Genomic DNA, 56,646 nt, shown 5'->3' with positions numbered 1-56,646 from the left:
CTTTTCTTGTGAGCGATTGCGATGGCACAGCCTCCCAAACTCGACGACACCGACCGGCGCATCCTGCGTGAACTGCGGCGTGATGGCCGCCTGTCCAATGCGCGGCTGGCCGAGCAAGTCGGCCTGTCGGCCACGCCTTGCTGGAACCGCGTGCGCGCGCTGGAAGAAAGCGGGGTGATCGAAGGCTACGCCGCGCTGCTGAACCAGAAGGCGCTGGGCTTGCCCGATACCGTGCTGATCGAGGTCACGCTCGAGCGGCACGACGACGACATGCTGTACCGCTTCGGCAAGGCCCTGGCGGAATTGCCTGAGGTGATGGAGGCCCACTTGCTGACGGGCGAATATGACTACCTGATCAAGGTCGCCGTGGCGGGGACCCTGGGCTATGAGGAATTCCTGCGGCACAAGCTCTACAAGCTGCCTGGCCTGCGCCACAGCCGCTCGACCTTTGTGCTGCGCACCCTCAAGCGCGAGCCTTCGGTCGAGCCCTGATCAGGCTGTCCGGAGCACCTCGGCGGTGGTATTGCGCAGTGAGCGCAAGGCTTCGTGGCATTGCTGCGGCGTGGTCGGGTGTACCAGCAGCGCCCAGCGGCCATGCTGCACGGCCTCACGCACCGGCGTAATCACCAGTTGATGGTCCGGCCGCGCGGTCATCAGCCCCGCCAGCAGCATGCCGGACACCAGGCCCAGGAAGATGGCCGCCCCGGCGGCGAGGCCCGGGCTGTCCATGACGGCCTCGACCTCCTGCCGGTGCAGGATGCCGACAATGGCCAGCCCGATCACCACGCCCAGCGCACCCATCATCAGGTGCGAGCGCACCGCGGTGCGCGCGATGGCGTCGTCCTCGGGCTCCAGCTTGCGGCCGAAGTGCGCTTCGTATGGGTGCACTAGCCGCACCTGCCCGCGCTTGAGGTGGGCCTCATGGGAGACCCGTTCGGCGGCGTCGCTGGCTGCCGACCTAGTATCGAACAGTGCTGCGATCTTGGTACTGGCTTGCTCAGCGTTCAAGGGATTACCGGTCATGCCTGCTCCTGCTGGGGCCGAGGGCCGCCGTCAGGTGATGCACAATGCGCTTCGGATGCCTGGGACGGCTCTGGCGATGTCCTGTAAACCGAGTCTACCGACCCGGCTGAAGCGGCTGCATAAGTGGATCGCGCGTACTGCTGTAGGACTTCGCCGACGGCCGCCCCGTCCCGCCACGGCGGGGAATCCGAGCGCGAAGGCGCAATTCCGCTCATAATGTCGGCGGTGCCGGGCCGCGCCCCCGCCTTTTGACCACGAATTCCGGTATGAATGACACAGAAATTGAGCTGATCGACTCGGCGCGCCTGCCGACGCGATTCGGCGACTTTACGGCGCACGCCTTCAAGGGCGCCGATTCAGGCATCGAACACCTGGCCCTCAGCGTGGGCGATGTGACGGGCGATGACGTCCTGATCCGCATGCATTCCGAATGCCTGACCGGCGACGTCTTCGGTTCCTGCCGGTGCGACTGCGGCCCGCAGCTCGAGCTCGCGATGGAAAAGATCGCCGCCGAAGGCCGCGGCATCCTGCTGTACCTGCGCGGGCATGAAGGCCGCGGCATTGGCCTGGCCGAGAAGATCCGCGCCTACCGCCTGCAGGACGGCGGGCTCGACACGGTCGACGCCAACCTGGCCCTGGGCCAGGAAATCGACGCGCGCAACTACGCCTTTGCCGCCGATCTGCTGCACCAGTGGGGCGTCAAGTCCGTGCGCCTGATGAGCAACAATCCGCTCAAGGCCGCCGCGCTCGAGAAAGCCGGCATCACGGTCTCGGAGCAGTTACGCCACATCGTGCCGTCCAACGCCGAGAACGAGAAGTACCTGGCCACCAAGCGCACGCGCATGGGGCACCTGCTTGACTGATCGCGGTTGAGTACTGAAGGCAGCCGCCGCGCTGCCTGCACAGGCCCGCTGCCAGGAATCCTGGGGCGGGCCTTTTCTTTTGCCAGGCGATAGCCCGTCGAACCGTATTTACCCTTGGTTAGTTGCTGATGGAAACTATTGCCCATAGAATCTATTGGCCGCCTGATCACCTGTTCCCATGTCCAACACTGCCAGCACCACCGATTCCATCCTGGAATTCATGTCGTTCCGCTTGAACCGCCTCTGTGAAATGACCAAGAGCTCTGCCTCCGGCTTTTACGAGCGCGAGTTCGGCATCGGCCTGCGGGAGTTGCGTGTGCTGCGTTTTGCCGGGCTGGAGCCGGGCCTGACGCTGACGCGCCTGATCGAACTGGTGCTGCTGGAGAAAACGGTGACTTCCAAGCTGGTCACCGCGCTGGCAAAGCGGGGCCTGCTGCGCCGTGAAGTCGGCGAGGCCGATGCCAGGCAGCTGAACCTCTACCTGACAGCGGCGGGCGAAGCACTGGTCGCGCAGACGTACCAGCGCGGCGACGTGCTGGAGAAGATGTTTCTCTCCGTGCTGACGGAAGCGGAAGTGCAGACGCTGGATCGCTGCATCGACAAGCTGACCGCGGCTTTGATCGAGCATCAGCAGGGCGCGGATGCGCAGGCGGGCTAGCCCTGCGGGCGGCAATCCCTCAATCAAAACAAAGCAAGGAGACAGCATGTCGTTGAAGACCCTTCCGGAATCCTCGCGCCCCTGGCGCCGCCTAGCATGCATGGCGCTGTGCGCGGCCAGCCTGCCGGCCTGGAGCCAGAGCGCCGGCAGCACCGCCGGGAGTGCGGCCGCCCCGGCAGCCGCGGCGCCGACGCTGGTCGCCGCGCTGGACAGCGACCCGAACCGCCTGGGCTGGATGCAGGGCTTCCCCCCGCCGCCGGACAAGCTGATCACGCATACGCCGGGCGCCGACAGGTTCCCGCGCAATCGCTGGCTGTTCTCGCATATCCGTGAACTGGTGCCGACCGCGTCCGTCTGGCGCGGCGCCGGCCCGGCCAGCGCGCTGCCGCGTGCGGAACGCGACATCGGCGCGGTGGCATTCACCGATGTCGATGGCACCCGCCGCACCTTCGACGAGATGCTGGCGCTGACCTACACCGACGGCATCCTGGTGATGCACAAGGGCAAGGTCATCTATGAGCGCTATTTCGGCGCGCTTGACGGGCACACGCCCCATATCGCCATGTCGGTCACGAAGTCATTCGTCGGCACGCTGGCCGCGATGCTTGCAGCGGACGGCAAGCTCGACCCAGCAGCACCGGTGACGCGCTACCTGCCCGAGCTGGCTGGCACGGCCTATGGTGACGCCACGGTGCGGCAGGTCATGGACATGACCATCGGCGTGCGCTACTCCGAGGACTATGCCAATCCAAAGGCAGAGGTGTGGGACTACGCGCGTGCGGGCGGCATGCTGGGCCGCCCGGCGGGCTACAGCGGCCCGGGGAGTTTCTATGACTTCCTGAAGACCCTGCAGAAGGAAGGCGACCACAATGCTGTGTTTGCGTACAAGACGGTCAATGCCGAGGTGCTCGCGTGGATCGTGCGCAGGGCCTCGGGCCAATCGCTGGCCAAGCTGCTCTCGGAGCGGATCTGGCAACCGATGGGTGCGGAGCAGGATGCGTACTTCACCGTGGACAGCATCGGCACGGAGTCGGGCGGCGGCGGGCTGAACACCACGCTGCGCGACCTCGCGCGCTTTGGCGAGACCATCCGCGGCAACGGGCGCTTCAATGGCAAGCAGATCATTCCGGCCTCGGTCGTGGCGGATATCCGCGGTGGCGGCGACCGGGACCAGTTTGCCAGGTCGGCCAGCGCGCCGGTGCTGCCGGGCTGGAGCTATCGCGACATGTGGTGGGTCTCGCACGACAGCCACGGCATGTTCCAGGCCGCCGGCATCCATGGCCAGCGCATCTATATCGACCCCAAGGCCGAGCTGACCATCGTGCGCTACGCGTCGCACCCCGTGGCCGGCAACGCGGCCAACAATCCGATCACGTTCCGCGCCTTCCGGGCGCTGGCGGAAACGCTGATGCGATAGGGTGATGGACCGGGCGGCGTGCCCAGCGTCGCCCCGGTAACACCGTTCTCTACTTTTCCGCAGCCGGCTGACCGGCCGCCGCCGCATTGCGCGGCGCCACTTCCGCCATGATCCGCTCGCCGTGGTCGCGCTGCGCGACCTTCAGGTCATAGTCCAGCTGCAAGTTCAGCCACGACTGCGCATCGCCGCCAAAATAGCGCGCCAGGCGCAGGGCGGTGTCCGGCGTGATGCCACGTTGCTCGCGGACGATGTCGTTGATGCGCGCCGCGGTCACGCGCAGCGCGAGGGCCAGGGCGTTGGCGCTCATGTTGAGCGGTACCAGGAAATCCTCGCGCAGGATTTCGCCCGGGTGGATGGGACGCATGCCGTCCTTGAAGCGAACCATGTCAGTCTTCCTCAGTGATAGTCGATGATCTCAACGGCCGCCGGGCCGTCGTGGGTCCAGATGAAGCAGATTCGCCACTGTTCGTTGATGCGGATGCTGTAGCGGCCTTTGCGGTCGCCCGCCAGTAACTGCAGGCGATTGCCCGGCGGGGAGCGCAGGAACTCCAGCGTCGACGCACTCTGCAGCAGCCGCAGCTTGCGTTCGGCCACGGCGCGGATATTGCCGAAGCGTGGTACGCAGCGGCCCGCGAACAGTTCAGCGGTGTCGGAACATCTGAATGACTGGATCATATCGTATATCGGTAATCGATAAATAGCAATACAGCGAAAGTCAGGCATTGGCCTGGGGCGAACGTCCATGAAAGCCGCTCGCCTCTCGCGCCGCACCGTCACTTGTCTGATTCCGGGCGACGTGATCGATACCAATTCTTTTCCAACCTGATAGACTGTATGGATGTACAGTGGTCGGGCCGCCTCCTGACCCCTCCTTAACGTCCTGATTCGAAAAGAGAAATCGTGTCGAGCAAGCAGCTAATCCGCATCCGCGGCGCCCGCCAGCACAACCTCAAGAATGTCGATCTCGACCTGCGACCCGGCGAGATGACCGTGGTGACCGGGCCGTCTGGCTCGGGCAAGTCCAGCCTGGTGTTCGACACGCTCTATGCCGAAGGCCAGCGCCGCTACGTCGAGACCTTCAGCGCCTACGCCCGCCAGTTCCTGGACCGGATGGACCGGCCCCAGGTGGAGCGCGTGGACGGGGTGCCGCCCGCCATCGCCATCGACCAGACCAACCCGGTGCGCAGCTCGCGTTCGACGGTGGGCACGATGACGGAGCTGAACGACCACCTGAAGCTGCTCTATGCGCGCGCGGCGGAGCTGTTCGACAAGCAGACCGCGCTGTCGGTGCGCCATGACTCGCCCGAAACCATCTACGCCGAGCTGCTGGCGCGCACGGCCGAGGGCCAGCCGCATCACGATGCGCGGCTCGTGGTGACCTTTCCGGTCGAGCTGCCCGAGTCCGCCACCGACGAAGAGGTCCAGCAGTGGCTGTCCGTCAGCGGCTATACGCGCGTGCAGGCGCAGCGCGTGGTGCAGTCGCCCACCGGCGCACGCAAGCTGCTCGATGTGGTGGCGGACCGCTTCCGCATCGGCAATGCCGAGAAGGTGCGCGTGGTGGAGGCGATCGAAGCTTCGCTCAAGCGCGGCGGCGGCCGCGTCAACATCTATGTGCTGGCTGACGGCGACGAAGGCCCCGTATGGCGCTTCTCCACCGGTCTGCACAGCCCGGACAGCGACCTGCGCTATGCGGACCCGCAGCCGGCGCTGTTCTCGTTCAACTCCGCCTACGGCGCGTGCGAGACCTGCCGCGGCTTCGGCCGCGTGATCGGCGTCGATCTTGGCCTGGTGATCCCCGACGCGCGCAAGACGCTGCGCGGCGGTGCGATCAAGCCGATGCAGACTCCGGCGTGGAAGGAGTGCCAGGATGACCTGATGCGCTACGCGGCCAAGGCCGGCATCCCGCGCGACACCCCCTGGACCGAGATGACCGAGGCCGAGCGCCACTGGGTCATCCATGGCTCGCCGGACTGGACCGGCCAGTGGAACAAGCACTGGTACGGCGTGATGCGGTTCTTCAACTACCTGGAGTCGAAGGCCTACAAGATGCACATCCGCGTGCTGCTGTCGAAGTACCGCAGCTACACGCCGTGCGAAACCTGCGGCGGCGCACGCCTGAAGACCGAGTCGCTGCTGTGGCGCCTGGGCTCGAAGGACAATGCCGACGCCGTGCTGGCGCCGCCGCGCCGCTTCCTGCCGCGCGGGGTGGACTGGGACCGCACCCAGCTGGAGGCGCTGCCCGGCCTAACCGTGCATGACCTGATGCTGCTACCGATCGAGCGCATCCGCCGTTTCTTCGACGGACTGACGCTGCCCAGCGCGATGCTGGACGATGCCCTCAAGCTGCTGCTGGCCGAGGTGCGTACGCGCCTGAAATACCTGTGCGACGTGGGTTTGGGCTACCTGACGCTGGACCGCCAGAGCCGCACGCTGTCCGGCGGCGAGGTGCAGCGCATCAACCTGACCACGGCGCTGGGCACCTCGCTAGTCAACACCTTGTTCGTGCTGGACGAGCCCAGCATCGGCCTGCACCCGCGCGACCTGAACCGCATTGTCGAGGCCATGCACCGGCTGCGCGATGCGGGCAACACGCTGGTGGTGGTTGAGCATGATCCATCGGTGATGCTGGCTGCCGACCGACTGATCGACATGGGCCCGGGCCCCGGCGAGCGTGGCGGCAATATCATCTTCGACGGCACGCCGGCGGATATCCGCAATGCCGGCACGCTGACCGGCGAATACCTGGGCGGGCGCCGCCGCGTGGCCGATGCCTCGCACTGGCAGCGCCGGTCGGTGGATGCCAACCTGCCGCGCATCGTGCTGGAAGGCGCCACCGAGCACAACCTGCAGGATGTCACGGTCGAGATCCCGCTGCAGCGGCTGGTGTGCGTGACCGGCGTGTCGGGTTCGGGCAAGTCCACGCTGCTGCAGGACGTGCTGCATCCGGCCATGGCGCGGCACTTCGGCAAGGCCACCGAGTCGCCGGGCGCCTTCCGCCAGTTGACCGGCGCCGACCTAGTCGACGATGTGGTCTTTGTCGACCAGTCGCCGATCGGCAAGACCGCGCGTTCCAATCCGGCCAGCTACGTGGGCGCGTTCGACGAGATCCGCAAGATCTTCGCCAAGGCCCCGATGGCGCTGCAACGCAGCTACACCGCGGGCACCTTCAGCTTCAACTCGGGCGACGGGCGTTGCCCGACCTGCGGCGGCTCGGGCTTCGAGCATGTCGAGATGCAGTTCCTGAGCGATGTCTACCTGCGCTGCCCGGACTGCGACGGCACCCGCTATCGCCCCGAAGTGCTGGAAGTGAAGATCGAGCGCGCCGCCCCCGGCCAGCCGCCGCGCTTGCTGAGCATTGCCGACGTGCTGGAGCTCACGGTCAGCGAAGCCGCCGCCTGCTTTGCCGCCGACCCCGCGGTGCTGCGCGTGCTGCAGCCCATTGTTGATGTCGGCCTGGAATACATGAAGCTGGGCCAGCCGGTGCCGACGCTGTCGGGGGGCGAGGCGCAGCGCCTGAAACTGGCCGGCTTCCTTGCCGAAGCGGCGCAGGCAACGCCGTCGCGGACCCGGCCCAGCGCCATCCCGCGCCGGCTGTTCATGTTCGACGAGCCGACCACGGGTTTGCACTTCGACGATATCGCCAAGTTGATGCGCGCCTTCGGCAAGCTGCTGGACAGCGGCCATTCGCTGATCGTGATCGAGCACAACCTGGACGTGATCCGCGCCGCTGACTGGCTGATCGACCTTGGCCCCGAGGGCGGCGACGCCGGCGGGCGCGTGGTCTGCACCGGCACCCCGGAAGACGTGAAGCGCTGCGCCGAATCGCATACCGGCCAGGCGCTGATCCACTATGACGCGGCGCTCGGCGAAGCCGGCACGCTGGCAGCCGAGCGCGCCGAGATAGAAGGCGTGCCGCTGCAGGCCGCGCTGCAGGCACGGCGCGCGCGCCGCGCGGTGGAGGGCGAGGACGTGGTGCGCATCGTCAATGCGCACGAGCACAACCTGAAGGCGCTCAACGTCGATATCCCGCACGGCAAGTTCAACGTGGTCACCGGTGTGTCCGGATCGGGCAAGTCGACGCTGGCCTTCGACATCCTGTTCCACGAGGGCCAGCGCCGCTATCTGGAATCGCTCAATGCCTACGCCCGCTCCATCGTGCAGCCGGCGGGCCGGCCCGAGGTGGATGCGGTCTATGGCATCCCGCCCACGGTGGCGATCGAGCAGCGCCTGTCGCGCGGCGGCCGCAAGAGCACGGTGGCGACCACTTCCGAAGTCTGGCACTTCCTGCGCCTGCTGTACGTCAAGCTGGGCATCCAGCATTGCGTGCATGACGGCGCGCCGGTGACATCGCAGAGCCCGGAGTCCATCGCCGCTCAGCTGCTGCGCGACCATCGCGGCCAGCACGTGGGGCTGCTGGCGCCGCTGGTGGTCAACCGCAAGGGCGTCTATACCGACCTGGCCAAGTGGGCCAAGGCGCGCGGCAATACGCACCTGCGTGTCGATGGCGAATTCCTGCCGGTCGACCCGTGGCCGCGGCTGGACCGCTTTCGCGAGCACACTATCGAGTTGCCGGTAGGCGACTTGGTGGTGTCGGCCGAGAACGAGGCCGAGCTGCGCGCGCTGCTGGCGCAAACGCTTGAGGCCGGCAAGGGCGTGATGCACCTGCTGGCGCCGCTGGACGGCCTGCACGACGCCATGCACAACGGCGGCACCGCGCACGTGGGCGAGGTCAAGGTGTTCTCGACCAAGCGCGCCTGCCCGGTGTGCGGCACCAGCTACCCTGAGCTGGACCCGCGCATGTTCTCGTACAACAGCAAGCACGGCTGGTGCACCACCTGCGTGGGCACCGGGCTGGCACTGACGCGCGAGCAGCGCGCGGCGTTCGACGATACCGTGCTGGCGGACGACAACCGCGGCCGCGAGCAGAGCCTGCCGTCGGAAGAGCAGGAACCCGAAGGCGTGGTCGACACGCCGTGCCCGGACTGCCACGGCACGCGCCTGAACCTGGTCGCGCGCGCGGTGACCTTTGACGAGAACGCCATCGTCGACGTGGCGCAGTGGACCGTGTCCGATACCCGCCGCTGGGTCAATGGCCTGCATCTCACGGGGCGCGATGCCGAGATCGCCCGCGATGTCATCAGCGAGATCGGCAGCCGCCTGCAGTTCCTGGAGGAAGTGGGGCTGGGCTATCTCAGCCTGGACCGCGCCGCGCCAAGCCTGTCTGGCGGCGAGGCCCAGCGCATCCGCCTGGCCGCGCAGCTGGGCAGCAACCTGCAGGGCGTCTGCTACGTGCTGGACGAGCCCACCATCGGCCTGCATCCGCGCGACAACCAGATCCTGCTGGACGCGCTGCGCAAGCTGGGCGACAAGGGCAATACGCTGGTGGTGGTCGAGCATGATGAAGACACCATCCGCCGTGCCGACCACATCATCGATATCGGCCCCGGTGCGGGCAAGCGCGGCGGCACGCTGGTGGCACAGGGCGGCGTGGCCGACCTGTCGGCGTCGCCGGACTCAACCACCGGACAGTTCCTGGCGCACCCCATCATCCATCCGCTGCAGGCAAGGCGCAGGGTGAAGCCCGGCGCCGCCGGCAAGCCCGCCGATCCGCCGGAATGGCTGACCGTGCATGGCGCATCGCTGCATAACCTGCGCAAGGTGACGGCGCGCATTCCGCTGTCGCGGCTGGTGGCCATCACCGGCGTGTCCGGATCGGGCAAGTCCACGCTGGCGCGCGATGTGCTGATGACCAACCTGCTCGATGCGGTGGGCCGTTCGGTGCTGTCGTCGCCGGCGACCCGGCGCGCGCGCAACGTTGCGAAAGACGAGTCCAAGGCAGCGAAGTCAAGCGCCAGGAAGCCGCTCAACGTCGAGCACAACTGGCATGGCTGCGACGCCGTCACCGGCTGGGAATCGATCGACCGCGTGCTGGAAGTGGACCAGACCCCGATCGGCAAGACGCCGCGCTCATGCCCGGCCACCTATATCGGGGTGTGGGACACCATTCGCCGGCTCTTTGCCGATACGCTGGAAGCGCGCGCACGCGGCTACACGGCGTCGCGCTTCTCGTTCAACACCGGCGACGGGCGCTGCCCGGCGTGCGAAGGGCAGGGCGTGCGCACCATCGGCATGAGCTTCCTGCCGGACGTGAAGGTGGCGTGCGATGTCTGCCACGGCCAGCGCTTCAACCCCGAGACCCTGGCGGTCACCTGGCGCGGCAAGAATATCGGCGACGTGCTGACGATGGAGATCGACGAGGCGGTGGAGTTCTTCTCGGCCATGTCGAACATCGCGCATCCGCTGCAACTGATGAAGGACGTGGGCCTGGGCTACCTGACGCTGGGCCAGCCGTCGCCTACGCTGTCCGGCGGCGAGGCGCAGCGCATCAAGCTGGTGACTGAACTGAGCAAGGTGCGCGACGACATCACGCGCCGCGGCCAGAAGGCGCCGCATACGCTGTACGTGCTGGACGAGCCCACCGTGGGCCTGCATATGGCCGACGTGGCGCGCCTGATCCGCGTGCTGCACCGGCTCACGGACGGCGGGCACAGCGTGGTGGTGATCGAGCATGACCTCGACGTGATTGCCGAGGCCGACTGGATCATCGATCTTGGGCCCGAAGGCGGTGCGGGCGGCGGCACCATTGTCGGCGCGGCCGATCCGGAGGCCTTGTCGCGCAACGCGGCCAGCCATACCGGCGCGGCGCTGGTGCCGGTGCTGGCGCGGGGCAATGCCGAAGCAGGCAAGGTGGGCATCGCGTAAGGGGTTTGCGCAGGGTTGGCACAGCGAAGGGCGTACGGGCACGCCTTTCGCTTGATCATGGCTACTGGCGCGCACATCGCGTGCAACGGAGGTAACCATGAAGCATATCCGCCCCTGCCGACTCCTTGCAGCCGTGGCCCTGGCCGCTGCCGCAATTCCCGCCATGGCGCAGGCGCCGGGCACGCCGCGCGGCGCCTATGACCCGTATTCTCAAGGCGCGCGCAGCACTGACAAGTTCGACCCGTATTCCCAGGGCGCCAACGCGCCCACCCGGACCGACCTGGCGCCCGCGCCAGAGGCCCAGCCTTCGACCATGCCGGCGCAGCCTGGCGTGCCTGACACGACCATGCAGCGCGCCCCGGATCCGTACATGGGCGGCCCACGTTGGGAAAGCCCCGACCTCGGCCGCCGCGTCGGCAAGCCGAACCCGTTCCTGGATGGCAGCTGAGCCTGGCGGCCAGCGCTGCCGGCCATGCGAATGCAACCGGACTTACCGTCTCTTGTAAATCCTGCCCAGGCGCGTGACCCCGGCGACACGCTTGCGGTCGCCGGCGCGCGGGCAGCGCTGCACTGCGCGCGGCCGGCGGACGCGGCCGGCATTGCCAGCATGATGGTGGCCAGCTACAACATCCACCGCGCCGTGGGCACCGACCGCCGCTATCGGCCGGACCGCGTCGCAGCGGTGCTGGAAGAACTGGACGCCGATATCGTCGCGCTGCAGGAGGTGGAATCCGGCAGCAGCAACGACCATACCCTGGAATACCTGGCCGGCCATACCGGCATGCACGTGGTCTCGGGTTTTACGCGCGTGCGCGGCAATGCCGATTATGGCAATGCGCTGCTGGCGCGCTTTGCGCCGCAGGCGGTGAACCAGATCGACCTGACGGTGAAGGGCTGCGAGCCGCGCGGTGCCATCGATGTCACGCTGGCGTGCACGGCGTCAGGCCGGGAGAGCGCGCTGCGCGTGATTGCCACCCACCTGGGCCTGCGCCCCGGCGAGCGCCGGCGCCAGGTGCAGCAGTTACTCAACTATGTGGCCGCGGCGCCGCCGTTGCCGACCATCCTGCTCGGTGACGTCAATGAGTGGTTCCTGTGGGGCCGGCCGTTGCGCTGGCTGCATGCGTATTTCGAGCACACTCCGCACACCGCCACCTTCCCGTCGCGCTGGCCGGTGTTTGCGCTCGATCGCATCTGGGTGTCGCCGCGCGCGCACCTGGTGTCGGTGGCCAGCCACCGTTCGCCGCTGGCGCGCGTGGCCTCCGACCATCTGCCGTTGCTGGCTCGTTTTGAGGTGCCCACAGCGCCGACATAACGGCGGCTTCGATGAGCGTCCTGAAACAAAGACGGCGGTCCCGGGCGCACCGGGGCCGGCCGTTCGTCTTGCCGCCCTGATACGCCCTTGCCGGGCGCTATCTAACGCGGTGCGCGGGGTGGGCGCTCCTCGCGCTCATCGGTGTGGTCGGCCTTGTCGACCGGCACTTCGGCCGGCAGGTCTTCGGCGGCATGCACCACTTCATCGGCGATCTCTTCCTCGGGGCTTTCCTCATCCTGCGCCGTGTGGGCCTCATTCTCGCGTTGCTCGATTTCTTCCTCGATATCGTCGGTTTCCTGTTCGAGATCGGGGTCGAGCGTGCTCGGGATATGGCCCGCGTCGGCGCGCGCGGCGCCGGACGCGGTGTTCTCGCGCGAACGGCGGCCGGCGGAGGCCTGCGCGCCTTCACGCGGCACGGGCGCTGTGCCGCCCACGCGGTCACCGTGGCGTGGGCCGGTACGGTGGGTACGTACGGTCTTGCTCATCGTGCCTCCTGTTCGGTTGGCCCGGCGGATTCAGTAGTTCTCCACCGGCGATTCGCTTTCTTCTGACTGGCCGCCGCGGCGCCTGACTGAAGGCGGCTCGCCGTTCTCGTCCGGAATGTCGTGCTCGCGTTCGACATCATGGCGGCGGTCGCGCCCGGGCTTGCCGCGTTCATGCTCGGTGTCGGGGCCGCCCTTGTGCGGATCGGGGCGCTCGCTGCGGCGCCGCGTGATGTCATGGTCGGGCTGGCGATGGGTGCTCATGGCGTCTCCATGGAGGTTGGCATGGCGCTGCCGGTCAGTCGGTACCGGCGCGCAGCTCGTCTGACACGGCGCTCACGCCGCGCACCGAACGAGCCAGTTCCATTGCCATCGTACGCTGTTTATCGTCGCGCACGGTACCTTCCAGCTTGACCACGCCGTCAGTGGTGGATACACGGATCCGGGCGCGGTCCAGCACGCGCGTGTTTGCCAGGCGGGCCTGGACTTCGGCAGTGATGGCGCGGTCGCTGGCGGCTTCGGTGTCGCGCGGCGCGGCGGTGCGTCCCGTGGACGACGGCGCTGCCGGCGCATCGGCCGGGACGGCCGTGACGGCCTGGGAGGCGGCCATCGCCAGCACCGCCAGAGGCAGCGCCAGGCGGGCGATGCGGGAGCGTGGTGTCATGACGATCCTCCTGTACTTGGCGGGGCAGGGCGATTCCTGCTCCGCATCTGCCTTAGACCTGCAAGCTCCGTTCCCGGCCCCGGCGCCGGCGGTGCCTGGCTGGGTCCTGTGCGGCTTGCGGCGCAGGCGCGGCGCTGCCGGCGCGGCACACGCGGCGTAGTTTTTACAGCCGCGGCAGAAACTGCATGTGCCGTCTCCTGGCATCCGTGCGCGTGCCGGCAGGCCGTCGCTGCATGATCGGCGCGATGCTTGCGCGCTGTCGTGTGATTGCGTGCCGTCGTGTCTATAGTGGAGGAAATGCTGGCAAAAACTGGCGAGCGGCAAGTGCCGGCGAGCACAGCCCGCAACGCCGGCCCGATGCCGCGGCGGCACCCTGTGCGCCGCGTGTCGCCGGGCCCGACAGCGCAGCCGGGGGGAGCGGCTCATCCGTTGCGAGGTAGTCATGAACCTAGCCAGCATCCTGTCCACTGTCGTCCTGGCCTCGTCCGTCTCGGTGTCTTCGGCGCCGGTGGAGCGCCAGCTGCTTGCGATGACGCCCACGGACTTCGCCCAGCGCTTCAATACCGTGGCCCAGGACACCGGCTCCGGCCTGGCCTTGCCCAGTTTCAAGGTTAAGCCGGGCTGGCACCGTGCCGCGCCCAGCTCGGGGGTATCGGTGCTGGTGCGCGCCAGCCGCTCGGGCTACGTCCTCGATGAGGTGGTGGTGGTGTGCCGCGAGGTCGAGCGCTGCTTCCTGACCATCTGCACGGCCGCACTTGCGATTGACGACAGCGTCAACCCGCTGCTGCTGCAGCGCTTTATCGTGGCGCGCATCGCGACCGAGCTGGGTGAGGTGGGCCTGGTGATGTCGGGCCTGGCGTATATCGTCGTCACGCCCAAGGAGGACGATTACGTGGCCGTCGTGATCCGGCCCTACCTGCCGCAGGAACGCGGTGCTTCGCCCGGCCAGGCAAGGCGCGAGCCGAAGGACGACGGCGCGCAGCCGCCGCAGCACGGCCAGGCCTCGCCGCATGGCACGCCGCACCATCCGCACGGCCCGCTGACGCCGATCGTGTTGCACACGGCGGCGCAGAAGTCCTGAGACCGCGACCGTTCGCGTTGCCCGGGACCGCTTATGGCTGGCGCAGCAGCAGCGCCACCGGCAAGCCGCCCAGTACCTCGCGCAGGCGCAGCCGGCCCATGGGCGCGTCCAGCACATGGCCGGTCAGCGCATCGGTCCAGCGGCTGGGCTGCGGCGCACCCACGTTCAGGATAGTGTCACCCCAGCCCGCGGGCGGGATGCGCGGCATGGTCGGGTCGACCTGCGTGGCCGCCAGCCGCGTCACCACCGTGATGGCCTGGTGCGCATCCGCGGTGCGGGCAAAGGCCAGCACCTGCGGCACCAGCGCGCCCTGCGCCGCCAGCGTGCTGTATTGCCCGTCGGCAAAGAGCCGTGGTTGGGCGCGGCGTACTGCCAGCACCTGACGTATCAGCTGCTGCTTGATGCGTCCGTCGCGCCAGCGCGTTAGCCAGTGGGCCCAGCCAGCGCTGCAGCCCAGGCGCGCGCGCAGTTGCGCAAAATCGGGCGGGCGCCGGTTGTCCGGATCCACCAGGCTCAGGTCCCAGCCTTCGCATCCCTGGTAGCGGTCGGGGATGCCCGGTGCGGTCAGCTGCACCAGCACCTGTGCCAGGCTGTTGACGGCGCCGGCCACGGCAATATGCTGCGCAAACTGGCCGATATGCGCCAGCACACCCAACGGCCAGTTCGCCGCGATGGCACGCAGGAAGGCCTCGCACGCGGCTTCGTATTCCGCGTCCGGGCAGGTCCAGTTGCCGTGGCGCTTGGCTTCGCGGATGGCCTTGAGCTGCCACGCCGACACGCGCTCCAGGAAAGCGTCGACGGTGTTGCTGCCTGCAGGCTTGCCGATGTCCTCCATCGGCCACGCGCCGACCAGAGTCTGGTACAGCATCAGGCGGTCGCCGGGGTCGGGCGCCTGCGGCAGGGTCGACAGCAGCGGTGCGCACGCGCGTTCCCATGCCGCCACGGCATCGGCCCAGGCGTCGGGCATCTCGCTCAGCACGGCCAGGCGCATGCGTGTGTCCTCGCCGCGCTTGTGGTCGTGAGTCGCAGTGGCCAGCATGGCATGAGGACAGGCCAGGCGCCGCGCCGCCATGCGCGCGTGGAACTGCGCCGGCGGCAACGCCAGCGTGGCGGGGTCGCTGCCCACCTCGTTGCGCGACAGCAGCCGCCCGTAGCGGTAGAACGCCGTGTCTTCGCCGGCCTTGGCTGCCAGGGCGGGCATCAGTTGCTGCAGGCGGCGGCGCAGCACGCCGGTTTCGCTGTCGGGCGGGGCTGGCGTGCGCAGGCAGCCGCCGATAAAGGCCAGTGCCACGGCCTCGTCCGGGGCCAGGCCGGCGCGCGCCGCCTGCATGGCTTGGTCCAGCATGGCGTCGTCGGCCTGTGCGGCCGAGGTGTCGCGCGCGCCGGGTTGCGCGTCAAAGTAGCTGCGGTAGACGGGCACCGCCGCCATCAGCGCGGCCAGCGCGCGCCGCAGCGCCGCGCGTGTCAGGTCGCGTGTGCCGGGCTCCTGCTTCGCGCAGTCGTGCAGGCAGGCGGCCGCGCCTTCGTACTCGGTCACGAGGTGCCGCTCCAGCACCTCGTGCCGCGCCGCCTCGACATGGGCGGCATACGGGCGCGCATCGCCGCTGGCCGATGCCCACAGCGCGCCCAGCGGCGCCTCGCCGTTGCCGTCGTGCAGCACGGCGGCCACATCGTCCATGAAGTCGTAGCCGGTGGTGCCATCGACCTGCCAGTCCGGCGCCAGGCGTTCGCGCGGGCCCAGGATCTTCTCGACCACCAGCCACGGGTGCGCCAGCCGCAGCAACGGCGGGCGCGCGGCGGCGTGCCGGTCCAGTTCGGCACGCAGCCGGCGGCAGTAGCCAGCGGGATCGGCCAGGCCGTCGACATGATCGACACGCACGCCGTCGATCCAGCCTTCGCGCAGCAGGCGGAAGACCAGCGCGTGGACGGCGTCGAATACCTGCGGGTCTTCCTCGCGCACGCCGACGAGATCGCTGATCTCGAAAAAGCGCCGCCAGTTCAGTGCCGCGGCTGCGGTGCGCCACCAGGCCAGCCGGTAGTGCTGGCGCTCCAGCAGTGCGTGCAGCCGGGTGCGGCCTTCGGCCTGCGCGGGGTCGTACCAGCCGGGCTGGGTTGCGGCCGCGGCATCCACGCTGCCTGGCGCCAGCGGCAGCGAGTGCTCGAAATAGCGCAGGTGGGCGGCATCCTCTGCGCTGGCGGGCACCCATTGCAGCTCGCCCGACACCAGCGTGTCCCAGTAGGACTGACCCAGCATCGGCAGCAGCACCTTGCCATGCAGGGCGGGGTCGCGCGGGGTCCAGTCGATGTCGAAGCTGGCGGCGCAGCGGCTGGCGCGTCCGTGGGTCAGCACGTCGCGCCACCAGCCGTTGTGGGTGGCGTCGGCCGCCATGTGGTTGGGCACGATGTCCAGCACCAGGCCGAGGCCGGCGGCGCGGGCGCGCCCGGCCAGCGCTTTCAGGCCGGGCTCGCCGCCCAGCTCGTCGCGCACGCGGGTGAAGTCGGTGACGTCGTAGCCATGGGTGGAGCCCGGGCGCGCGCTGCACACTGGCGACAGGTACAGGTGGCTGACGCCGAGCGCGGCGTAGTAGTCAACGACGGCGGCGGCATCGGCAAAGGTGAAGCCCGGATGCAGCTGCAGCCGGGCGGTGGCGCGGGGCAGGTCATGGTCGCCGCCATCGCCATGGCTGCCTGGCTGGGATTCCGGCAAGCCGGCGGGCATTATCTTGCGCGCGCCGCGGCGGGCTCGCACATGGTGGCGACGCAGGCCAGCGGCGGCAGCATGCCGGCGGACAGCTCGGCCGCGGCGCCGGGCAGGCTTTCATGCAGCGCCGCGCTCATGTCGCGGCACGGGCGTGTGCATGGCACGGCTTCGCTGCCCAGGTTCAGCCACAGGCTCAGTTCCATGCCGTCCATCAGCCGCCAGCGTGCGCACAGCGCGGCCGGCCCCAGGATATCGACGCCCGCCGACTGGCAGCCGGCCAGCCGGTCCAGCAGTTCACGGCGGCGGACGGAGAGCAGTTCGTGGTAGTACGGTGTCCAGTCGCCGTCGTCCTCCAGCTCGGGGCGCGACGCCTCGAAGGTGGCCGGGTCGTTGGGGTCGGGGATGGCCGCGGCGCGCGCATCGTCGCGGAATGCCGCGGAAGCCGCAAACTCGCGGCGCCGGCCGTCGCGCACGGCCTGTGCCAGTTCGGGCGGGTGACTGGTGAAGTAGAGGAAGGGCCGCTGCGAGCCGGTTTCCTCGCCCATGAACACCAGCGGCACCTGCGGGCACAGCAGCTGCAGCGCCACCGCTGCGCGCAGCGCATTGCGGTCGGCCAGGCCGGCCAGCCGGTCGCCCAGGGCGCGGTTGCCGGTCTGGTCGTGGTTCTGCAGGAAGCAGACGAAGGCCGTGGGCGGCAGGTGCGCGCTCGGCTGGCCGCGGCGCACGCTGTCCGCGCTTGACGACACGCCCGGCGCGGCGGCAGCGCGGTGCGCCGACGGCTCGCCCTGGTAGGCAAAGCCTTCGCCCAGCACGCGTGCAAGGTGGCGCAGCGCGGGCTCGCCGCGCCCCGCAGCCGCATCCTCGCCCTCATCGGCGCAGCGGGTGTAGTCGCGGTAGTAGCCGTCGCCCTCGCCGGTCAGCAGCACGTGCAGGGCATGGTGCGCGTCATCGTTCCACTGGGCGTCGTAGCCCTTGGCCAGCAATTCGGCATCATTGTTGTCGTTCTCCAGCACCAGGTGGAGATGGCGGTTGGCGCCGTCGCCTTCGGCCAGCATGGTGCGCAGCTCGCCGGGCAGCGCCGCCAGCCAGCCTTCGTCCTCGATCGCGTGCACGGCGTCCAGGCGCAGGCCGTCGAAGCGGAACTGCTCCAGCCAGTAGCGCGCGTTCTCGGTGAAGAAGCGCCGCACCTGCGGCCGGCGGAAATCGATGGCCGGCCCCCATGGGGTCTGCCGGTCCGCGCGGAAGAACGCGCTGGCGTAGCGGTGCAGGTAGTTGCCCTCCGGCCCGAAGTGGTTGTAGACCACGTCCAGCAGCACCATCATGCTGAGCTGGTGGGCGCGGTCCACCAGCGCGCGCAGTTCGTCCGGCGTGCCGTAGGCGGACTCCGGCGCGAATGGCAGCACGCCGTCATAGCCCCAGTTGCGCGCGCCGGGGAACTCCGCCAGCGGCATCAGCTCGACCGCGGTGAAGCCCAGCGCCGCCAGCCGCGGCAGCTGCCGAGCCGCGCCGGCAAGGCCGCCGCACAGGCCCACGTGCATCTCATAGATGATGGCTTCATGCCACGGGCGCCCGCGCCAGTCGGGGCACGCCCACGCAAAGGCGCCAGCGGCGTCGGGAGCGGGCACGATGCTGGGCCCGTGCACATCGTCGGCCTGCCCGCGCGAGGCCGGGTCGGGCACGGTGGTGCCGTCGTCAAGCCGGAACCAGTAGCGTGCCCCTTTGCTGCACGCAACGATGGCCTCGAACCAGCCATTGGCGCCGGCCGCCATGCGCACCGGACCGAGCCCGGCGATCTCCAGCCGTACCGCCTGGCCTTGCTCGGCTGCGTCCGGGGCCCACAGGCGGAACCGCACGCGGCCGTCTGGCAGCCAGGCCGGCCCGAACAGGTACTCGTGCGCAGGTTCGTCGTTGCAGGGCAGGCCCGGCTGCCTGAAGGCAGCGGGCGCCGCAAAGCAGTCGTGCGGGGCCAGGCTGGGCATGGCGGAGCGGGCGCCGGGGGCGAGAAGAAACGGGTTGGCGTGCAAATTCGGCTCCTGGCTTCCGGACAGCTGTGGGAAGTGCCAAGGGAGAGCCGGCCGGATGGCCGGTTTTGGCACGATGCGAACTCCATGCCCGCAGAACGACGCTTTGCGAGGCCGCATGCTGGCGGGGGCTACCGCCAGCGCGGGCTTTGTTACATGGGCCATTGTAGAAACTTCCGGCGCACTGCGGACGTGCGCTAGCCCACGCCCGCAGTGCCCGTCACATCGCTTACGCGGCGCGCACCGGAGATTCACCCTGCCAGGGCGCGCCGCTGGCGCGGTGCAGCAGCCGGACCGGCACCGGCTCGATGTGCCAGATGCGCTCGCAATACTCGCGGATCGCCCGATCCGATGAAAAGCGCCCGGAGCGCGCGCATGACAGCACCGACATGCGTTGCCAGCGCGCCGGCTCGGCAAAGGCCTGCGAGACTTTCTCCTGGCACTCGATGTATGAGGCGAAGTCGGCCATCAGCAGGTAGGGATCGTGCATCTGCTGCGGGTTGAACAGCGGACGGAACAGCGCCGGGTCGCCGCGCGAGAAGAAGCCCTGCTGGACCAGGTCGATCACCGCGCGCAGCTGCGGGTTGCTGTGGTAGTAGGCGGCAGGGTCGTAGCCGCTTGCACGCAGCGCATAGACTTCCGGCGCGGTCAGGCCGAACGGGAAGAAGTTGTCGTTGCCCACTGCTTCGCGCAGCTCGATATTGGCGCCGTCCATGGTGCCGATATTGAGCGCGCCATTCATCGCGAACTTCATGTTGCCGGTGCCGGACGCTTCCTTGCCCGCCAGCGAGATCTGCTCGGCCAGGTCGGCCGCCGGGTAGATGCGCTGCCCGTAGGTGACGTTGAAGTTGGGCAGGAACACCACCTTGAGCCGGTCGCGCATCTGCGGGTCGCGGTTGACCACGTCGGCCACCGAGGTGATGAAGCGGATCATCAGCTTGGCATAGGCGTAGCCCGGCGCAGCCTTGCCGCCGAACAGGAAGGTGCGCGGCTGGACCTCGGTGCCGGGGTCGGACTTGATGCGGTGGTACAGCGCGATCACATGCAGCACCGCCAGGTGCTGGCGCTTGTATTCGTGGATGCGCTTGACCATCACGTCGAACATGGAGGACGGGTCCACCACCACGCCGGTGGTGTCGCGGACCAGCTCGGCCAGCGCCACCTTGTTCTGGTGCCGCGCGGCGTGCCATTGTTCGCGAAAGCCCGCGTCCTCGGCATATGGCTCGAGCGCGCGGATCTGCGCCAGGTCGGAGATCCAGCCGTCGCCGATCGCCTCCGACACCAGCCGCGTCAGGCGCGGATTGGACAGCGCCAGCCAGCGCCGCGGCGTCACGCCGTTGGTGATGCTGGTGAACTTCTCCGGCCACATCTCGTAGAAATCCTTGAGCACGTCCTCGCGCATCAGGCGCGAGTGCAGCTCGGCTACGCCGTTGATGGCGTGGCTGCCCACGCACGCCAGGTTGGCCATGCGCACCTGCCGTTCGCCGTACTCATTGATCAGCGACAGCCGCGCCAGGCGCGATTCGTCGCCGTAGAAGCGGATCCGCACCTCGTCCAGCAAGCGCGCGTTGATCTCCAGGATGATTTCGAGATGGCGCGGCAGCACACGGGCAAACAGCGGCAGCGGCCACTGCTCCAGCGCCTCGGGCAGCAGTGTGTGGTTGGTGTAGGCAAAGGCATTCTGCGTGATGTGCCAGGCCTCGTTCCAGGGCAGGTCATGGTCGTCGACCAGCAGCCGCATCAGCTCGGCAATGCCCACGGCCGGGTGGGTGTCGTTCAGCTGCACCGCGAACTTCTCGTGGAAGCGCGTCACCGGGATGCCGTCAACGGCGAGCAGCCGCAGCATGTCTTGCAGCGAACAGGCGACGAAGAAGTACTGCTGCTCCAGCCGCAGCTCCTTGCCCTGGCTGGTCTCGTCGTTGGGGTAGAGGACCTTGGTCAGGTTCTCGGAAGTGACCTTCTTGCTGACCGCGCCCAGGTAGTCGCCGCGGTTGAAGGTATGGAAGTCGAAGGCCTCGGTGGCGTCTGCGCGCCACAGCCGCAGGGTGTTCACGGTATTGACGCGGTAGCCCAGGATCGGCGAGTCGAACGGCACACCCACCACGGTCTTGGCCGGCACCCAGCGTACGCGGTAGTGGCCGCGGTCGTCGGTGTAGTGTTCGGTGTGGCCGCCCAGGCGCACCTGCACGGCCCACTCTGAGCGCTGGATCTCCCAGGGGTTGCCGTTGCGCAGCCAGGTATCGGTCGATTCCACCTGCATGCCGTCGATGATGGTCTGCTGGAAGATGCCGTATTCGTAGCGGATGCCATAGCCGAGCGCGGGGATTTCCAGCGTCGCCAGCGAATCCATGAAGCAGGCCGCCAGCCGGCCCAGGCCGCCATTTCCCAGCCCCGGCTCGACCTCTTGCTCCAGGATGCGGTCGAGATCCAGCCCGGCAGCGGCCATGGCCTCGCGCACCTCGTCGAAGATGCCCAGGTTGATCAGGTTGTTGCCCAGGTGCGGGCCCATCAGGAACTCCGCCGACAGGTAGGCGACGGTGCGCGAGGGCTGGCCCAGGTAGGCCTCGGCGGTGCTGATCCAGCGCTGCACCAGGCGGTCGCGCACGGTATGCGCCGCGGCCTGGTAGAGGTCGTTCTGGCTGGCGTGGCCGGGCAGCTTGCCCTGGGTATGGAAGACGTGGTCGAGGAAGGCCCGGCGCAGGCTGGCGCCGGAGAGGGCGGTACGGGTGTCATCGGCATGCTCGGGCCGGATAGATTCCTTCATGGCGAGGCTCCTGCGCATGTGCGTGCGTCAAGCTTAGTGGATGGAGCAATCCCTGCAGGGAGATCGCGGCGCTGGTCTTGCAGGCGGCACTTATTGCGGGCGACCGATGGCTACGCGCGCGGCGGCGGATGGCGTGCGCCGTGCCGGCCGCCGCGCAAGGCGTCAGCCCGCGCCCGCACCACCGGGGTATCGAACAGCGCACGTACATCGGCATCGAGCCGGCGCTGCCAGTTGGGATGGACGCTGGTGGTGCCGGGCAGGTTGGGCTGCTCGGCCTCGCCCAGCAGGTCTTCCAGCGGCACCAGGCGCATGGCGGTGCGCGCCGTGCCCAGCCACGCCAGCACGGCATCGAGCGGGGCATGGGCAGGGCCCGGCACGGCGGCGCCGCTGCACAGCCCCGCTTCGCACAGCGCCTGCCAGAGCGCGCCGCGCTCGCGCGCACGGCCGGCTTGCATCACTGCAAGGGTTTCGCCGGGCGCCAGCAGGTGCAGCCGGTCGCGCCACGCCAGGTCACGGCCGGCCCACCAGCCGGTGACTGTGGGGAGGTCATGCGTCGAGGTGGTGGCGACGGCATCGGGCGGCCAGGCTGCGGGAGGCAGGAAGGCCGGCACGGCGTCGGGCGCAGGGGCGGGCACCCGCTGAGCTGCCTCCGCGGCATCGGCTGGCGCGCGCTCTTCGCGCTGGAACCACAGCACGTCGATGCCCAGCACGCCACGGGCCGACAGCGCCGCATTCAGCTCCGGCGGCACCGTGCCCAGGTTTTCGCCGATGATGATCGCGCGGTGCCGCCATGATTCCAGCGCCACCAGCCGCAGCAGATCCTGCAGCGGATAGCGCAGGTAGGCGCCTTCGCTGGCCGGGGCACCGGCCGGCACCAGCCACATGCGTGCCAGCCCCAGCACATGGTCGATGCGCAGCCCGCCGGCATGGGCCAGGTTGGCGCGCAGCATCTCCAGGAAGGCCGCATAGCCGCGGCGGCGCAGCCCGCGCGGCGAGAACACCGCCACGCCCCAGTCCTGCCCGAGCGGGTTGTACAGGTCCGGCGGCGCGCCGGCATGGAAGCCCGCCAGGATCTCCTGTTGCCGCGTCCAGGCCTGGCTGCCGCCAGGGTCGGCGCCCACCGCCAGGTCGGAAACGATGCCGACCGCCATGCCCGCGCCGCGTGCCGCGCGCTGCGCGCGTGCCATGCCGTCGGCGGCGATCCATTGCAGGAAAGCGTGGTAGGTGACCTCATCGGCATGGGCCTGTGCAAAGGCCGTCACGGCGGCATCGCCGGGCGAGCGCAGCGTGACCGGCCAGCAGCGCCAGTCAGGCGCGGCGTTGTGGTTCATGCCGTTGGCGCTGTCGGCCAGCCGCCGGGCCTGGATGGCTTCGTAGCAGGCGTGCGCGTGCAACGCAGTGCCGCCGCGCGCGCGAAAGGCGGCGCAGTCATCGAGCGCCGCGCGCGGCAGCAGCGTTTCGCTGCGCTCCCATAGCCACCGCAGGAGGGCGTAGCGCAGCGGCGTCAGCCTGATCCAGTCGATCTCGCTGCGGGCTTCCAGCGCTTGCAGCGCCTCGCCCGCGCCGAGCGCGGCGACGGCCGCGTCCACCGCGGCCTGCCCGAATTGCACGGCGGGGTCGGCATAGAGCGGATTCAGGAACAGGCGGCTGGACGGCGCATACGGGCTATAGCGCTCGGGCAGGGCGGCAAAGCCGGCGTGCAGCGGATTGATGGCCACCGCGTCGGCGCTGGCGCCGGCCGCGCTGATGCAGCACTGCGCCAGCGCGCTCAGGTCGCCCATGCCGCAGGGCGCGCCGCGGCGCAGGCCATAGAGCTGCACTGCCAGGCCCCAGGGCCGGCTCAGTTCGCCCGCGCGGCCGGCGTGCCGCAGCGCATCGGCAACGCCGTAGCAGCGCGGCGGCGCGATCGCCAGCACGGTGTGCGCATCGCCCAGTTCCAGGCGGTGGTAGCCGCATACGTCGATGGCAGGCAGCAGCATGGTGCCGTCGCTGTTGCGCGCGCTGTCATGGTTGCCACGCACCGCGGTGCCAGTGACGATGGCGCCGTCTTCCAGCGTCATGCGGTAGGACCGCTGCGGCAGCGTATGCGGCCACGGCACCGCCACCGGCTTGCCGCGCTCGGCGGTGACCAGCGGCGGCAGTGCATGCGCGGCGTCATCGGAGGCAAGCCACGCGCGCGACGCTTCGCACTGGCCAGTGGTGGCGCCGGGCAGGCCCAGGCCGTCCAGCACGCGCCGCAGCGCGGCGTCGGAGACAGTCTGGGGCTGGTTCCAGGCATCCGTCCACCGGGGCAGCAGGCCCGCGCACAGCGCCAGCGCATGCAGCGGCGTGGGCGCGTCGTGGCGGGTGGCGCGCCGGCTCACGCTTGTACCTCCTGCGGCGCGCCCAGGGGCGGGCTTTCCTGGGGCGCGCTCTGGCGGCTGCGCGCCTGGGCCGCCAGCAGCACCAGCGAGTGGCCCGCCACCACCTGGCTGTCGGCGACCGCCTCACCCGCGAGTTCGGCCTCGGTGGCGTCGGGCCGGCTGCTGTCGAACAGCAGCGTCCAGGCCAGCGCGGGCTCGGGCAGCAGGAAGGAGGCATCGGCATCGCCGGCGTTGAGCAGCAGCAAGGTCACCTGCACGGTGTCGGCATCGGTCTCCTCCTCTTGAGCCAGCGAGCCCAGCTGCGCACGCTCCGGTTGGGGCGGCGCTGCCGCGCGCCGCAGCGCGAGCGTGCGGATCTCCGGGTCGGCCCATTCCTCGGGCGTGGGCGGCTTGCCGTCTGTATCGAACCAGGCAATATCGGCAATGCCCCGCGCCGGCTCCTCGCGCCCGTGCGCGAAGCGGTCGCCGGCCAGGGAGTGCAGCCGCCGGCGCAGGCCCAGCAGGCGGCGCACCATGTGCTGCAGCGGCTGCGCGCCGGGCGTCTGGGCCTGCTTCCAGTCCAGCCACGAGATCTCGTCGTCCTGGCAGTAGGCGTTGTTGTTGCCTTGCTGGCTGCGGCCCCATTCATCGCCGGCGGTCAGCATCGGGGTGCCCTGCGACAGCAGCAGCGTGGCCATCAGCGCCTGCGCCACGCGCGCGCGGCAGGCCAGGATGGCGGGGTCGTCGGTGGGGCCTTCGACGCTGCCGTCGGGACTCCAGTTGGCGCTGGCATTGTCGTCGGTGCCGTCGCGGTTGTCTTCGCCGTTGGCCTCGTTGTGCTTGTTGCTGTAGCTGACCAGGTCGGCCAGCGTGAAGCCGTCGTGCGCGGTGATGAAGTTGATGCTGGCCCACGGGCGCCGGTGGCGGCGGTCGAAGAGGTCGGCCGAGGCCGCCAGCCGCGCCGCCAGTTCGCCGCGGTGGCCGGCGTCGCCGCGCCAGAAGCGGCGCGCCACGTCGCGGAACTTGTCGTTCCACTCGGCAAAGCCGGGCGGGTGGTTGCCAAGCTGGTAGCCGCCCGGGCCCAGGTCCCACGGCTCGGAGATCAGCTTGACGCGGCTCAGCACCGGGTCCTGCATCAGCGCATCGAAAAAGCCCGAGCCCGCATCGAAGCCATTGCCCTCGCGCCCGAGGGTGGTGCCCAGGTCGAAGCGGAAGCCATCGACGTGGTAGCACTGCACCCAGTAGCGCAACGAGTCCATCACCATCTGCAGCACGCGCGGATGCGACAGGTTGAGCGTATTGCCGCAGCCGGTGTCGTTGATGTAGTGGCGCTCGTCGCCCGGCACCAGCCGGTAGTAGCTGGCGTTGTCCAGCCCGCGCCACGACACCGTCGGCCCCAGCGCGTTGCCCTCGCAGGTATGGTTGTAGACCACGTCCAGGATCACTTCGATGCCGGCCGCGTGCAGGCGCCGCATCGCCACCTTGAATTCCTGCAGTTGTCCGGTGCCCAGGTAGGCGGGCTCGGGCGCGAAGTACGCCATGGTGTTGTAGCCCCAGTAGTTGCGCAGTCCGCGCTCCAGCAGGAAGCGGTCCTGCAGGATGGCGTGGACCGGCAGCAGCTCGACGGTGGTGATGCCGAGCTGCACCAGGTGGTCGATAAAGCGCGGGTCGCACAGCGCGGCGAAGGAACCGCGCAGGTTGGGCAGCAGGTCGTCGCGCAGCATCGACAGGCCCCGCAGGTGGGCTTCATAGATGACCGTGGACGGCCACGGCACCGCGGGCGGGCGGTCGTCGCCCCAGTGGAAGCTTTCGTCGACCACCACCGCCTTGGGCATGGTGGGGGCGCTGTCGCGGCGGTCCGGTGTCAGGTCGCCGCGCGCACTTTGCAGGCGGTAGCCGAACAGCGCATCGGACCAGCGCACCGGGCCGCTCAACTGGCGCGCATACGGGTCCAGCAGCAGCTTGTGCGGGTTGAAGCGGTGGCCGTGCGCGGGATCGTAGGGGCCGTGCGCGCGGTAGCCGTACAGCGTGCCGAGCGCCGCATTGGGCAGGTAGCCATGCCAGATCTCGTCGGTGCATTCCGGCAGCCGCAGGCGCGCCAGCTCCTTGCGCCCGTTGTCGGAGAACAGGCACAGGTCGATGCGCGAGGCATGGGCCGAGAACACCGCGAAATTGACCCCCAGGCCGTCCCAGTGGGCCCCGAGGGGATACGGCTTGCCCGGCAGCAGCCGGTCCGCGAACTGGCGGCTCATGGCGATGCGCCCTGGATGCCGCCACCCGGATCGAAGCGCAGCACCAGCGTGGCCAGCGGCGGCAGCGTCAGCGCGAGCGAAGCCGGCTGCCCGTGCGAAGGCACGTCCACTGCCGCTACCGCGCCGCCGTTGCCGACATTGCTGCCGCCATACACGGCGGCATCGGTATTCAGGCATTCCTGCCAGGCACCGGCGTACGGCACCCCGAGCCGGTAGCCATGGCGCGGCACCGGGGTCATGTTGACCACCACCAGTACCACCTCGCGGCTGTATGGGCCCGCGCGGCGCAGCCACGCGAACACGCTGTTGTGGTTGTCGTCGCCCACTACCCAATGGAAGCCTTCCGGGCGGTGATCCAGCGCATGCAGCGCAGGCAGCTCGCGGTAGAGGCGGTTCAGGTCACGCACCAGCGTGTGCACGCCGCGGTGCATGGGGTGGTCCAGCAAGGCCCAGTCAAGCTCGGCATCGTGGTTCCATTCCTGCCACTGCGCCAGCTCGCCGCCCATGAACAGCAGTTTCTTGCCCGGGTGCGCCCACATGAAGCCGTAGTAGGCGCGCAGGCCGGCAAAGCGCTGCCACTCGTCGCCGGGCACCTTGCCGATCATCGAGCCCTTGCCGTGCACCACCTCGTCATGCGACAGCGGCAGCACGAAGGCCTCGGACCACGCATAGACCAGCCCGAAGGTCATGTCCTGGTGGTGCCAGGCGCGATGGACGGGCTCGTGCCCGAGATAATGCAGCGTGTCGTGCATCCAGCCCATGTTCCACTTGAAGTCGAAGCCAAGCCCGCCGCTGGCGACGCTGGCGGTCACGCCGGGCCACGCGGTGGATTCTTCGGCGATGGTCAGCGCACCGGGGCAGCGTTCGTGGACCACGGCGTTCAGTTCGCGCAGGAAGTCGACGGCTTCCAGGTTTTCGCGGCCGCCGAAGCGGTTCGGCACCCATTGGCCGGGCTCGCGGCTGTAGTCGCGGTAGAGCATGGATGCGACCGCGTCCACGCGCAGGCCGTCGGCGTGGAAGTGCTCCAGCCAGTGCAGCGCGCCGGCCAGCAGGAAGCCGCGCACCTCGTTGCGGCCGAGGTTGTAGATCAGGGTGTTCCAGTCCTGGTGGAAGCCTTCGCGCGGGTCCTCGTGCTCATAGAGCGCGGTGCCGTCGAAGCGCGCCAGCCCGTGCGGATCGGTCGGGAAGTGCGCGGGCACCCAGTCCAGGATCACGCCGATGCCGGCCTGGTGGCAGCGGTCGATAAATGCGGCGAAGGCCTGCGGCGGCCCCAGCCGCGCGGTGGGTGCGTACAGTGACAGCGGCTGGTAGCCCCAGGAGCCGCCAAACGGGTGCTCGGTGATCGGCAGCAGCTCGATATGGGTAAAGCCAAGTTCCTGCACGTACGGCACCAGCCTCTCGGCCAGGATGTCCCAGCCGCGTTGCGGGTCGTTGGCCGCCTGCAGCCACGACAGGGCATGGACTTCATAGACCGACATCGGCGCGGCATAGGGATCAGCGGCGCTGCGGCGCGCCATCCAGTCGGCATCATGCCAGGCGAAGGGGGGCGCGCCCTGGTCCGGTCCGGTCACCACCGAGGCGGTGGCCGGGGGTGCCTCGGTGGCCAGCGCGAGCGGGTCGGCCTTGTCCGGCAGCTCGGTGCCGTGCGGGTCGCGCAGGTCGTACTTGTAGCGGCTGCCGGGCTGCGCGCCCAGCGCGGCGGGGATGAACAGCTCCCAGATGCCGCTGGGGTGTCGCAGCCGCATCGGGTGCCGCGCCGGGTGCCAGCCGTTGAAGTCAGCGATCACCGAGACCCGCTGCGCGTTCGGCGCCCACACGGCAAAGCGCACGCCGTCGATGCCGTCCACGCGCTGCCACTGCGCGCCCAGGCAGGCGCCCAGCTCGAAGTGGCGGCCCTCGGCGATCAGGTGCAGGTCCAGTTCGCCCAGCAGCAGGCCAAAGGCGTAAGGGTCGGCGCTGCACTGCCCGGTGCCGTCGGACCATTGCACGCGCAGCCGGTAATCGGGCGCACTGCCCTTGTATTCGCGTGGCAGCCGCGCGGCGAAGACTCCGCCGCCGTGCAGCAGCGCCATCTCCGCCAGTGGCGTGCCGCCCGCATCGGTCAGCTGCGCCGACGTCGCCCCCGGCAGGCAGACGCGCACCAGCGTGCCGTCGCCGTCAGGGTGCGGACCCAGCACGGCAAACGGGTCATGGTGGCGGGCACCGAGCAAGGCCTCGAGCTCGTGGACCGGCAGCATGCCAGGCTTCGTACCATGGGCGGGGGTCATGGCTGGTCTCCCGGCGCCAGCAGCTTGCGCAGCAGGCGCGCCAGGCCGCTGACCGGCAGGTCGATCCACGCCACGCGGTTGGCGGCTTCGTAGTCGACCTCATAGGCCGCCCGTTCCAGCAGGAACAGGTCCAGCAACGGCTGCAGCTGGCCGGGCGCGACCCAGGGTGTGCCCGAGTCCTGCATGTGCTGGTGGTAGCAGTTCAGGAAGGCTTCGCTGGCGGTGGTACGGAAGCGCTCCAGCAGCAGCGCGCGGCGTTCGGCCAGCTGCGGCGGCAGTTCGCTGTGGGTGCGCTCCTGGCGGTCGGTGCCGACCGTGGCCGCGGCGTAGTCCAGCGAGCGCAGCAGCCCGGCCACATCGCGCAACGGCGAGGTCTTGCGCCGGCGCCAGTCCAGCGGCAGGCCGGGCTCGCCCTCGAAGTCGACCAGGTAGGTGTCGTTCTGCGCAATCAGCACCTGGCCCAGGTGGAAGTCGCCGTGGATGCGCGTCTGCAGGCTGCCAGGCGCGGCGGCGGAGAGCTGTTCGACCAGTGCGGGCAGCGCGTCGCGCGCGGCCATCAGGGCCTGCACGTCGGTCTCGCAGGCCTGGCGCACCGGTCCCGGCACGGTGGCGGGCAGAGGCTCCAGCCGCGTCAGCGCGCGCTGCAGCGCACGCAGGGCTTGCCCGGCCCACGCGCGCGCATCACGTTCGGTGGCCGGCAACGGCGCGAAGGCGTCGTCGCCGGTGGGCCGTGCCAGCACCGCATGGAGCTCGGCCAGCCGGCGGCCGAGCGTGCCAGCCAGCGCGGCGTAGCCGTTCATGGCCTCGGCAAACTCGTCCTCGCTCTCCTGCGCGGGCAGCGCGTCATCGATGGCGCGGCCCAGGTAGTCCAGGGTCCAGTCCCAGCCATTGCCCTGGTTCAGGACATAGCCCTGCAGCAGCATCAGCGTATGCGGCACGCCATCTGGCCCGGTGCGCACCACCTCGCCCAGCAGCGGCGCCGCGTGGGCATAAGCCTGCGCCGTCAGGTAGCGCGTCATCTCGGCCTCGGGGTGGATGCCGCCAGAGACCCGGCGCACCATTTTGAGCACGGCGGTGTTGTTGTAGGACAGCGAGCTGTTGGACTGCTCGGCCGACATGTATTCGATCGGGGCGCGCTCCAGTTCCAGTTCCAGCGCGGCCAGGCCGGGCTCGGCGCGGAAGTGGATGATGTCGTTCCCGGCGTGCATCTGCACGTCATTGCGCAGCGCGCGCACCACCTCGCGCGCAAAGGGCTCGACCACGAAACCGTCGGTGGCCAGCCCCACGCGGCTGCCCTGGCGCACGCGCGCCATCGACAGGCCGTGTGCCAGCTGCGACACGCTGTCGGCGCTCTCCCGGTCCCACAGGATGCCCAGCGGCAGCTGGTAGCGTTCGGTGCGGCCAGGCAGGACCACCTCGACCTCACCCAGGTAGACATCTTCGCCGCTACTGCCGCGCGCAAATGGAAGCATATAGGCTAGGTCGATGCGCTCAATGCGCTCGTGCTTGGCGCCGAACCAGCGGCGCCGGCCGATGTAGTGCGGCAGCACGTCGCTGGCCATGATGCGGCGCGAGGCGTCGGTCAGCTCCGGCCGGCCAATGTTCTGCATCACGAGGGTGATCTGGTCTGGCATCTGCTCAGGCGCCTCCACGTGCCACGACGGCGGCTGTGCCTCGTCGCTGAGTACGAACCAGTAGAAGCCATAGGGCGGCAGCGTCAGCAGGTAGGTCAGCGTGCCGATGGCCGGGAACGGCGTGGCGCCCATCATCTCCACCGGCACGCGGCCGTTGAAGGCAGACAGGTCCAGCTCCACCGCCTGCGGCGCGCGCGACAGGTTGGCCACGCACAGGATGTGCTCGCCCTCGTATTCACGCAGGTAGGCCAGGATCTTGCGGTTGCCGGGAAACAGGAAGCGCAGCGCGCCGCGGCCGAAGGCACGGTGCTTGCGCCGCAGCGCCAGCATGCGCCGCATCCAGTTCAGCAGCGAATGCGGGTCGCGCGCCTGCGCCTCGACGTTGACGGCCTCGTAGCCGTACAGCGGCCCCTGCAGCGGCGGCAGCACCAGCCGCTCGGGGTCGGCGTGCGAGAAGCCGCCGTTGCGGTCGGGCGACCACTGCATCGGCGTGCGCACGCCGTCGCGGTCGCCCAGGTGGATGTTGTCACCCATGCCGATCTCGTCGCCGTAGTAGATCACCGGCGTGCCCGGCATCGAGAACAGCAGGCTGTTCATCAGCTCGATGCGGCGGCGGTCGCGCTCCATCAGCGGCGCCAGCCGGCGGCGGATGCCCAGGTTGATGCGCGCGCGCCGGTCGGTGGCGTAGACCTCCCACAGGTAGTCGCGCTCGCTGCTGGTCACCATCTCCAGCGTCAGTTCGTCATGGTTGCGCAGGAAGATGGCCCACTGGCAGTTGGGCGGCACCTCCGGCGTCTGGCGCATGATGTCGGTGATCGGGAAGCGGTCTTCGCGCGCGATCGCCATGTACATGCGCGGCATCAGCGGGAAGTGGAAGGCCATGTGGCATTCGTCGCCTTCCGGCTCCGGGCCGGTCAGGCCGAAGTACTGCTGCGCGTCCTCAGGCCACATATTGGCTTCTGCCAGCAGCATGCGGCCGGGGAAGCGCGCGTCCAGGTGGGCGCGGATATGGCGGATGACGGCATGGGTCTCGGGCAGGTTCTCGTTGCTGGTGCCTTCTCGCTCGACCAGGTAGGGCACCGCGTCCAGGCGCAGCCCGTCGACGCCCATGTCGAGCCAGTAGCGCATCACCGACAGCACCTCGTTGAGCACCTGCGGGTTGTCGAAGTTCAGGTCCGGCTGGTGCGAGTAGAAGCGGTGCCAGAAGTAGGCGCCCGCCACCGGGTCCCAGCTCCAGTTGGACTTCTCGGTGTCACAGAAGATGATGCGGGTGCCGGCGTAGGCCTGGTCATGGTCCGACCACACGTAGTAGCGCCGCGCCGCCGAGCCGGGCTTGGCGTTGCGCGCGCGCTGGAACCATGGATGCTGGTCGGAGGTGTGGTTGATCACCAGCTCGGTGATCACGCGCAGTTCGCGCGCGTGCGCCGCGGCGATAAAGCGGCGCGCCTCGGCCAGCGTGCCGTAGTCGGGGTGGACGTTGCGGTAGTCGGCGATGTCGTAGCCGTCGTCGCGTCGCGGCGACGGATAGAACGGCAGCAGCCAGACCGTGTCCACACCCAGGTTGACTAGGTAGTCGAGCTTGGCCAGCAGCCCGGCAAAATCGCCCACGCCGTCGCCGTTGGCGTCGTAGAAGGACTTGATGTGGAGCTGGTAGATGATCGCGTCCTTGTACCAGAGCGGATCGGCGTTGAGCAGGGCGGCACTGCCGGTTTCGGTAAGGCGTTTCATCCGTGTCTCCACGTATCCCTGTCAGGCGCCGTGCGGGTCGGTCGAGGCCGGCGCTACGGGTGGGCGGGGAGCGGGACGCTCCAGCGGGCGCACATGCCAGACCGTGAAGGGCAGTTGCGCCGGATCCAGCCGGATGCGCTGGAGCTTGCCGCGCAGCTCGAAGCGCCGGCCCTGCATCAGGTCGTGCACCGCCAGGCCGGCCTGGTCGGGCAGCCCCCATTCCCACAACGGGATTTCGATATCGGCCTCGTGCGCCGTGTGCGGGTCCAGGTTGATTGCGGCCAGCAGCACGTCGTCGCCGAACAGGTAGTCGGTGCCCGGCATGAAGCGCGCGAACCACAGCACCGCGTCGCTGCCGGCATGGTAGAAGCGCAGCCCCAGGTGGTTCTGCAACGCCGGGTGCCCGGCGCGGATCTCGTTGAGCCGTGAGATCTCCGCAACGATATTGCCGGGCTGCTGCCAGTCGCGCACGCGCAGCTGGTATTTCTCGGAATCAAGGTATTCCTCGCGCACCTTGCCGTTCAGCACAAAGGGCGCGCTCTCGCACAGCTCGAAGCCGCTGTACATGCCCCACAGCCCCGACAGCAGCGTGGCCAGCGCCGCGCGGATCAGGAACGCGGGGCGACCGCCCTGGTGCAGGAAGTAGGGGTTGATGTCAGGTGTGTTGACGAAGAAGTGCGGCCGGAAGAAGTCGCGAAGCGGGCTTTGCGTCAGCTCGGTCAGGTATTCGGTCAGCTCCCACTTGGCATTGCGCCAGGTGAAGTACGTGTACGACTGGCTGAAGCCCAGCTTGGCCAGCCGCGCCATCATCTTCGGCCGGGTGAAGGCCTCGGCCAGGAAGATGGTGTCGGGGTGGCGCGCGCGCACGTCGGCGATCATCCACTCCCAGAACGGCAGCGGCTTGGTGTGCGGGTTGTCCACGCGGAAGATGCGCACGCCCTGGTCGGCCCAGAACATCACCACGTCGCGCAGGGCCTGCCATAGCGCGGCGCCCGCCGGCGGGGCGGCGTAGAAGTCGACGTTGACGATGTCCTCGTATTTCTTGGGCGGGTTCTCGGCATAGCGCAGCGAACCGTCGGGGCGGTGTGCGAACCATTCCGGGTGGTCGCGCAGCCACGGATGGTCGGGCGAGCACTGGATGGCGAAGTCCAGTGCTAGCTCCAGGCCATGTCTGGCCGCCGCGTCGCGCAGGCGGCGGAAGTCTTCAAAGGTGCCGAGCTCGGGATGCAGCGCATCGTGGCCGCCTTCCTTGCCGCCGATGGCGTAGGGGCTGCCGTGATCGCCCGGCTCGGCACGCAGGCTGTTGTTGCGGCCCTTGCGGTGGGTGCGTCCGATCGGGTGGATCGGCGTGAAGTAAAGCACGTCGAAGCCCATCGCGCGAATGGCGGGCAGCCTGGCGATGACATCGTCGAAGGTGCCGTGGCGGGTCTCGTCGTTGCTTTGCGAACGCGGGAACAGCTCGTACCAGCTGGCGTAGCGCGCGGCCAAGCGATCGGCCTCAACCGGCATGGCCACCGGATGACGCGAGGCAAACGGGCGCCCCGCCGGGGTTGCCATCACTGCCTGCATCGTGGCCGCCGTGCGTGGCGACAGCAGGATCTCCTGCCGGCGGGCGTCATCGCCGGCAGCGGTGGTCAGTTCGTCGACGATGGCTGAGAGCTCGCTGTTCGTGGGTACTTTCCGGTTGTCCTTGCTGCCATTGCCCTGCTTCCCGTTCCTGGCAGGCTGCAGCAGCGCATCGGCCACCAGCCGCGCGCCTTCCTCGATCTCCAGTGCCACGTTGAGGCCGGCCGCGCGCTTCTTGCCGATCTCGTCGAGCCAGCTGGCGAAGGTGTCGCGCCAGGCCTCGACCGTGAATTCATGCCGGCCCAGCGCTACCAGCGGAAAGCTGCCTTCCCAGCGGTCGTTGATCACGGGCTGCATCGGCGCTTTGTGCCAGCCAGTCTCGCCCGGCGCACGCCACAACACCGCGGCGGCAAGCTTGTCGTGGCCATCCATCCAGATATCGGCACTGACGGTCACGCGCTCGCCCACCACGCGCCGCACGGCGAAGCGGCCTTCGTTGCAGGCGGGCTCGACGTGCTCGATGGCGATACGCGGGGCCTCCATCGCCGCCACCACGCTGCCCAGGCCGGTGGCGGCCAGCGTTTCATGGCCGTGCGGCGCGCGCGCGTCGGCGGCCGGCATGCCGGGCCGCGTCAGGGGCACCGGCGGCACTTCATAGAGGCGGATATCGGCGGGCGCCAGCGTGATGCTGGCCAGCGCATCGAGCCGGTGGTTGGCATCAAGCGTCCCGCCCGGGCCACCCAGTGACAATTCCAGGTGTGCGCTGGCGTGCGGCAGCGCGCTCAGCACGCGGTCGGCGCCCAGCGTGCCCGGCGCTGCGGGATCCGGATTGAGTACCACTGCCAGGGCGGCGGCGCCATCGGGTACCGCAGGGTCGCTACGGTTGCCTGCCGCGTCGGGCGGGGCGCAGGCGCCGTTCGGCACAGGCAGCCGTGCCAGCACCGTCAGCGGCGCGTCGGGTCCGCTCAGCAGCCGCACGGCGAGGGCCGGTGTCGGATCGCGCGCAGCCAGCCAGGTATTGGTTTCCAGAAGCTCATGGGTGATGTCGTACGGCGCACCCTGATGCACGGCGCCATCCGCGGCCAGCGGGTCGCGTGCCAGCGCGCCGCCGGTCTCGAAGCCGGCCGGCACCAGGATGCCGTCGCCAATCGCCGCGGCGGTCCACAGCGCACGCCGCGCGCTGAGCGCGTCATGGCTTGCCGGCGTCAGCGCGGGGGCGGCAAGCACCCGGCCAAACGGGCGCAGCCGCGCGATTTCCTCGGTCAGCCAGGGGCTGCGAAAGTCCCACCATGGCAGCGAGCAGAAGGCGGCGTCGAAGCCGGCGGGCGCCAGGTCATTCAGTTGCGCCGGCGTCAGTCCCGGCGTCCACGCCAGGAAGCACGGTGCACCGCGCGCCTGTGCCGGCACGGCATCACTGCGCAGCGTGCCGGTCAGCGCGGCCCAATGCCGGCCGGGCACGCGTGCCGGCGCACGGCAGCAGAAGCCCGCCGCGCCTGCCGCCCAGGCCTGGCGCAGCCGGGCCGCCCACCACTGCACCAACGCGTCGGCCGCGCGCTGGTCATGCCAGCGCAGGCGCGCGCCGGGGATGTGGCTGTCGGTCTCGTGTGGGGCGAAGGCTGGGGTCGCACTGTCGACCCAGCCAGGGTCGGGAGCTGGCCAGGCGCCGTCGGCGTGGTCGACCGCATAGCGGTCCAGTGAGATGTCGAGCAGCGGGGCCAGCCCGTGCCGGGCGCAAGCCGCGAAAGCGTCTTCGCCGGGCAGGTGCGGCCAGCCGCCGATCAGTACGTGGTCGAAGCCCAGTGCCGCCACGCGCTGGAGCGCGTGTTCATCGGCATCGGGCGTTCCGGTCAGGTCGATCTGGCAGATCCGCACAAAGTCCTCCCGGTGTTTCGCTCCGACGGAGCAACAAAAATCCCGGTCCGGCACCTCGCGGCACGCCGGCGGGATGGCACAGCCATGCGAAGTGCGTGCCAGCGCGCCCGGCCAGTCGCCATTGCGCGCCCGGCCAAGGCCCCTCAAGGGCAAGCGCCGCGGCACCTCATGTGCGCGATGCCGTACTGCTTGTAAAAACTACCGGTGCGCGCCGTGCCGATGGAAAGAACGCGCAGGGCAGTGGGGCCGATGGAGCGCGGTGTCCCCGCCGGTACGCTTCTTGCCCCTGTTGGGCAGCGCGTGTTGTTCCCGGCACGGTGGGAAGGCCGCGGAAGGAGACGCATGGACTGGTGGCTGGAGGCAGCGCAATGGCCGGCGATGGTGGTGACGGTGGTGGCCACCTGGCTGGTCGGCTCACGCCGGACCGCGCGCCGGCGGGCCGGCTTCTGGGTCTTCCTTGCCAGCAACGTGCTGTGGATTGCCTGGGGCTGGCACGGCGGCGCCTACGCGCTGGTCGTCCTGCAGCTGGCGCTGATCGCGATGAACCTGCGCGGCACGCGCGAGGCCCGCAAGGCGTGGCCACCCGCCTCGCACCGCGCGCTTGCAGCCACTGGCGGCGCGCGGATCGAGCCGCTATCCTTGCACGAGCCCGGTGTGCGGCGCACGTCCGGCGCGAGCGAGCAACCGCCGGCGGCAGCCGGCCCCGATCGGTGACTTCACAGGTCCGCACGCGGACCAGGGCAGGTGTGTCATGGCGAAGAAGAAGATCCTGTTGCTCAATGCGCTGATTGCGGCATCGCGCGAAGGCGAGCTTGGCTGCCGCGGCGCAGCGCTGGCCGCCGTCAATCCCCACCTGAAATCGCTGCTCACCAGCCGCGCCAATGCGTTTGCGCAAGCGGCGCGGGAACTGCAGGCGTGCCTGCTTGACCTGGGGCAGCTGCCCGACATGACGGCGGCCTCGGCCGCGTCGGCCGGACGTGCCATCGGCAAGCACGGCTCGGACCGGTCCATCCTGCAAGCGGTCAGCAAGCGCGAGCACGCCGTGCAGCGGCGCTATGCGCGGGCCCTGCGCGCGCAGGTGCTGGGCGCGCGCCTGCGCGCCGTGGTGCGCCGCCAGTACCGTGGGGTGCAGGTCAGCCACGAGCTGTTTCGCGTGCTGCAGCAGCAGTACCGGACGCCGCCGGCAAGCCCGTAGCCGCCGGCCCGAGACCGCATTTCTTACAAGGCAACGAACGAATTGCACGCGCGGCCGGCCGCCACGCAGGGCGCCGCGCGCAATGCATGCCGCCCGGGGATGGCGCTCATCTTGCATGTCTGCGGGACATGCATCCCGTACGGAGACCGTCATGCCCGAGCAGCCGCCCAAGCCAGCCCGGCCATCGCAGGATGCGCCGCGTGCGCCGCGCCATCCCGGCAACCCGGAAGATGTGCGCAAGGGACAGGTGACCACCCCGCTGCCGCGCGACACTTTCCGCCAGCGCTTTCTTGCGCGCTTCACGGATCCCGCATACCGGCAGGAGGATGAGGCGCTGGACCGTCTCGAACGCATCGCCTGGTATGCCTACCAGGAAGGCCGCAAGGCACCCCGGACACATAAGGCCGGGCCTGGCCATGCCGATCCGGACTATGAACTCTCCGACGAGTGGCGCGCCGCCAGCGAGGCCGTGCGCAGCGCTCAGCAGCGCCAGGCCGATCCCGCCACGCCATCGCGCGTGCTGCTGGTGTGCGCCGCGGCGCGCAACGACTACACCTGCCCGGGCGAGATGTCGAAATCCTGGCGCCTGGCCGGGCGCGCACGGGAACGGCTGGAGGCGGCCGGCATCGAGGTCGATCTGCTCGACCTGAGCCTGCTCGCTTCAGATGCCGACCTGCGCATCCATCCGTGCAAGGCGTGCGTGTCCACGGCAATGCCGTTATGCCACTGGCCGTGCAGCTGCTATCCCAACCATGCGCTGGGCCAGGTCAACGACTGGATGAACGAAATCTATCCGCGCTGGGCGGCCTGCCACGGCGTGCTGATCGTGACGCCCGTGTACTGGTACCAGGCTGCCAGTCCGCTGAAGCTGATGATGGACCGGCTGGTCTGTGCCGACGGCGGCAATCCCGACCCCACCAGCACGCATGGCAAGGACGTGGTGCGCGCCAAGGCGTTGGAGCTGTCCGGCTGGGACTATCCCAAGCACCTGTCCGGGCGCGCCTACGGGCTGGTGGTGCACGGCGACGTGGCCGGCACCGAGGGCGTGCGCCGCGCGCTGGCCGACTGGCTGGACTGGATGGGCCTGATCGATGCGGGCCCGCAGGCGCGGCTGGACCGGTATATCGGCTACTACGAGCCCTATGCCACCAGCCACGTGGCACTGGACGAAGACCCTGGCGTACAGGGCGAAGTGGACAACGTGGCGCGCGCGCTCGCGTGTGCGGTGCGGCAGTTGCGCAAGGGCGAATTGCGCGCGCCGGACCGCGGGCTGGTGCCGCCGCGGCAGAAGTAGCGGGATGCAGACGGACTGACGAATCGGGGCTAGCGGAGACGACGATGGATCGCAGAGACAACTGGCGCGGCCAGCCATGGCATGAGAGCGCCGTGCCTGAAGCCGATATGCGCAGCCACTATATGGGCGCCTACGGGGTCTACGACTATGACCAGCCAGTGGATCCGGGCGAGTCTGGCGGGCGCCGCGGGGCGCGGGAATGGCGGCCGGAGCGCATGCCGCCGGACGCGCCGGCGCCGCGCACGCGGGGCCTGGCCGATCCCTACCGCCAGTTCACTGGCTACAACGAGCGTATGGATCTCTACCGGGGCGGGCCGCAGCGGGCGCGGCCGGTGGGGCCGCGCAACTACCAGCGCACGGACGAGCGCATTCTCGAAGACCTGTGCGAGCAGCTCTCGCGTAGCGCGCGGCTGGACCTGAGCGATGTCGAAGTCCGGGTCGAGCAGGGCGTGGTGACGCTGGAGGGCAGTGTGCCGGACCGGCTGCAGAAGTATCGGATCGAGGATATTGCCGACGAGATCTTCGGCGTGAAGGATCTGGTCAACCACTTGCACGTGGCGCGGACGGCCGCAGCGCAAGCGCATCCGGGCCACGGCATGCGCATCTACTGAGGTGTGTCGCGCAGGTTCCAGCTGTCGTCGCTGCCGTGGTACATCACGCGGTAGTAGCGCTCGGCTGAGGCGACCAGGCGCGCGTTCTGCGCGGCATCGAGAAAGTCCTCGTGGCCCGCCCGGGCATAGGCCAGCCGCTTGTCCAGCAGCGCCTGCAGCTGTGCGACGACGGCATCCTCGCAGTCGGCATGCGTGCCGTGCAGCACGGCGCGCCCATAGCGCGCCGGATCCCTGCCCCACGGTTCCAGGCAGCTATAGCGCTCGCGCGCCGCTCGGGCGGCCTGCGGATCTACGCCCTCCAGGTAGGCCAGCACTGCGGCCATGGAAGCGCGCAGGCTGTAGATATCCAGGCCGAAGAATCCAGCGCGCTGCGCAGGCGCCAACGCTTCATTGTGCGTGTGCAGCCAGCGGATAAAGCGCGCCACCTCCAGGTTGCGCCACATCCAGACCGGGAAGCGTGTAAAGGCTGCGCCGGGCGATTCGGCTGGCAGTGGCGGGCGGCCGCGCACGTGGCGGTCGACTGCCGCGGCATCTGGCCAGTCTGCCTCGACCGCGATGATGCGGAAGCCGTGCCGGGCCACCAGGTGCGCCGTCAGCGCAGCGCGGGCGTGATAGAAATCGCTGGTGCCATGCGTGCTCTCGCCCAGCAGCACCACGCGGTGTCGGGCCAGCATATCGGCCAGCACGCCGGTGGCATTGGCAAACGGACCGCAGAATGGGCTCGCCGCCGGGTCGTCGATGGGCGGTAACGGAACCGCCGCAGCCGCAATCGCGGCGGCGGCGTGGGGGTCAGCCCGGTGGTGTGGCATGTCGCATCGGTATCCGGGATAACAGCGCCGGAGTCCTCTGCGGGGCCTGACGGGGTGGCCGGGGATCAGCCCGGAATGGTGCGCGGATCGTGGCCGAAGCTGCTGCGCGAGCGGATCTGGCCGTCGCGGCCGTGGATCAGCAGCTCGACATGCTCGCTCTGCGCCTTCGTGGTACCGGCCGCAACGGCTTCTTCCTGGGTGGCGTGGTGCGATTCCGCATAGCGCGCACCCTCGTGGATCACATCCCAGCCTTCGTCATGCGGCACGACGTGTATGTTGCTGCCCATGTTGGGTCTCCTCGACACTCGGTGCTTTCATTGTGGCGCATCTGTGCGCGCTGTCTATCCGGCGCCGTCTGACAGCCGCAAAGGGCATCAGGTTCCACTTTTCGATGGAAATCCCTGGTTATTTGTGCGGCCTCTTGTAAGCTGGACTTGGATCGCAAAAAGAGGAGCGGACCATGCGTGCAAGATTTGCCAGGGGGCTGACGCAGTCGCCGGTGACCGTGGTGGCCCGGGCGTTCGACGGAGAAGCGGTGCGCACTCCCCAGGTGGGCGACCTGGTGACGGTGTATAGCCAGGATCAGGACACCGAATTCAATATCCGCCTGTGCGAGGCCGTCGAGCCCGGCCGCTGGCGCGGCGTGGTCTACGCGATCGGCCGCGGACAGGACGTGCTGGTGACGGCCGAAGGGCTGGAGATCGACGACGTGGTTGAGGTGATGCGCGAGGAAATCGCCTCCGTCATCCCCTGCGGCCGATCCCACTGAACGCCGCACCCCGCGGGTGCGGACATTCCGGTTTTGAAGACGCCTGCGGCCCGGTTCAGGCCGGCCGCGCGGGCTGCCTTGGCACACCCAGCCACATGGCCAGTCCGCTGGCAAGCAGCAGCGCCGCGAGCAGGTAGAGGGCATTGTCCAGGCTTCCGGTCTGGGTCTTGATCTGTCCGATCACCCACGGGCTGACGATGCCGCTGGTGATGCCAATGCTGCTGATGAAGGCGATGCCGGCGGCCGTGCCCGCGCCCGGCAGGTAGCTGGGCGGCAGCGACCAGAACACCGGCAGCGCGGCAAAGATCAGCACCGCGGCCACCGACAGGATGGCCAGCATGACCGCCAGGCTGGGCAGGTGCAGCGTCAGCGCCGCCAGGGCCAGCGCGCCGCCTGCCGTGCACAGCAGGAAGTGGCGGTGGCGCTCGCCGGTGCGGTCGGAATGGCGCGCGATCAGGATCAGGCCGACCGCGCCCACGGCATTGGGCACTACCGAATACAGGCTGATCGACATCACGTCGGTGATGCCGAAGTCGCGGATCATCAGCGGCATCCAGAAGCTCAGCGCCAGCGAACCACAGGTCAGCGAAAAATAGATAAAGGCGAACAGGTACACGCGCGGGTTGCTCAGCACCTGCCGCAACGCGTGCAGCGAATGGCCGCCGGCATGTGCCTGCGCGGCGGTGTCGCGCGCCAGGTGGGCGCGTTCGCCGTCGGTTAGCCAGCTGGCCTGCTGCGGGCCATCCACCAGGTAGCGCGCGGCCACCAGGCCCAGCAGCACTGCGGGCGCGCCCTCGATCGCAAACATCCACTTCCAGCCCTGCAGGCCGAGCACGCCGGCCATGTCGCGCATGATCCAGCCGGACACCAGCCCGCCCAGCACACCCGCCACCGCCACGCCGGCAAAGAAGATCGCCATCACCGCGGCACGGCGGCGCGCCGGGAACCAGTAGGTCAGGTAGAGCACGATGCCGGGGAAGAAGCCGGCTTCGAACACGCCCAGCAGGAAGCGCAGCGTATAGAACTGCGTTGGGGTGGAGACGGCCATCATCGCCACCGAGGCCAGGCCCCACAGCACCATGATGCGCGTGAACGTGCGCCGCGCGCCAAAGCGCGCCAGCAGCATGTTGCTGGGCACTTCGCACAGCACGTAGCCGACGTAGAAGACAGCGGCGCCCAGGCCGTACATGGCGTCGCTGAAGCCCAGGTCGTGCTTCATCTGCAACTGGGCGAAGCCGATGTTGATGCGGTCCAGGAACGACACCACGTAGCAGACGAACAGGAACGGGATGATGCGCAGCCAGACCTTGCGGTAGAGCGCATCTTCATCGTGCGCAGCCAGTGCGGCGGGGGGCAGGGTGGGGGACGTCAGGCTGGATAGGGACGAAAGATCCCCTGAGACCGGATGGCTCATGAACGTTGTCTCCGTACGGTGGTGGCTGCGGCGGCGGGCAGCCGGAGGGTTCCGCCAGCGGGCAGCGTCTTGCGCGCGTTGGCCCGGGATGGTGCTGGGAAAAGAACAGGACAGGCGCGGCGGTGCCGCGCCTGTATCAGGTCAGGCGGGCGTGGCGGCCGGCATTTCAGTCACGCCTTCGCGCGCGGCGGCCATGGCGGCCAGCAGCACATCGTGGTCGCCGATATGGTTGGCCAGCAGCAGGATCAGCTGCGCATTGGCGGCCTGGCTTTGCGCCTCGTCGAGGTCGCGGTGCATCTCGATCAGCGCTTCGTAGAAGTCGTCGGGCCGCGCCAGGTTGGGTTGGGTGTTGAGCGTATTGGGCATCGGAGTCTCCGCGGTGCAGGTCTGGCCGGTCTCAGGCGGCCATGCGGCCGGGCTGCGGGGCGCGCAGGTCGGCGCCGGTGGCGCGCGCCAGCGCGGCGCGGATCGCGGCCGGGTCGGGGCGGTGCCAGCGGGCGCAGACATGCTGGTCCGGGCGGATCAGGTAGCAGGTGCCGGGCGTGGCACCGTAGCGCGCGGCGGCCAGGCCCTTGTCGTCGCGCAGCACGGTGGCATTGGTGCAGGTCACCGCCGGCTGCGCGGCGTCGGTCACGTAGACCAGCTGCAGCGGCACGCCGCTGTCTTTCAGCGCGGCGAGGTCGGCGAGCGTGCCCGCGTCGATGGCGTCAGGGTTGCCGAACAGCAGCACCGTGAAGTCCCCGCCCAGGTGCGACAGCAGCCAGCCCGCGCCCTGCGCGCCGGATACGGGCGCGTCGCAGCAGACCGTGCCGGGCACCAGCTTGCAGGCATAGCCCTGGGCGTCGTCAGCGGTGTTCAGCGGCGAGTCCTGCAGCACCGCGGGCACCGACAGCCGCCCGCTGTTGACCAGGGTGCGCGCAAACGCATGGCGCCTGGACAGCGTCAGCACCGCATCGCGGAACACGCGGCTGACCGCGCTCTTGGGCGTGATGAAGTCGGTGGAACGGGTGGAGTTGCGCAGGTTCTCGTCGGCGGCGTATTCGCGCTCGCTGGCGTAGGTGTCCAGCAGCTTGTCGCAGGCATGGCCCTGCAGCACATAGGCCAGCTTCCAGGCCAGGTTCTCGGCGTCCTGGATGCCGCTGTTGGCGCCACGCGCGCCGAACGGCGACACGCCATGCGCGGCATCGCCGGCGAACAGGATGTTGCCGTGGCGGAAGCTGTCCATGCGCAGGCAGGAGAAGGTATAGACGCTGACCCATTCCAGCTCGAACTTCACGTCCTTGCCCAGCAGCGCCTGCACCCGCGGGATCACGCGCTCAGGTGTTTTCTCCAGCACCGGGTCGGCGTCCCAGCCGAGCTGGAAGTCGATGCGCCAGACGTTGTCCGGCTGGCGGTGCAGCAGCACCGACTGGTTGGGGTGGAAGGGCGGGTCGAACCAGAACCAGCGCTCGCTCGGGAAATCCGCTTCCATCTTCACGTCGGCAATCAGGAAGCGGTCGTGGAAGGTGCGGCCCTTGCTGTCCAGGCCCAGCAGCTTGCGCATCGGGCTGCGCGAACCGTCGGCGGCCACCACGTAGCGCGCCGCCAGCGGGTAGCAGCCTTCAGGCGTCTCGATGGTCAGCACCACGCCGGCCTCTGGCGTGCCGCGCTGCTCCAGCCCGACCACCTTGTTGCGCCAGCGGATCTCGATATTGGGCAGCGCCTGCGCGCGCTCCAGCAGGTAGCCTTCGACGTAGTACTGCTGCAGGTTGATGAAGGCCGGGCGGCGGTGGCCGCTCTCGGGCAGCAGGTCGAAGCTGTAGACCTGCTGGTCGCGCAGGAACACCTTGCCGACGTGCCAGCGCACGCCCTTGTCGACCATGCGCTCGCCGCAGCCCAGCCGGTCGAAGATGTCCAGCGTGCGCTTGGAAAAACAGATTGCGCGCGAACCGGTGGACAGCGTGCAGTCGTCATCCACCAGCACCACGCGCACGCCGCGCTGTGCCAGGTCGATGGCGGTGGCCAGGCCGATCGGCCCGGCGCCGACCACGACGACCGGGTGGATGGCCGGATCGGCCCCTTTCTGTTGCTCGGCGCAGGGCTGGTACTCGAACGACAGCCGCTGGTAATCGATGCTGCTCATGCCTGTGTCTCCATCCATAGCTTGTTGCCCGACTTATTCTTTTTGGAGGTCAGTCCTGCAGTGCGGCCCACATTTCCTGGTCGCGCTGGGCGGTCCAGATGCGCGGGTGGCGGACACCGCTGGCCTCGTCATAGGCGCGCGAGACGTCGAAGGGCAGGCAGTGCTCGTAGATAAAGACCTGGCCAAACTTGGGGTCCATCGCGCGCCGGGTGTGCGCCATCGCGGCCTTCAGGTCGAGCTTCTCGGCCACGGCTTCCTTGCCGGCCTGGAACAGCGTGGTGACGAAGTCCTTGGTGTAGGCGATGCCCTTCTTCACTTCCTCCGGCGTGGTCAGCGCGGGGCCGCGGCCGGGCACCAGCTTTTCTGGCTTGAGTGCCTGCAGCGCGTCCAGCGTGGCCGGCCAGTCTTCCAGCTGGGCGTCGCCGCAGTAGCAGGCAGCGTCGTATTCGACCAGGTCGCCGGAGAACAGCACCTTCTGCTGCGGCAGCCAGACCACGGTATCGCCTTTGGTATGGCCCGAGCCCAGGTGGGCGATGCGCACTTCCAGCTTGCCCAGGAACAGCGTGATTTCCTTCTCGAACACCAGCGTCGGCCAGGTCAGGCCGGGCACGGTTTCGACGCCGGCGAACAGGCGCGGGAAGCGTTCGATCTCGGACTTCATGTCGGCCTCGCCGCGCTCGACGATCATCTCGTAGGTGCCGCGGCTGGCGATGACCTGCTGCGCGCCCTCGGCAAAGTAGGCCGACGCGCCCAGCACGCGCACCGCGTGGTAGTGCGACAGCACCACGTACTTGATGGGCTTGTCGGTGATGGTGCGGATGCGGGCGATCAGGTCCTGCGCCATGGCCGGCGTGGCGGTGGTGTCGACGATCAGCACGCCGTCGTCGCCAATGACCACGCCCGAATTGGGATCGCCTTCGGCGGTGTAGGCCCAGGCGTTCTCTGACAGCTGGGTGAATGTGACCTGCTTGGCTTCCAGGTCGGCCTGCGATGCGAATGCCTTGGACATGGCGTCTTTCCTTTGTGTGGGGAGGCGAGACGGCACCGGTCGGGGCACGTGGCTGCGTTGCGCTGGCAGCGCGGGCTGTCTCGCCCCCGTTTCTATGGATGTCTCACGACGTGGGTCGCCGTGTTCGGACGGGGTAGTGCCATCTTAGGAAACGTTGGAAAATTAATCAATAGCTAAATGATTAGCCTATGACAAATTATTTGGACGTGCCGCGAGCGCCATCGGAAGCAGGTCAGAGTCATGCGGGTAAACCCCTGTGTGCGCGGCAAGGGGAGGCGTTCGATTAATATCCGGGTTTTCCGATCACACAGGATGGCAATGGCCAGGCGCAAGGCTGGGGAAGCAGGAACGCAGGCGGGCGAGCCCGCTGCGCGCGCAGACAAGGCGCAGCGCGGCATCCAGAGCGTGGAGGTGGGCGGGCGCCTGCTGGCGGCGCTGGCCGCCGCGCGCGCGCCAATGCCGCTGGCCGCGCTGGCCGAGGCGGCGCAGCTGGCGCCGGCCCAGGCGCATGCCTACCTGGTCAGCCTGACGCGCCTCGGCCTGATCAAGCGCGACCACCTCTCCGGCCGCTACGAGCCCGGTCCGCTGTCGCTGCAGCTGGGCATGCTGCACCTGGAGCAGGACGCCGCCTGGCGCGCCGCGCAGCCCCGGGTGGATGCGCTGGCGCAGGCGTCTGGCTTCAGCGTGGCAATCAGTATTGCCGGGCCGCAGGGCCCGACCATCGTGCGCTATGTGCCGGCCAGCGCGCCGCTGCATGTCAACCTGCACGTGGGCACGGTGATGGCACTGGCCGCCACGGCCACCGGGCGCGTGTTCTGTGCCTTCCAGCCGCCGGCACTGTGGCAGCCGCTGTGGCGCGCGCAGCAGCCGGGCGCGACCGGGTCCGACCTGGCCGCCTTCAGCGCCAGCCTGGGAGAGATCCGAGAGCGCGGCATCGAGCGCAGCATCGACACGCCCAGCCCGGCCGTCAGCAGCCTCAGCGTGCCGGTGCTCGACGCCGCTGGCGTGCTGCGACTGGTGCTGACGCTGGTGGGATCGACCGGTGCCATCGACGTGGACTGGCGCGGCGCGGCAGCGCAGGCCCTGCTGGCCGCGGCGACGGACATCGGCGCCGCGCTGCGCGATGAACAGGAGCGCACGGCATGACCCGCGCGACAGAAGCCCAACAAGACCTGGAAGGCAGCAAGCCGCAGCGCGGCATCCAGTCGCTGGACAGCACCGGCCAGCTGCTGGCAGCGCTGGTGGCTGCCGGCCGGCCGCTGGCGCTGCGCGACCTGGCGCTGGCCGCGGGCATGCCGCCGGCCAAGGCGTTCCCGCACCTGGTCAGCCTGCAGAAGACCGGCCTGCTGGCGCGCGACGCCGCGGGCAATTACCTGTGCGGACCGCTGGCGCTGGAGCTGGGACTGGTCGCGCTGCAGCGGCTGTCGCCGACGCGCGAGGCGGAACCGGAGGTGGTCGAGCTGGCCGGCGCCACGGGCCTGAGCGTGGCCATGGCGGTGCTGGGGCCGCTGGGGCCCACGGTGGTCCGGCTGGAGGAATCGGCGCGGCCGCAGCACGTGAGCCTGCGGGTGGGCACGGTGCTGTCGCTGGTCCATACCGCGATCGGCCGCACCGCCGCGGCATACCTGCCAGCCAACGTGCTGGCGGGCCTGCTGGAAAAGGACGAATTGCGCATGGCCGGCGCCGCCGCGGCGGAAGTGCTTGAACCCGGCGGCAAGCTGGCACCGGCCTACGCCGGGCGCCTGGCACAGGTGCGCGCGGCCCGGCTCGACAATGCGCTGAGCCACCCGGTGCCGGGCATCGACACGCTGGCGGCGCCGGTGTTCGATCACACCGGCAGCCTGGCGCTGGTGATTGCCGTGATGGGGTCGAGCGGCAGCTTTGACAGCCGCACCGAAGGCGCCACTGCCGCGCTGGTGGGGCAGGCGGCGCGGCGGCTGTCGTGGCGCTTCGGCGCGCCGGACACGGCCTGAACTCAGGCCATCAGTTGTCCAGCTTGATATTGGCCGACTTGATCAGGCTGTCCCACTTCTCGTACTGCGCGCGGATATAGCTGCCGAACTGCGCCGGCGTGGCGGGGAAGGGCACGGTGCCCTGGCTGGCGAGCCTGGCGGCCAGGTCCGGCTGCTTCAGCGCCGCCACGATCTCGCCGTTGAGGCGGTCGATCACGGCTTTGGGCGTGCCGGCCGGCGCGACCACGCCAAACCACGCGGTCAGCTCGTACCCGGGCACGCCGGCGGCGGCCAGCGTGGGCACGCCGGGGAGCTGGTCAGAGGGCTTCTGCGTGGTCACCGCCAGCGCGCGCACGCGGTTGTCGCGGATATACGGCAGCGCGGTCGAGACGCTGTCGAACATCATGGTAATGCGCCCGCCGATCAGGTCGGTCATCGACGCGGCGCTGCCCTTGTAAGGAATGTGCGTGATATTGACACCCGCCAGGTGGGTGAACAGCTCGCCCGCCAGGTGCGACGACGAGCCGTTGCCGAACGAGCCGTAGGTCAGCTTGCCCGGCTCCTTGCGCGCCAGCGCCAGCAGCTCCTGCACAGTGCGCGCCGGCACGCTGGGATGCACCACCAGCACGTTGGGCAGGTAGGCGACCGAAGCCACCGGTGCGAAATCCTTCAGCGGATCGTAGCCAGGTTTGTCATAGAGGCTCTTGTTGACCGCCAGCGAGCCAAAGGTGCCGAACAGCAGCGTATAGCCGTCGGCCGGGGCCCGCGCCACCGCAATGGCCGCCAGGTTGCCGCCGGCGCCGGGCCGGTTGTCGATCACCACCGGCTGGTGCAGCCGCGCCGACAGCGCGTTGCCGATCTCGCGCGCCAGCAGGTCGGTGGCGCCGCCCGGCGGGAAGGGCACCACCAGCCGCACTGGCTTGTCGGGATAGTCCGCCAGCGCGGTACCGGCGGCCGTGGCCGTGAACGCAAATACCAGCCCCGCGGCTGCACGCCTGATCCAACCTTGCATCGCTGTCTCCTTTCTGTGATCTGGTGCGATGGAATGGCCGTCAGTGTGTCGCAGTGCCGGCAGGCGCGTGTTTGGGATTGGCGAAGGTCGGGTTCGCTGCCGGAGCGGGTCACTCCGGCTGGCGCAGCCGGGCGATGGTGCCGAACAGCGTTTCCAGCTCCACCGGCTTGACCAGGTGCGCGTCGAAGCCGGCTGCCTCGGTCTGCTGCCGGTCCGCCGGCTGGCCGAAGCCGGTCAGCGCCACGAAGCGGGTCAGCTCGGTGCCGGCCAGGCCGCGCATGGCGCGCACCACCTCGAAGCCGTCCATGCCGGGCATGGCCAGGTCGATCAGCGCGATATGCGGGCGGCAGCGCGGCGCCACGTGCAGGGCCTCGGCGCCGTCATAGGCAATGGTCACCTCGTGGCCGCACAGTTCCAGCAGCATGGCCAGGCTGTCGGCGGCGTCGCGGTTGTCGTCGACCAGCAGGATGCGCTGCGCCTGCAGCTCGGGCGCAACCGGAGCCTGGGCCGGCAGTGCTGCGCCCGGGCGGGCGTCTTCCTTGCGCGAGGCCGGCAGCGGCAGGCGCAGCGTGAAGGTGCTGCCTTGTCCCGGCCCGGCACTGGCGGCATCGATGGTGCCGCCGTGCAGCTCTACCAGCGACCGGCACAGCGACAGGCCGATGCCCAGCCCTCCCTGCACGTCGGCGCCCGGGCGGCTTTCCTGCATGAACAGGTTGAAGATGTCGTCGATGGCGTGTGGCCCGATGCCGCGGCCCTGGTCCTTCACCTGGACCTGCAGTGTGCGGTTCTGGATCGTGGTGGCGATCGTCACCGACGACCCGGGCGGCGAGAACTTCGACGCATTGAGCACCAGGTTCTGCATGACCTGCACCAGCCGCGTCTTGTCGGCGTGCATCGGGATCGAGCCGGCATGGGTCTGCACGTCGACGCACTGCAACTTGGCATCCAGCGCTGGCCGCGCTGCCTCGATGCCCAGCGCGATGATCTCGTTGAACTCGACCGGCTCCATGCGCAGCTCGATCCGGCCGGAGGTGATGCGCCCGATGTCGAGCAGGTCGTCCACCAACCGGCTCAGGTGGGTCACCTGGCGCTCGATCATGGCCAGGCTCCGGTTTGCCAGCGCCGCGTCCTGCGGCGCCAGCCGCATCGCCGCCAGCGCGCTGTGCACCGGCGCCAGCGGATTGCGCAGTTCGTGCGAAAGCGTGGCAAGGAACTCATTCATGCGCTGGCTGGAGCGTTCCAGCTCTTCGCGGCGGCGGCGCTCGCTCATGTCCCGCGTCACCTTGGCAAAGCCGCGCAGCGTGCGTGACTCGTCGTAAACCGCTGTCAGGGTGACATTGGCCCAGAACAGCGAGCCATCCTTGCGCACGCGCCAGCCTTCGTCCTCCACGCGCCCGACCCGCCGCGCCAGCGCCAGGTGCCGTGACGGCTTGCCGGCGGCGACATCCTCCTGCGGATAGAACACCGAGAAATGACGGCCGATGATCTCGTCGCGGCGGTAGCCCTTGATATAAGAAGCACCGGAATTCCAGCTGACGATATGGCCGTCGGGATCGAGCATGAAGATGGCGTAATCCTTGACCCCCTCCACCAGCAGCCGCAGGGTCTCTTCGCTCTGGCGCAGGGCCTCGGCGGCACGGCGCCGCTCGGTCATGTCCCGCGTGACCTTGGCGAAGCCGATCAGCCGGCCCTCGGCGTCCTTCAGGGCGGTGATGACGACGTTGGCCCAGAAGCGGCTGCCGTCCTTGCGCACGCGCCACCCCTCGTCCTCGAACCGGCCCAGTTCGGCCGCGGCCTTCAGCTCGGCTTGCGGCCAGTTCCGGGCGATCGCATCCGGCGTGTAGAACTGCGAGAAGTGCTTGCCCAGGATCTCCTCGCGGGCATAGCCCTTGATGCGCGCCGCGCCCTTGTTCCAGCTGGAGACATGGCCGCCGACGTCAAGCGTGAAGATGGCGTAGTCCTGAACGGAGTCCACCAGGGTCTGGTAAGGCACATCCGGCAGCAGGTCGGCCCGGATGTCGTGCGAACGCCCGCCCGATGGCTCGCCAGCGTCGGGGCGAGGTGCGCTTCCGGCAGGTTGCTGCGGCTCGTCGGGGTGTCTTGTCATGGCATGTCCTGAACGCGTCCTGCCGGCGTGGCCGCCAGCGCATCCGGTCCTGGTATTGCAGCAAGGATACCCCCGCCCGCAGCCTGGCAGGGCGAATCGCCGGGATGCCGGTGCGGCAGGAGGCGCCCCGGGCGCGGCTCAGGATCGGAAGCTTCCGTACGGCAAATCAGAATGTGCGGATTGCCCGCAGAAGCTGGCTCCATAGAATGGTGGCACAAGGGCTTTCGGGTCTTCCGTCCAGGGGCGCCAATGACACAGTTAGACGAATGCCACCTGCCGTGCGACGGCATGCCGTGCAGCGCAGGTTGCCATCTGGCCCGCTTCTGCCTGGGAGGCGCACGGGGGCTGCCGGGCGGCGCCCAGGGCATCTAGCGCACGGTGCGCCTGCGCAAAGGCCAGTGCCTGTACCTGGTGCTGTGCCGTTTCCGGCTGGAAGACAGCATGCTGCTGGCCGCGCTGACCGGCGCCGAACCATTGCATGCCCTGCAGAACATGCACGCGGCCATCGTGATGGCCGCGCAGCGCGGGTAGTGGAACCAAAATCGGAGGCTGTATGACGGGCAATGCGATGACGCAAGTCGAATGGAAGCGAATGGCGACCGACCCCGGCCGCAGGGGGACCACCTGCCCGGGGCTACCCGCATGGAAATCACGGGCACGCTGCAGATGCAGGATATTGTCCAGGCACTGGGGGCAGAGCCCGATGAGCAGCGCTGTGTCGAGGCCGGCCTCGAGGTGCTTGCGATGGCCGGGCACCCGCCTGCGCGTGCCGTGGTGTCGATGGGCCACGGGCGGCTGCCGGCGCTGGAATTCTATGTCGATGCCGCTGTGCCGACCTGCTGCGAACTGGACAGCACGTTGCAGCACGCCATCGCCAGCCGTTTCACCAGCGTGCTGCCGCCAGGGCTGGCAGTCACGGTGCTGCCGCTGGCCGACTATGCGCAGGAGGCCGCCGACGAAGGCAAATCGTTCGACGCGGATACCCTGCGTACCTGTGCGCGCGAACTGCTGGGCCGGGGCGGTGAGATGAACCAGCGGCTCGCGGTGGTGTGTGCCTACCTGTCGGCGCTGCATGGCGCGCAGGCCGTTGCCGAGCAGCTTGGCTATCTTGAGCAGAGCCTGCTTGCGCAGGGCCAGGAGCCTCTGTCCTGGCGCCTGCGCCGCCACCGCAGCGTGGAAGGGCGGGAGCTGGCGCAGGCATTGGAAGGACTGTCTCGCGCGGCGGATGGCGCCCTGTATGAGTTCGGCACCTGCTACAGCGCTGCGCGCCAGCTACCAGCTGGAGCAGATGCAGCGTGTCCATGACCGGATCGCGTGCTTTCGCGACACCTGCCGGAGGTGCCCCGAGCCCCGGCGCGCCGTGTGCGCGGACACGGCGTGCTAAGAGGTTCTAAGGCGCGGCCAGGTCAGATACCGGCCATGCAGGTGTACTTGATGACCAGATAATCCTCGATGCCGTAGTGCGAGCCCTCGCGGCCCACGCCAGACTGCTTGACGCCGCCGAACGGTGCCACCTCGTTGGAGATCAGGCCGGTATTGACGCCCACCATGCCGTATTCCAGGCGTTCGGAGACGCGCCAGACGCGGCCCAGGTCGCGGGCATAGAAGTAGCTGGCCAGGCCGAACTCGGTGTCGTTGGCCATGGCGACGACATCATCCTCGGTTTCGAAGCGGAACAGCGGCGCCAGCGGGCCGAAGGTTTCCTCGCGCGCGACCAGCATGCCGGGGCCGACGTCGGCCAGTACGGTCGGCTGGAAGAAAGAATGCCCCAGCGCATGGCGCTGGCCGCCCTGCAGCAGGCGCGCGCCCTTGCCGAGCGCGTCGGCGATATGCTCTTCCACCTTGGCCACGGCCTTGTCGTCGATCAGCGGGCCGATGCGCACGCCATCGTCCATGCCGTTGCCGACCTTCAGGGCCGCCACTGCCGCCACCAGCTTCTGCGCAAACGCCTCATACACGCCCGCCTGCACGTAGATGCGGTTGGCGCAGACGCAGGTCTGGCCGGCATTGCGGTACTTGGACACGATCGCGCCTTCCACCGCCGCGTCCAGGTCGGCATCGTCGAACACGATAAAGGGCGCATTGCCGCCCAGTTCCATCGACACCTTCTTGATCGTCGACGCGGTCTGGGCCATCAGCATGCGGCCAACCTCGGTCGACCCGGTGAAGGTGAGCTTGCGCACCAGCGGGTTGCTGCTCATCTCGCCGCCGATGGCGCCGGCCGAGCCGGTCACCACCGACAGCACCCCGGCCGGGATGCCCGCGCGCTCGGCCAGGGCCACCAGCGCCAGCGCTGTCAGCGGGGTTTGCGATGCCGGCTTGAGCACCATGGTGCAACCCACCGCCAGGGCCGGGCCGGCCTTGCGCGTGATCATGGCAGCGGGAAAATTCCACGGCGTGATGGCCGCGCATACCCCCACCGGTTCCTTGGTCACGACAATGCGCTGGTTGCTGACCGGCGCCGGAATGGTGTCGCCATAGACGCGCTTGCCTTCCTCGGCAAACCATTCGATAAACGAGGCCGCGTAGGCGATTTCGCCACGCGCTTCGGCGATCGGCTTGCCCTGTTCGGCGGTCATGATGCGCGCCAGGTCTTCCTGGCTGGCCATGATCAGTTCGAACCATTTGCGCAGCAGCGCCGAGCGCTCCTTGGTGGTGCGGGCGCGCCAGGCCGGCAGCGCGCGGTTGGCAGCCTCGATGGCCTGGCGGGTTTCCTCGGCGCCCAGTTGCGGGACCTGTCCCACGCGCTCGCCGGTGGCTGGGTTGGTGACGTCGATGCGGCGCTCGCCGTCGACCCAGCGGCCGTCGATATAGCACTGCTGCCGCAGCAGAGAGGAGTCCTGGAGGTTCAGCATGGTTGTCTCGTTGGATGCCGGCGATGCCGGGCGTCTTGTGGATGCCTGAGACAACGATTGTAGTCCGGCTGACTAGGTGGAAGTCTTGGGCGGGCCGGCAGGTGAGGCCGCGGACGGTGCCTCGATACCCCAGTCGCCGCATTCAAGCCAGTCGTCGCCGAGCAGTTCAATGGGGTGCTGCGTGCGGCTGGAGCCGTTGCCGCAGCCCATGTCGTCTACGGAGCAGTACTTGTCGCAGCCCCAGCAGATGCGCTCGGGGTGGCGGGGATGCAGGGGAAATTTCTTGGCCATGGCTTGAGGTTGGGAAACTGCTGGGGGAATTATGTCCACATACGCAAGCCGTTGATTTGCGCGAGCGCAAGTCAGGCCGGGGGCTATCCCGCTCAGTTCCATCCGTCGGCATCCAGCCGGGTCCAGCGGTCGGGCGCCTCGCCATCGGGCGAGGCCAGCAGCAGGGTCTGGCCGCAGTGCTCGCAACGGTACACAAACGCATTCTGGCCACTGGCGGTGCGCAAGGTCGCCGACTTCACCAGCCTGGGATGCGGTGGCACGTGGCCAGGCCGGTCCAGCTGCGACTCGCACAGGTCGCATAAAGACATCATTGTTTTCCTCCGCACTATCCCCGGCGTAGCAAGAATGCTGTGGTGCAGCATTCGCTTTTCCAGTATAGCGGCGGAACGATAGTGCCGTTGGGCGGCGGCGTAACGGCTATTCACCAAGGAACTCTGCCACCACTTCTAGTCCTTCAATGTGATCGGCAACCACCTTGGCGATTGTGATCAGCGGGATGGCGAGCAACATGCCCCACGCGCCCCAGAGCCAGGTGAACAGGAGCAGTGCAACAAATACGGCCACCGCGTTCATCCGCGCCATGCGGCCGGTCATCCAGGTGGTGACGACCGACCCGATCAGCGTGGCGATCAGCAGCGATCCGACCGCCGCCGCGGCCGCCATGCCGAGCGTGCCGAACTGCATGAGCGTCACCACTCCCAGGCAGATCGCGATCGCCATGGCGCCGAAGTAGGGCACCAAGTGCAGCGCCGCAGCCGCAATCGCCCAACTGCCGGCGTTGTGCACGCCGAGCCACTTCAATAGCAGCCAGGTACAGGCGCCCAGAGCCGCATTGGTCACCAGCAACATGCCCATATAGCGGCGGATGGCGAGGTTGACCTCGTCCAGCATATGCACGCTGATCTTCTTCTCGGAAATGGTGGTCCCGGCCATTTTAATGAACTTGCGCTTGAAGGTATCGCCGGCTAGCAGCAGGAAGTACAGCAGGAAGACCACCACCACCGCCTGTCCGGCCATGGTGAAGATGCTGACCGAGCCGGCCAGCAGCATGTTGTGGACCTGGGCGGGCGTTTGCTCCACCACCACCTGCGTGCCGCGCGCGGGCGGGGGCTGGCCGGTACCGCTGAGGATGGTGGCGGCGCGGCGTACCTTCTGCCACATGGAATCGTCGCCGCTCATCAGCGCGCCCACCGAGCGCGACAGCTTTCTGGCCGTATCGGGCAGGCTGTTGACGATCGATTCCACTTGCCCCTGCAACAGGTAGGCGCCGCTTAGCAGGACGCCCAGCACGGCCAGCAGCACCACGGTGCCTGCCAGCGCGCGCGGCAGGCCCAGCCGCTGCAACGCGCACACCAGCGGGTCCAGCAGGTAGGCCAGAACGATCGCCAGCACGACCGGAATGAGAAAGTCGCGTGCGATATGCACGGCGTACAGCGAAAAGAGCGTGGCCAGCACCACCAGCGCGATGCTGGCGCGCTGCAGCGAGGCGGTGACGGCGTCACCTGGCACGACAGTGTCAGGCATTGCAGCCACGGTGCCAGGCGCGTCGGCGCCAGCACGCGGGGTACCGTCGGCGGGCAACGGAACGGGCGGGGCAGGGGGCAGCGAAGGAGCCGCGGAATCGGGGATGGTCGACATGGCCGGGCGCCCCGGCAAAAGGCCTGGCGCTGCTATGAAGATAGCTGGCCGGCAAGCGGCGGCTGTCGGACGCCGCCGCCTGCGCATGTCAGACAAGCGCGGTAGTGAGGTGCCTTACAAGCGACACCGCCGGCCGGCAGCGTGTCGCCGCACGACCGGGCGGTCCGGAGACTGTAGGCTGGGAGCGTGCAGGCTCAGCCAGTCACCGTCTTGGTTTCAAGGAACTCGGCAATGCCTTCGGGGCCGTATTCACGCCCGTTGCCGGACGTCTTGTAGCCGCCGAACGGTGCGGTGAGGTCCATCGTCGCGCCGTTGATGCGCACGCTGCCGGCGCGCAGGCGGGCGGCCAGCCTGCGCGCGCGCGCCGGGTCGGACGACGCGATGTAGGCGGCCAGGCCGAACTCGGTGTCATTGGCGATGGCCACGGCCTCGTCTTCGGTGTCGTACGGCAGCAGGCACATCACCGGCCCGAAGATCTCTTCGCGTGCGATGGTCATGTCATTGCGCACGTCGGCAAAGATGGTCGGGCGCGCATAGAAGCCGCGTTCCAGCCCGTCGGGGCGGCCGGGGCCGCCTGCGGCCACGCGCGCGCCTTCCTCGATGCCCACTCCGATCAGGCGCTGCACCTTGTCGTACTGGCCGCGGTTGGAGATCGGGCCCATCTTGGTTTCGGGGTCGGACGGGTCACCTACCTTGACCGCGTTGGCCAGGGCGGCGGCGATCTGCACGGCCTGTTCATAGCGCGAGCGCGGCACCAGCATGCGCGTCGGCGCGATGCAGGTCTGTCCGGTGTTGGCCATGCACTGCGCCACGCCGCTGGTCACCGCTGCCTGCAGGTCGGCATCGTCCAGGATGATCATCGGCGACTTGCCGCCCAGTTCTTGCGCCACGCGCTTGACCGTGGCCGCGGCGCTGATGGCCACTTCCACGCCGGCGCGGGTCGAGCCGGTGATGGAGACCATGTCGACTTCGCGATGCGACGACAGCGCGGTGCCCACCGCGCGGCCCTCGCCATAGATCATGTTGAAGACGCCCGGCGGCGTATCCGCGGCATCCATGATCTCAGCGAAGATCCGGGCGTCCAGCGGCGCAATCTCGGATGGCTTGAGCACCACGGTGCAGCCCGCCGCCAGCGCCGGCGCCACCTTGGCCGCGATCTGGTTCAGCGGCCAGTTCCACGGCGTGATCAGCGCCGCCACGCCGATGGCCTCGCGCCGGATGCAGCTCATGCCGCGCGTGGTTTCGAACTCGAAGTCGCGCAGCGCCTGCAGCGTTGCCTGCAACTGTGCCAGGCCGATCGCGGCCTGCAGGTTGGTGGCCAGCGTGATCGGTGCGCCGATCTCCTGGCGCACCGCCTGCGCCAGGTCGCCCGTGCGCGCCTGGTAGGCGGCGATGATGCGTTCGAGCAGGGCGATGCGCGTTTCACGCGTGGACACCGACCACGCCGGGAAGGCCGCGCGCGCTGCGGCCACGGCGTGGTCCACGTCTGCCGCGGTGCCCATGGCGAGCTTGCCGGCGACCGCTTCGGTGGTCGGGTCGATGATGTCGGCCTGGGTCGCGCCCGCTGCGGGCTGCACCCACTTGCCGTTGATATAGAACTTGTCGATGACGTTCATGCCGGTTGCCTCGGATGTTTGTGGGTGGATACGGTCAGACCGGACGGTCGCCAATGATGGTGGCGCGGTTCATATGGCGCACGGCCGGGAAGTAGTCCTGCACCGCGTAATGTTGCGTCGAGCGGTTGTCCCAGAGCGCGATGGTGTCGGGTTGCCAGCGCAGGCGCACCTGGTACTCCGGCGCGGCGGCCTGGCGGTACAGGTACTGCATCATGTCCAGCTCCGCGGGCCGGTAGTCAGAACCGATGCGATACGGCTGTTCCTTGGCGAAGTTGGCGAAATGCGTGGTGAAGGCTTCGTTGACGAACAGGATCTTCTCGCCGGTTTCCGGGTGCGTGCGTACCACCGGGTGCACCATCGGCGGAAACTTGGCGCGCATCTCCGCATATTTCGCTTCGTTCAGCGCCGAGCCGAAGGTCGGCATCGCGTCGTGCACGGCCTTCAGGTTGGCGATGCGCGCCTTCATGGAGGTGTCAGGAATTCTGTGTGCTGAGGTCGGTTAAATAAATCTCAGCGTAGGGCGTTGGTGAAGCGGTCACCGAA

The 56,646-nt window shown here is 68.9% G+C and carries 44 protein-coding genes and 1 pseudogene; 17 read left to right on the top strand and 28 right to left on the bottom strand.

Annotation, left to right across the window (positions count from 1 at the left end):
- The first annotated feature begins 21 nt into the window (after positions 1–21).
- Positions 22–492 carry an Lrp/AsnC family transcriptional regulator gene (locus tag AC1Q7H_RS25390; protein WP_010814564.1) on the top strand — a complete coding sequence of 157 codons (471 nt, stop codon included), beginning with the start codon at positions 22–24 and terminating at the stop codon, positions 490–492.
- On the opposite strand, the gene AC1Q7H_RS25385 is transcribed toward AC1Q7H_RS25390, so the two are convergent.
- Positions 493–1,023 carry a riboflavin biosynthesis protein RibA gene (locus AC1Q7H_RS25385; protein ID WP_153953471.1) on the bottom strand — a complete coding sequence of 177 codons (531 nt, stop codon included), beginning with the start codon at positions 1,021–1,023 and terminating at the stop codon, positions 493–495.
- A 266-nt stretch (positions 1,024–1,289) separates the two neighbouring features.
- Between AC1Q7H_RS25385 and ribA the strand changes: the two genes are divergently transcribed.
- The 3 genes from ribA (at position 1,290) to AC1Q7H_RS25370 (ending at position 3,961) form a co-directional block, all read left to right on the top strand.
- Positions 1,290–1,886, top strand: a complete 597-nt coding sequence (ribA, locus tag AC1Q7H_RS25380) for a GTP cyclohydrolase II (protein ID WP_013953224.1) — start codon at positions 1,290–1,292, stop codon at positions 1,884–1,886.
- 178 nt (positions 1,887–2,064) lie between these two features.
- Complete coding sequence (locus AC1Q7H_RS25375; RefSeq protein WP_013953223.1) at positions 2,065–2,544, top strand: MarR family winged helix-turn-helix transcriptional regulator; 480 nt, start codon at positions 2,065–2,067, stop codon at positions 2,542–2,544.
- A gap of 46 nt (positions 2,545–2,590) precedes the next feature.
- Positions 2,591–3,961 (top strand): serine hydrolase domain-containing protein, encoded by a 1,371-nt coding sequence (locus AC1Q7H_RS25370; protein ID WP_013953222.1) that lies wholly within the window; start codon positions 2,591–2,593, stop codon positions 3,959–3,961.
- Between the two features lie 49 nt (positions 3,962–4,010).
- Here the strand turns inward: AC1Q7H_RS25370 and AC1Q7H_RS25365 are convergent, their stop codons facing one another.
- Positions 4,011–4,346: a HigA family addiction module antitoxin gene (locus tag AC1Q7H_RS25365; protein WP_035815276.1), complete on the bottom strand. Its 336-nt coding sequence runs from the start codon at positions 4,344–4,346 to the stop codon at positions 4,011–4,013.
- An 11-nt stretch (positions 4,347–4,357) separates the two neighbouring features.
- A complete protein-coding gene (locus AC1Q7H_RS25360; RefSeq protein WP_153953472.1) occupies positions 4,358–4,636 on the bottom strand; it encodes a type II toxin-antitoxin system RelE/ParE family toxin in 279 nt (92 codons plus the stop codon).
- A gap of 225 nt (positions 4,637–4,861) precedes the next feature.
- On the opposite strand from AC1Q7H_RS25360, the gene uvrA reads away from it, so the two are divergent.
- The 3 genes from uvrA (at position 4,862) to AC1Q7H_RS25345 (ending at position 12,035) form a co-directional block, all read left to right on the top strand.
- A complete protein-coding gene (gene uvrA, locus AC1Q7H_RS25355) occupies positions 4,862–10,723 on the top strand; it encodes an excinuclease ABC subunit UvrA (RefSeq protein WP_492381874.1) in 5,862 nt (1,953 codons plus the stop codon).
- A 97-nt stretch (positions 10,724–10,820) separates the two neighbouring features.
- Positions 10,821–11,171, top strand: a complete 351-nt coding sequence (locus tag AC1Q7H_RS25350) for an endonuclease (RefSeq protein ID WP_211981633.1) — start codon at positions 10,821–10,823, stop codon at positions 11,169–11,171.
- Positions 11,172–11,195: 24 nt separating this feature from the next.
- On the top strand, positions 11,196–12,035 hold the full coding sequence (locus AC1Q7H_RS25345) for an endonuclease/exonuclease/phosphatase family protein (protein ID WP_013953217.1): 840 nt from the start codon (positions 11,196–11,198) through the stop codon (positions 12,033–12,035).
- 101 nt (positions 12,036–12,136) lie between these two features.
- Here the strand turns inward: AC1Q7H_RS25345 and AC1Q7H_RS25340 are convergent, their stop codons facing one another.
- Genes AC1Q7H_RS25340 through AC1Q7H_RS25330 form a run of 3 tightly spaced genes read right to left on the bottom strand, consistent with a single transcriptional unit; the run spans position 12,137 to position 13,181 of the window.
- Positions 12,137–12,520 carry a hypothetical protein gene (locus AC1Q7H_RS25340; protein ID WP_153953474.1) on the bottom strand — a complete coding sequence of 128 codons (384 nt, stop codon included), beginning with the start codon at positions 12,518–12,520 and terminating at the stop codon, positions 12,137–12,139.
- Positions 12,521–12,550: 30 nt separating this feature from the next.
- Positions 12,551–12,781, bottom strand: coding sequence for a hypothetical protein (locus AC1Q7H_RS25335; protein ID WP_013953215.1), 231 nt, complete (start codon positions 12,779–12,781; stop codon positions 12,551–12,553).
- Between the two features lie 34 nt (positions 12,782–12,815).
- Positions 12,816–13,181, bottom strand: a complete 366-nt coding sequence (locus AC1Q7H_RS25330) for a BON domain-containing protein (protein ID WP_211981632.1) — start codon at positions 13,179–13,181, stop codon at positions 12,816–12,818.
- Positions 13,182–13,623: 442 nt separating this feature from the next.
- Here AC1Q7H_RS25330 and AC1Q7H_RS25325 point away from each other — a divergent pair, with 442 nt between their 5' ends.
- Positions 13,624–14,262 carry a hypothetical protein gene (locus tag AC1Q7H_RS25325; RefSeq protein WP_013953213.1) on the top strand — a complete coding sequence of 213 codons (639 nt, stop codon included), beginning with the start codon at positions 13,624–13,626 and terminating at the stop codon, positions 14,260–14,262.
- Between the two features lie 31 nt (positions 14,263–14,293).
- Here the strand turns inward: AC1Q7H_RS25325 and treY are convergent, their stop codons facing one another.
- From treY to AC1Q7H_RS25285, 8 genes are all read right to left on the bottom strand, one after another.
- The gene (treY, locus tag AC1Q7H_RS25320) at positions 14,294–16,981 is read right to left on the bottom strand and encodes a malto-oligosyltrehalose synthase (protein WP_492381873.1); all 2,688 of its coding nucleotides are present in this window, start codon (positions 16,979–16,981) and stop codon (positions 14,294–14,296) included.
- Positions 16,981–18,987, bottom strand: a complete 2,007-nt coding sequence (gene treZ / locus AC1Q7H_RS25315; protein WP_492381872.1) for a malto-oligosyltrehalose trehalohydrolase — start codon at positions 18,985–18,987, stop codon at positions 16,981–16,983. Before treZ ends, treY begins: the two co-directional genes overlap by 1 nt.
- 226 nt (positions 18,988–19,213) lie before the next feature.
- Complete coding sequence (locus tag AC1Q7H_RS25310) at positions 19,214–21,748, bottom strand: glycogen/starch/alpha-glucan phosphorylase (RefSeq protein WP_013953210.1); 2,535 nt, start codon at positions 21,746–21,748, stop codon at positions 19,214–19,216.
- A 110-nt stretch (positions 21,749–21,858) separates the two neighbouring features.
- Complete coding sequence (malQ, locus tag AC1Q7H_RS25305; RefSeq protein WP_492378022.1) at positions 21,859–24,111, bottom strand: 4-alpha-glucanotransferase; 2,253 nt, start codon at positions 24,109–24,111, stop codon at positions 21,859–21,861.
- Positions 24,108–26,342, bottom strand: a complete 2,235-nt coding sequence (gene glgX, locus AC1Q7H_RS25300; protein ID WP_013953208.1) for a glycogen debranching protein GlgX — start codon at positions 26,340–26,342, stop codon at positions 24,108–24,110. Before glgX ends, malQ begins: the two co-directional genes overlap by 4 nt.
- Positions 26,339–28,609 carry a 1,4-alpha-glucan branching protein GlgB gene (gene glgB / locus AC1Q7H_RS25295; protein WP_492381871.1) on the bottom strand — a complete coding sequence of 757 codons (2,271 nt, stop codon included), beginning with the start codon at positions 28,607–28,609 and terminating at the stop codon, positions 26,339–26,341. Before glgB ends, glgX begins: the two co-directional genes overlap by 4 nt.
- A complete protein-coding gene (gene treS, locus AC1Q7H_RS25290) occupies positions 28,606–31,971 on the bottom strand; it encodes a maltose alpha-D-glucosyltransferase (RefSeq protein WP_492381870.1) in 3,366 nt (1,121 codons plus the stop codon). The genes glgB and treS overlap by 4 nt, the downstream gene beginning before the upstream one ends.
- Before the next feature lie 21 nt (positions 31,972–31,992).
- On the bottom strand, positions 31,993–35,409 hold the full coding sequence (locus tag AC1Q7H_RS25285) for a maltotransferase domain-containing protein (protein ID WP_492381869.1): 3,417 nt from the start codon (positions 35,407–35,409) through the stop codon (positions 31,993–31,995).
- Positions 35,410–35,751: 342 nt separating this feature from the next.
- Between AC1Q7H_RS25285 and AC1Q7H_RS25280 the strand changes: the two genes are divergently transcribed.
- The 4 genes from AC1Q7H_RS25280 (at position 35,752) to AC1Q7H_RS25265 (ending at position 38,509) form a co-directional block, all read left to right on the top strand.
- A complete protein-coding gene (locus AC1Q7H_RS25280; RefSeq protein ID WP_153953480.1) occupies positions 35,752–36,123 on the top strand; it encodes a hypothetical protein in 372 nt (123 codons plus the stop codon).
- Between the two features lie 37 nt (positions 36,124–36,160).
- A complete protein-coding gene (locus tag AC1Q7H_RS25275; protein WP_153953481.1) occupies positions 36,161–36,604 on the top strand; it encodes a PA2169 family four-helix-bundle protein in 444 nt (147 codons plus the stop codon).
- Positions 36,605–36,755: 151 nt separating this feature from the next.
- Positions 36,756–37,898 (top strand): flavodoxin family protein, encoded by a 1,143-nt coding sequence (locus tag AC1Q7H_RS25270; RefSeq protein ID WP_492378026.1) that lies wholly within the window; start codon positions 36,756–36,758, stop codon positions 37,896–37,898.
- 44 nt (positions 37,899–37,942) lie between these two features.
- The gene (locus AC1Q7H_RS25265; RefSeq protein ID WP_013953201.1) at positions 37,943–38,509 is read left to right on the top strand and encodes a BON domain-containing protein; all 567 of its coding nucleotides are present in this window, start codon (positions 37,943–37,945) and stop codon (positions 38,507–38,509) included.
- Here the strand turns inward: AC1Q7H_RS25265 and AC1Q7H_RS25260 are convergent.
- Positions 38,503–39,318: an erythromycin esterase family protein gene (locus AC1Q7H_RS25260; RefSeq protein WP_492378027.1), complete on the bottom strand. Its 816-nt coding sequence runs from the start codon at positions 39,316–39,318 to the stop codon at positions 38,503–38,505. The genes AC1Q7H_RS25265 and AC1Q7H_RS25260 overlap by 7 nt on opposite strands.
- A 65-nt stretch (positions 39,319–39,383) precedes the next feature.
- Positions 39,384–39,605 carry a DUF2188 domain-containing protein gene (locus AC1Q7H_RS25255; protein ID WP_010814536.1) on the bottom strand — a complete coding sequence of 74 codons (222 nt, stop codon included), beginning with the start codon at positions 39,603–39,605 and terminating at the stop codon, positions 39,384–39,386.
- A gap of 173 nt (positions 39,606–39,778) precedes the next feature.
- Between AC1Q7H_RS25255 and AC1Q7H_RS25250 the strand changes: the two genes are divergently transcribed.
- Positions 39,779–40,087, top strand: a complete 309-nt coding sequence (locus tag AC1Q7H_RS25250; protein ID WP_010814535.1) for a hypothetical protein — start codon at positions 39,779–39,781, stop codon at positions 40,085–40,087.
- 55 nt (positions 40,088–40,142) lie between these two features.
- Here AC1Q7H_RS25250 and AC1Q7H_RS25245 read toward each other — a convergent pair whose 3' ends face one another.
- The 4 genes from AC1Q7H_RS25245 to AC1Q7H_RS25230 all read right to left on the bottom strand — a co-directional run bounded on the left by AC1Q7H_RS25245 (position 40,143) and on the right by AC1Q7H_RS25230 (position 44,632).
- Positions 40,143–41,501 carry an MFS transporter gene (locus tag AC1Q7H_RS25245; protein ID WP_492378028.1) on the bottom strand — a complete coding sequence of 453 codons (1,359 nt, stop codon included), beginning with the start codon at positions 41,499–41,501 and terminating at the stop codon, positions 40,143–40,145.
- A 141-nt stretch (positions 41,502–41,642) separates the two neighbouring features.
- On the bottom strand, positions 41,643–41,867 hold the full coding sequence (locus AC1Q7H_RS25240; protein WP_013953198.1) for a DUF2783 domain-containing protein: 225 nt from the start codon (positions 41,865–41,867) through the stop codon (positions 41,643–41,645).
- 31 nt (positions 41,868–41,898) lie between these two features.
- Complete coding sequence (locus tag AC1Q7H_RS25235; protein ID WP_211981618.1) at positions 41,899–43,623, bottom strand: FAD-dependent oxidoreductase; 1,725 nt, start codon at positions 43,621–43,623, stop codon at positions 41,899–41,901.
- A 49-nt stretch (positions 43,624–43,672) separates the two neighbouring features.
- Complete coding sequence (locus tag AC1Q7H_RS25230) at positions 43,673–44,632, bottom strand: MBL fold metallo-hydrolase (protein WP_013953196.1); 960 nt, start codon at positions 44,630–44,632, stop codon at positions 43,673–43,675.
- A 318-nt stretch (positions 44,633–44,950) separates the two neighbouring features.
- On the opposite strand from AC1Q7H_RS25230, the gene AC1Q7H_RS25225 reads away from it, so the two are divergent.
- Together AC1Q7H_RS25225 and AC1Q7H_RS25220 are read left to right on the top strand one after the other, a co-directional pair.
- The gene (locus AC1Q7H_RS25225; RefSeq protein WP_013953195.1) at positions 44,951–45,778 is read left to right on the top strand and encodes an IclR family transcriptional regulator; all 828 of its coding nucleotides are present in this window, start codon (positions 44,951–44,953) and stop codon (positions 45,776–45,778) included.
- Entirely contained in the window at positions 45,775–46,605 is an 831-nt protein-coding gene (locus AC1Q7H_RS25220; protein ID WP_211981608.1) for an IclR family transcriptional regulator, read from the top strand. The genes AC1Q7H_RS25225 and AC1Q7H_RS25220 overlap by 4 nt, the downstream gene beginning before the upstream one ends.
- Positions 46,606–46,615: 10 nt before the next feature.
- Here AC1Q7H_RS25220 and AC1Q7H_RS25215 read toward each other — a convergent pair whose 3' ends face one another.
- The gene (locus AC1Q7H_RS25215) at positions 46,616–47,596 is read right to left on the bottom strand and encodes a Bug family tripartite tricarboxylate transporter substrate binding protein (RefSeq protein WP_013953193.1); all 981 of its coding nucleotides are present in this window, start codon (positions 47,594–47,596) and stop codon (positions 46,616–46,618) included.
- 109 nt (positions 47,597–47,705) lie between these two features.
- Complete coding sequence (locus AC1Q7H_RS25210) at positions 47,706–49,703, bottom strand: PAS domain-containing hybrid sensor histidine kinase/response regulator (protein WP_153953485.1); 1,998 nt, start codon at positions 49,701–49,703, stop codon at positions 47,706–47,708.
- A 378-nt stretch (positions 49,704–50,081) separates the two neighbouring features.
- Here AC1Q7H_RS25210 and AC1Q7H_RS25205 point away from each other — a divergent pair, with 378 nt between their 5' ends.
- Positions 50,082–50,234: a flagellar transcriptional regulator FlhD gene (locus AC1Q7H_RS25205; RefSeq protein WP_249221295.1), complete on the top strand. Its 153-nt coding sequence runs from the start codon at positions 50,082–50,084 to the stop codon at positions 50,232–50,234.
- Between the two features lie 111 nt (positions 50,235–50,345).
- A complete protein-coding gene (locus tag AC1Q7H_RS25200; RefSeq protein ID WP_228772335.1) occupies positions 50,346–51,008 on the top strand; it encodes a hypothetical protein in 663 nt (220 codons plus the stop codon).
- Positions 51,009–51,109: 101 nt separating this feature from the next.
- Here the strand turns inward: AC1Q7H_RS25200 and gabD are convergent, their stop codons facing one another.
- From gabD to AC1Q7H_RS25170, 6 genes and pseudogenes are all read right to left on the bottom strand, one after another.
- Positions 51,110–52,558, bottom strand: a complete 1,449-nt coding sequence (gene gabD, locus AC1Q7H_RS25195; protein WP_492381868.1) for an NADP-dependent succinate-semialdehyde dehydrogenase — start codon at positions 52,556–52,558, stop codon at positions 51,110–51,112.
- A 72-nt stretch (positions 52,559–52,630) separates the two neighbouring features.
- Complete coding sequence (locus tag AC1Q7H_RS25190; protein WP_013953188.1) at positions 52,631–52,849, bottom strand: DUF3079 domain-containing protein; 219 nt, start codon at positions 52,847–52,849, stop codon at positions 52,631–52,633.
- A gap of 92 nt (positions 52,850–52,941) precedes the next feature.
- Positions 52,942–53,157: a hypothetical protein gene (locus AC1Q7H_RS25185; RefSeq protein WP_041228903.1), complete on the bottom strand. Its 216-nt coding sequence runs from the start codon at positions 53,155–53,157 to the stop codon at positions 52,942–52,944.
- A gap of 109 nt (positions 53,158–53,266) precedes the next feature.
- Positions 53,267–54,373, bottom strand: coding sequence for an AI-2E family transporter (locus tag AC1Q7H_RS25180; protein WP_228772336.1), 1,107 nt, complete (start codon positions 54,371–54,373; stop codon positions 53,267–53,269).
- A gap of 308 nt (positions 54,374–54,681) precedes the next feature.
- Entirely contained in the window at positions 54,682–56,103 is a 1,422-nt protein-coding gene (locus AC1Q7H_RS25175; RefSeq protein ID WP_492381867.1) for an aldehyde dehydrogenase family protein, read from the bottom strand.
- Between the two features lie 34 nt (positions 56,104–56,137).
- Positions 56,138–56,569 (bottom strand): annotated as a pseudogene (locus AC1Q7H_RS25170) (TauD/TfdA dioxygenase family protein); the annotation flags it as partial.
- Between the last annotated feature and the right edge of the window lie 77 nt (positions 56,570–56,646).

This window comes from Cupriavidus sp. GW823-FHT06D04 (assembly GCF_058795055.1).
The sequence above is the reverse complement of the archived record's forward strand: the minus strand, read 5'-3'. Positions and strand labels throughout refer to the sequence as shown.

What these genes read in the sequence shown, in the direction of transcription:
- AC1Q7H_RS25390 (WP_010814564.1), top strand. Translation starts at nt 22, where the DNA reads ATGGCACAGCCTCCCAAACTCGACGACACCGACCGGCGCATCCTGCGT.
- AC1Q7H_RS25385 (WP_153953471.1), bottom strand. Translation starts at nt 1,023, where the DNA reads ATGACCGGTAATCCCTTGAACGCTGAGCAAGCCAGTACCAAGATCGCA.
- ribA (WP_013953224.1), top strand. Translation starts at nt 1,290, where the DNA reads ATGAATGACACAGAAATTGAGCTGATCGACTCGGCGCGCCTGCCGACG.
- AC1Q7H_RS25375 (WP_013953223.1), top strand. Translation starts at nt 2,065, where the DNA reads ATGTCCAACACTGCCAGCACCACCGATTCCATCCTGGAATTCATGTCG.
- AC1Q7H_RS25370 (WP_013953222.1), top strand. Translation starts at nt 2,591, where the DNA reads ATGTCGTTGAAGACCCTTCCGGAATCCTCGCGCCCCTGGCGCCGCCTA.
- AC1Q7H_RS25365 (WP_035815276.1), bottom strand. Translation starts at nt 4,346, where the DNA reads ATGGTTCGCTTCAAGGACGGCATGCGTCCCATCCACCCGGGCGAAATC.
- AC1Q7H_RS25360 (WP_153953472.1), bottom strand. Translation starts at nt 4,636, where the DNA reads ATGATCCAGTCATTCAGATGTTCCGACACCGCTGAACTGTTCGCGGGC.
- AC1Q7H_RS25350 (WP_211981633.1), top strand. Translation starts at nt 10,821, where the DNA reads ATGAAGCATATCCGCCCCTGCCGACTCCTTGCAGCCGTGGCCCTGGCC.
- AC1Q7H_RS25345 (WP_013953217.1), top strand. Translation starts at nt 11,196, where the DNA reads ATGCGAATGCAACCGGACTTACCGTCTCTTGTAAATCCTGCCCAGGCG.
- AC1Q7H_RS25340 (WP_153953474.1), bottom strand. Translation starts at nt 12,520, where the DNA reads ATGAGCAAGACCGTACGTACCCACCGTACCGGCCCACGCCACGGTGAC.
- AC1Q7H_RS25335 (WP_013953215.1), bottom strand. Translation starts at nt 12,781, where the DNA reads ATGAGCACCCATCGCCAGCCCGACCATGACATCACGCGGCGCCGCAGC.
- AC1Q7H_RS25330 (WP_211981632.1), bottom strand. Translation starts at nt 13,181, where the DNA reads ATGACACCACGCTCCCGCATCGCCCGCCTGGCGCTGCCTCTGGCGGTG.
- AC1Q7H_RS25325 (WP_013953213.1), top strand. Translation starts at nt 13,624, where the DNA reads ATGAACCTAGCCAGCATCCTGTCCACTGTCGTCCTGGCCTCGTCCGTC.
- treY (WP_492381873.1), bottom strand. Translation starts at nt 16,981, where the DNA reads ATGCCCGCCGGCTTGCCGGAATCCCAGCCAGGCAGCCATGGCGATGGC.
- AC1Q7H_RS25310 (WP_013953210.1), bottom strand. Translation starts at nt 21,748, where the DNA reads ATGAAGGAATCTATCCGGCCCGAGCATGCCGATGACACCCGTACCGCC.
- glgX (WP_013953208.1), bottom strand. Translation starts at nt 26,342, where the DNA reads ATGAGCCGCCAGTTCGCGGACCGGCTGCTGCCGGGCAAGCCGTATCCC.
- glgB (WP_492381871.1), bottom strand. Translation starts at nt 28,609, where the DNA reads ATGACCCCCGCCCATGGTACGAAGCCTGGCATGCTGCCGGTCCACGAG.
- treS (WP_492381870.1), bottom strand. Translation starts at nt 31,971, where the DNA reads ATGAAACGCCTTACCGAAACCGGCAGTGCCGCCCTGCTCAACGCCGAT.
- AC1Q7H_RS25280 (WP_153953480.1), top strand. Translation starts at nt 35,752, where the DNA reads ATGGACTGGTGGCTGGAGGCAGCGCAATGGCCGGCGATGGTGGTGACG.
- AC1Q7H_RS25275 (WP_153953481.1), top strand. Translation starts at nt 36,161, where the DNA reads ATGGCGAAGAAGAAGATCCTGTTGCTCAATGCGCTGATTGCGGCATCG.
- AC1Q7H_RS25270 (WP_492378026.1), top strand. Translation starts at nt 36,756, where the DNA reads ATGCCCGAGCAGCCGCCCAAGCCAGCCCGGCCATCGCAGGATGCGCCG.
- AC1Q7H_RS25265 (WP_013953201.1), top strand. Translation starts at nt 37,943, where the DNA reads ATGGATCGCAGAGACAACTGGCGCGGCCAGCCATGGCATGAGAGCGCC.
- AC1Q7H_RS25260 (WP_492378027.1), bottom strand. Translation starts at nt 39,318, where the DNA reads ATGCCACACCACCGGGCTGACCCCCACGCCGCCGCCGCGATTGCGGCT.
- AC1Q7H_RS25255 (WP_010814536.1), bottom strand. Translation starts at nt 39,605, where the DNA reads ATGGGCAGCAACATACACGTCGTGCCGCATGACGAAGGCTGGGATGTG.
- AC1Q7H_RS25250 (WP_010814535.1), top strand. Translation starts at nt 39,779, where the DNA reads ATGCGTGCAAGATTTGCCAGGGGGCTGACGCAGTCGCCGGTGACCGTG.
- AC1Q7H_RS25245 (WP_492378028.1), bottom strand. Translation starts at nt 41,501, where the DNA reads ATGAGCCATCCGGTCTCAGGGGATCTTTCGTCCCTATCCAGCCTGACG.
- AC1Q7H_RS25240 (WP_013953198.1), bottom strand. Translation starts at nt 41,867, where the DNA reads ATGCCCAATACGCTCAACACCCAACCCAACCTGGCGCGGCCCGACGAC.
- AC1Q7H_RS25235 (WP_211981618.1), bottom strand. Translation starts at nt 43,623, where the DNA reads ATGAGCAGCATCGATTACCAGCGGCTGTCGTTCGAGTACCAGCCCTGC.
- AC1Q7H_RS25230 (WP_013953196.1), bottom strand. Translation starts at nt 44,632, where the DNA reads ATGTCCAAGGCATTCGCATCGCAGGCCGACCTGGAAGCCAAGCAGGTC.
- AC1Q7H_RS25225 (WP_013953195.1), top strand. Translation starts at nt 44,951, where the DNA reads ATGGCCAGGCGCAAGGCTGGGGAAGCAGGAACGCAGGCGGGCGAGCCC.
- AC1Q7H_RS25220 (WP_211981608.1), top strand. Translation starts at nt 45,775, where the DNA reads ATGACCCGCGCGACAGAAGCCCAACAAGACCTGGAAGGCAGCAAGCCG.
- AC1Q7H_RS25215 (WP_013953193.1), bottom strand. Translation starts at nt 47,596, where the DNA reads ATGCAAGGTTGGATCAGGCGTGCAGCCGCGGGGCTGGTATTTGCGTTC.
- AC1Q7H_RS25210 (WP_153953485.1), bottom strand. Translation starts at nt 49,703, where the DNA reads ATGACAAGACACCCCGACGAGCCGCAGCAACCTGCCGGAAGCGCACCT.
- AC1Q7H_RS25200 (WP_228772335.1), top strand. Translation starts at nt 50,346, where the DNA reads ATGGAAATCACGGGCACGCTGCAGATGCAGGATATTGTCCAGGCACTG.
- gabD (WP_492381868.1), bottom strand. Translation starts at nt 52,558, where the DNA reads ATGCTGAACCTCCAGGACTCCTCTCTGCTGCGGCAGCAGTGCTATATC.
- AC1Q7H_RS25190 (WP_013953188.1), bottom strand. Translation starts at nt 52,849, where the DNA reads ATGGCCAAGAAATTTCCCCTGCATCCCCGCCACCCCGAGCGCATCTGC.
- AC1Q7H_RS25185 (WP_041228903.1), bottom strand. Translation starts at nt 53,157, where the DNA reads ATGTCTTTATGCGACCTGTGCGAGTCGCAGCTGGACCGGCCTGGCCAC.
- AC1Q7H_RS25180 (WP_228772336.1), bottom strand. Translation starts at nt 54,373, where the DNA reads ATGCCTGACACTGTCGTGCCAGGTGACGCCGTCACCGCCTCGCTGCAG.
- AC1Q7H_RS25175 (WP_492381867.1), bottom strand. Translation starts at nt 56,103, where the DNA reads ATGAACGTCATCGACAAGTTCTATATCAACGGCAAGTGGGTGCAGCCC.